56 protein-coding genes and 1 tRNA gene (1 of these 57 cut by a window edge) are annotated in these 54709 nt (G+C 67.1%); 25 read left to right on the top strand and 32 right to left on the bottom strand.

The features are described 5' to 3' along the window. The 3 genes from F804_RS0113885 to F804_RS0113895 form a co-directional block, all read left to right on the top strand. Positions 1 to 258: IS5/IS1182 family transposase (locus F804_RS0113885; protein WP_022708355.1), on the top strand; the 258-nt coding region annotated here is incomplete at its 5' end. A gap of 65 nt (positions 259 to 323) precedes the next feature. After that, on the top strand, positions 324 to 563 hold the full coding sequence (locus F804_RS0113890) for a hypothetical protein (RefSeq protein WP_156845254.1): 240 nt from the start codon (positions 324 to 326) through the stop codon (positions 561 to 563). Then, positions 563 to 769 (top strand): hypothetical protein, encoded by a 207-nt coding sequence (locus F804_RS0113895; RefSeq protein WP_022708357.1) that lies wholly within the window; start codon positions 563 to 565, stop codon positions 767 to 769. The genes F804_RS0113890 and F804_RS0113895 overlap by 1 nt, the downstream gene beginning before the upstream one ends. Before the next feature lie 193 nt (positions 770 to 962). Here F804_RS0113895 and F804_RS0113900 read toward each other — a convergent pair whose 3' ends face one another. From F804_RS0113900 to F804_RS0113930, 5 genes are all read right to left on the bottom strand, one after another. After that, complete coding sequence (locus F804_RS0113900) at positions 963 to 1628, bottom strand: sulfotransferase family 2 domain-containing protein (protein WP_028726003.1); 666 nt, start codon at positions 1626 to 1628, stop codon at positions 963 to 965. Positions 1629 to 2158: 530 nt separating this feature from the next. Continuing rightward, a protein-coding gene (locus F804_RS17240; RefSeq protein WP_156845255.1) for an IS5 family transposase occupies positions 2159 to 2916 on the bottom strand; the annotation gives its coding sequence in 2 pieces (ribosomal slippage) (positions 2159 to 2592 and positions 2592 to 2916; 759 coding nt in all). 165 nt (positions 2917 to 3081) lie between these two features. Continuing rightward, a complete protein-coding gene (locus tag F804_RS0113920) occupies positions 3082 to 3315 on the bottom strand; it encodes a hypothetical protein (protein WP_022708360.1) in 234 nt (77 codons plus the stop codon). Positions 3316 to 3473: 158 nt separating this feature from the next. Beyond that, positions 3474 to 3680 (bottom strand): hypothetical protein, encoded by a 207-nt coding sequence (locus F804_RS0113925; RefSeq protein WP_022708361.1) that lies wholly within the window; start codon positions 3678 to 3680, stop codon positions 3474 to 3476. A gap of 283 nt (positions 3681 to 3963) precedes the next feature. Continuing rightward, entirely contained in the window at positions 3964 to 5184 is a 1221-nt protein-coding gene (locus F804_RS0113930) for a GAF domain-containing sensor histidine kinase (RefSeq protein ID WP_040596061.1), read from the bottom strand. A gap of 181 nt (positions 5185 to 5365) precedes the next feature. On the opposite strand from F804_RS0113930, the gene F804_RS0113935 reads away from it, so the two are divergent. Together F804_RS0113935 and F804_RS0113940 are read left to right on the top strand one after the other, a co-directional pair. Further along, complete coding sequence (locus F804_RS0113935) at positions 5366 to 6307, top strand: TAXI family TRAP transporter solute-binding subunit (protein ID WP_022708363.1); 942 nt, start codon at positions 5366 to 5368, stop codon at positions 6305 to 6307. Further along, positions 6304 to 8097, top strand: a complete 1794-nt coding sequence (locus F804_RS0113940; protein ID WP_022708364.1) for a TRAP transporter fused permease subunit — start codon at positions 6304 to 6306, stop codon at positions 8095 to 8097. Before F804_RS0113935 ends, F804_RS0113940 begins: the two co-directional genes overlap by 4 nt. Positions 8098 to 8131: 34 nt before the next feature. Here F804_RS0113940 and F804_RS17545 read toward each other — a convergent pair whose 3' ends face one another. Genes F804_RS17545 through F804_RS0113955 form a run of 3 tightly spaced genes read right to left on the bottom strand, consistent with a single transcriptional unit; the run spans position 8132 to position 10381 of the window. Beyond that, positions 8132 to 8302: a hypothetical protein gene (locus F804_RS17545; protein ID WP_022708365.1), complete on the bottom strand. Its 171-nt coding sequence runs from the start codon at positions 8300 to 8302 to the stop codon at positions 8132 to 8134. Further along, positions 8299 to 9426 (bottom strand): YeeE/YedE thiosulfate transporter family protein, encoded by a 1128-nt coding sequence (locus F804_RS0113950; protein ID WP_028726008.1) that lies wholly within the window; start codon positions 9424 to 9426, stop codon positions 8299 to 8301. Before F804_RS0113950 ends, F804_RS17545 begins: the two co-directional genes overlap by 4 nt. Before the next feature lie 7 nt (positions 9427 to 9433). Beyond that, the gene (locus F804_RS0113955) at positions 9434 to 10381 is read right to left on the bottom strand and encodes a sulfurtransferase (protein ID WP_022708367.1); all 948 of its coding nucleotides are present in this window, start codon (positions 10379 to 10381) and stop codon (positions 9434 to 9436) included. Positions 10382 to 10731: 350 nt separating this feature from the next. Here F804_RS0113955 and F804_RS0113960 point away from each other — a divergent pair, with 350 nt between their 5' ends. Continuing rightward, positions 10732 to 11709 carry a zinc-dependent alcohol dehydrogenase family protein gene (locus tag F804_RS0113960; RefSeq protein WP_245540368.1) on the top strand — a complete coding sequence of 326 codons (978 nt, stop codon included), beginning with the start codon at positions 10732 to 10734 and terminating at the stop codon, positions 11707 to 11709. Positions 11710 to 11825: 116 nt separating this feature from the next. On the opposite strand, the gene F804_RS0113965 is transcribed toward F804_RS0113960, so the two are convergent. After that, positions 11826 to 11900 (bottom strand) — tRNA-Thr (locus tag F804_RS0113965). A gap of 151 nt (positions 11901 to 12051) precedes the next feature. On the opposite strand from F804_RS0113965, the gene F804_RS0113970 reads away from it, so the two are divergent. From F804_RS0113970 to F804_RS0113995, 6 genes are all read left to right on the top strand, one after another. Next, entirely contained in the window at positions 12052 to 12231 is a 180-nt protein-coding gene (locus F804_RS0113970; RefSeq protein WP_022708369.1) for a hypothetical protein, read from the top strand. Further along, on the top strand, positions 12231 to 13502 hold the full coding sequence (murA, locus tag F804_RS0113975) for a UDP-N-acetylglucosamine 1-carboxyvinyltransferase (RefSeq protein WP_022708370.1): 1272 nt from the start codon (positions 12231 to 12233) through the stop codon (positions 13500 to 13502). Before F804_RS0113970 ends, murA begins: the two co-directional genes overlap by 1 nt. A 3-nt stretch (positions 13503 to 13505) precedes the next feature. Beyond that, positions 13506 to 13982, top strand: coding sequence for a DUF2948 family protein (locus F804_RS0113980; RefSeq protein WP_022708371.1), 477 nt, complete (start codon positions 13506 to 13508; stop codon positions 13980 to 13982). Positions 13983 to 14093: 111 nt separating this feature from the next. Further along, on the top strand, positions 14094 to 15407 hold the full coding sequence (gene hisD, locus F804_RS0113985) for a histidinol dehydrogenase (RefSeq protein ID WP_022708372.1): 1314 nt from the start codon (positions 14094 to 14096) through the stop codon (positions 15405 to 15407). After that, positions 15404 to 15883 (top strand): UPF0262 family protein, encoded by a 480-nt coding sequence (locus F804_RS0113990; RefSeq protein ID WP_022708373.1) that lies wholly within the window; start codon positions 15404 to 15406, stop codon positions 15881 to 15883. The genes hisD and F804_RS0113990 overlap by 4 nt, the downstream gene beginning before the upstream one ends. Positions 15884 to 15887: 4 nt before the next feature. Continuing rightward, entirely contained in the window at positions 15888 to 16346 is a 459-nt protein-coding gene (locus F804_RS0113995; RefSeq protein ID WP_022708374.1) for an arsenate-mycothiol transferase ArsC, read from the top strand. Here the strand turns inward: F804_RS0113995 and F804_RS0114000 are convergent. After that, positions 16343 to 16570 (bottom strand): DUF1127 domain-containing protein, encoded by a 228-nt coding sequence (locus F804_RS0114000; protein ID WP_051142387.1) that lies wholly within the window; start codon positions 16568 to 16570, stop codon positions 16343 to 16345. The genes F804_RS0113995 and F804_RS0114000 overlap by 4 nt on opposite strands. A gap of 146 nt (positions 16571 to 16716) precedes the next feature. Here F804_RS0114000 and F804_RS16595 point away from each other — a divergent pair, with 146 nt between their 5' ends. Beyond that, the gene (locus tag F804_RS16595; RefSeq protein WP_022708376.1) at positions 16717 to 17580 is read left to right on the top strand and encodes a LysR family transcriptional regulator; all 864 of its coding nucleotides are present in this window, start codon (positions 16717 to 16719) and stop codon (positions 17578 to 17580) included. A 4-nt stretch (positions 17581 to 17584) separates the two neighbouring features. Here F804_RS16595 and edd read toward each other — a convergent pair whose 3' ends face one another. Next, positions 17585 to 19387: a phosphogluconate dehydratase gene (edd, locus tag F804_RS0114010; RefSeq protein ID WP_022708377.1), complete on the bottom strand. Its 1803-nt coding sequence runs from the start codon at positions 19385 to 19387 to the stop codon at positions 17585 to 17587. Positions 19388 to 19570: 183 nt separating this feature from the next. Here edd and F804_RS0114015 point away from each other — a divergent pair, with 183 nt between their 5' ends. From F804_RS0114015 to ftsY, 6 genes are all read left to right on the top strand, one after another. Beyond that, entirely contained in the window at positions 19571 to 20764 is a 1194-nt protein-coding gene (locus tag F804_RS0114015; protein WP_022708378.1) for an RSP_2647 family RNA methyltransferase, read from the top strand. Beyond that, entirely contained in the window at positions 20764 to 21303 is a 540-nt protein-coding gene (locus F804_RS0114020; protein ID WP_022708379.1) for an RSP_2648 family PIN domain-containing protein, read from the top strand. Before F804_RS0114015 ends, F804_RS0114020 begins: the two co-directional genes overlap by 1 nt. A 60-nt stretch (positions 21304 to 21363) precedes the next feature. After that, positions 21364 to 22812 (top strand): glucose-6-phosphate dehydrogenase, encoded by a 1449-nt coding sequence (gene zwf, locus F804_RS0114025; protein WP_022708380.1) that lies wholly within the window; start codon positions 21364 to 21366, stop codon positions 22810 to 22812. Between the two features lie 5 nt (positions 22813 to 22817). Further along, positions 22818 to 23489, top strand: coding sequence for a 6-phosphogluconolactonase (gene pgl, locus F804_RS0114030; protein WP_028726009.1), 672 nt, complete (start codon positions 22818 to 22820; stop codon positions 23487 to 23489). Positions 23490 to 23500: 11 nt separating this feature from the next. Further along, positions 23501 to 25105, top strand: coding sequence for a glucose-6-phosphate isomerase (gene pgi / locus F804_RS0114035; RefSeq protein ID WP_022708382.1), 1605 nt, complete (start codon positions 23501 to 23503; stop codon positions 25103 to 25105). An 85-nt stretch (positions 25106 to 25190) separates the two neighbouring features. Further along, positions 25191 to 26228, top strand: a complete 1038-nt coding sequence (gene ftsY, locus F804_RS0114040; RefSeq protein ID WP_022708383.1) for a signal recognition particle-docking protein FtsY — start codon at positions 25191 to 25193, stop codon at positions 26226 to 26228. Here ftsY and F804_RS17035 read toward each other — a convergent pair. Together F804_RS17035 and F804_RS0114050 are read right to left on the bottom strand one after the other, a co-directional pair. Further along, positions 26225 to 27340: a Hint domain-containing protein gene (locus F804_RS17035; RefSeq protein ID WP_022708384.1), complete on the bottom strand. Its 1116-nt coding sequence runs from the start codon at positions 27338 to 27340 to the stop codon at positions 26225 to 26227. The genes ftsY and F804_RS17035 overlap by 4 nt on opposite strands. Positions 27341 to 27420: 80 nt before the next feature. After that, a complete protein-coding gene (locus F804_RS0114050) occupies positions 27421 to 28401 on the bottom strand; it encodes a GlxA family transcriptional regulator (RefSeq protein ID WP_022708385.1) in 981 nt (326 codons plus the stop codon). Positions 28402 to 28585: 184 nt separating this feature from the next. On the opposite strand from F804_RS0114050, the gene F804_RS0114055 reads away from it, so the two are divergent. Then, positions 28586 to 29995 (top strand): class II 3-deoxy-7-phosphoheptulonate synthase, encoded by a 1410-nt coding sequence (locus F804_RS0114055; RefSeq protein ID WP_022708386.1) that lies wholly within the window; start codon positions 28586 to 28588, stop codon positions 29993 to 29995. Positions 29996 to 30077: 82 nt separating this feature from the next. Here F804_RS0114055 and F804_RS0114060 read toward each other — a convergent pair whose 3' ends face one another. The 7 genes from F804_RS0114060 to F804_RS17415 all read right to left on the bottom strand — a co-directional run bounded on the left by F804_RS0114060 (position 30078) and on the right by F804_RS17415 (position 37967). Continuing rightward, positions 30078 to 30947 (bottom strand): lysophospholipid acyltransferase family protein, encoded by an 870-nt coding sequence (locus F804_RS0114060; protein WP_022708387.1) that lies wholly within the window; start codon positions 30945 to 30947, stop codon positions 30078 to 30080. Next, positions 30947 to 31864 (bottom strand): DMT family transporter, encoded by a 918-nt coding sequence (locus F804_RS0114065; RefSeq protein WP_084686665.1) that lies wholly within the window; start codon positions 31862 to 31864, stop codon positions 30947 to 30949. Before F804_RS0114065 ends, F804_RS0114060 begins: the two co-directional genes overlap by 1 nt. A gap of 58 nt (positions 31865 to 31922) precedes the next feature. After that, positions 31923 to 33941, bottom strand: a complete 2019-nt coding sequence (gene tkt / locus F804_RS0114070) for a transketolase (RefSeq protein ID WP_022708389.1) — start codon at positions 33939 to 33941, stop codon at positions 31923 to 31925. An 83-nt stretch (positions 33942 to 34024) separates the two neighbouring features. Continuing rightward, complete coding sequence (locus F804_RS0114075; RefSeq protein WP_022708390.1) at positions 34025 to 35353, bottom strand: HlyC/CorC family transporter; 1329 nt, start codon at positions 35351 to 35353, stop codon at positions 34025 to 34027. Continuing rightward, positions 35334 to 36338 carry a site-specific tyrosine recombinase XerD gene (locus tag F804_RS16605; RefSeq protein ID WP_022708391.1) on the bottom strand — a complete coding sequence of 335 codons (1005 nt, stop codon included), beginning with the start codon at positions 36336 to 36338 and terminating at the stop codon, positions 35334 to 35336. The genes F804_RS0114075 and F804_RS16605 overlap by 20 nt, the downstream gene beginning before the upstream one ends. Continuing rightward, positions 36338 to 37828, bottom strand: a complete 1491-nt coding sequence (locus F804_RS0114085) for a hypothetical protein (protein WP_022708392.1) — start codon at positions 37826 to 37828, stop codon at positions 36338 to 36340. The genes F804_RS16605 and F804_RS0114085 overlap by 1 nt, the downstream gene beginning before the upstream one ends. Then, entirely contained in the window at positions 37821 to 37967 is a 147-nt protein-coding gene (locus F804_RS17415; protein ID WP_022708393.1) for a hypothetical protein, read from the bottom strand. The genes F804_RS0114085 and F804_RS17415 overlap by 8 nt, the downstream gene beginning before the upstream one ends. A gap of 73 nt (positions 37968 to 38040) precedes the next feature. On the opposite strand from F804_RS17415, the gene F804_RS0114095 reads away from it, so the two are divergent. Together F804_RS0114095 and aroB are read left to right on the top strand one after the other, a co-directional pair. Beyond that, the gene (locus F804_RS0114095) at positions 38041 to 38640 is read left to right on the top strand and encodes a shikimate kinase (RefSeq protein WP_084686668.1); all 600 of its coding nucleotides are present in this window, start codon (positions 38041 to 38043) and stop codon (positions 38638 to 38640) included. Positions 38641 to 38642: 2 nt separating this feature from the next. Further along, positions 38643 to 39749, top strand: a complete 1107-nt coding sequence (aroB, locus tag F804_RS0114100) for a 3-dehydroquinate synthase (RefSeq protein ID WP_022708395.1) — start codon at positions 38643 to 38645, stop codon at positions 39747 to 39749. On the opposite strand, the gene F804_RS0114105 is transcribed toward aroB, so the two are convergent. Both F804_RS0114105 and ssb read right to left on the bottom strand, forming a co-directional pair. After that, positions 39746 to 40780 (bottom strand): Glu/Leu/Phe/Val dehydrogenase dimerization domain-containing protein, encoded by a 1035-nt coding sequence (locus tag F804_RS0114105; RefSeq protein ID WP_022708396.1) that lies wholly within the window; start codon positions 40778 to 40780, stop codon positions 39746 to 39748. The two genes, aroB and F804_RS0114105, sit on opposite strands and share 4 nt — an antisense overlap. A gap of 208 nt (positions 40781 to 40988) precedes the next feature. Beyond that, positions 40989 to 41504 (bottom strand): single-stranded DNA-binding protein, encoded by a 516-nt coding sequence (ssb, locus tag F804_RS0114110; RefSeq protein WP_022708397.1) that lies wholly within the window; start codon positions 41502 to 41504, stop codon positions 40989 to 40991. Positions 41505 to 41673: 169 nt separating this feature from the next. Here ssb and F804_RS0114115 point away from each other — a divergent pair, with 169 nt between their 5' ends. Beyond that, positions 41674 to 42291: a lytic transglycosylase domain-containing protein gene (locus F804_RS0114115; RefSeq protein WP_022708398.1), complete on the top strand. Its 618-nt coding sequence runs from the start codon at positions 41674 to 41676 to the stop codon at positions 42289 to 42291. A 30-nt stretch (positions 42292 to 42321) separates the two neighbouring features. Here the strand turns inward: F804_RS0114115 and F804_RS0114120 are convergent, their stop codons facing one another. The 10 genes from F804_RS0114120 to mdh all read right to left on the bottom strand — a co-directional run bounded on the left by F804_RS0114120 (position 42322) and on the right by mdh (position 53380). Then, complete coding sequence (locus F804_RS0114120) at positions 42322 to 42834, bottom strand: lytic transglycosylase domain-containing protein (RefSeq protein ID WP_022708399.1); 513 nt, start codon at positions 42832 to 42834, stop codon at positions 42322 to 42324. Beyond that, positions 42827 to 44221 carry a dihydrolipoyl dehydrogenase gene (gene lpdA / locus F804_RS0114125; protein WP_028726014.1) on the bottom strand — a complete coding sequence of 465 codons (1395 nt, stop codon included), beginning with the start codon at positions 44219 to 44221 and terminating at the stop codon, positions 42827 to 42829. Before lpdA ends, F804_RS0114120 begins: the two co-directional genes overlap by 8 nt. A gap of 53 nt (positions 44222 to 44274) precedes the next feature. Next, positions 44275 to 44670, bottom strand: a complete 396-nt coding sequence (locus F804_RS0114130; protein WP_022708401.1) for an MAPEG family protein — start codon at positions 44668 to 44670, stop codon at positions 44275 to 44277. A gap of 1 nt (position 44671) precedes the next feature. After that, positions 44672 to 44926, bottom strand: a complete 255-nt coding sequence (locus F804_RS0114135) for a hypothetical protein (protein WP_022708402.1) — start codon at positions 44924 to 44926, stop codon at positions 44672 to 44674. A gap of 120 nt (positions 44927 to 45046) precedes the next feature. Further along, a complete protein-coding gene (gene odhB / locus F804_RS0114140) occupies positions 45047 to 46555 on the bottom strand; it encodes a 2-oxoglutarate dehydrogenase complex dihydrolipoyllysine-residue succinyltransferase (protein ID WP_022708403.1) in 1509 nt (502 codons plus the stop codon). 3 nt (positions 46556 to 46558) lie between these two features. Continuing rightward, entirely contained in the window at positions 46559 to 49525 is a 2967-nt protein-coding gene (locus F804_RS0114145) for a 2-oxoglutarate dehydrogenase E1 component (RefSeq protein ID WP_022708404.1), read from the bottom strand. A 33-nt stretch (positions 49526 to 49558) separates the two neighbouring features. Next, entirely contained in the window at positions 49559 to 49954 is a 396-nt protein-coding gene (locus F804_RS0114150; protein WP_156845256.1) for a hypothetical protein, read from the bottom strand. A 64-nt stretch (positions 49955 to 50018) separates the two neighbouring features. Further along, positions 50019 to 50903, bottom strand: a complete 885-nt coding sequence (gene sucD / locus F804_RS0114155; RefSeq protein ID WP_022708406.1) for a succinate--CoA ligase subunit alpha — start codon at positions 50901 to 50903, stop codon at positions 50019 to 50021. Between the two features lie 79 nt (positions 50904 to 50982). Further along, positions 50983 to 52176: an ADP-forming succinate--CoA ligase subunit beta gene (gene sucC / locus F804_RS0114160; protein ID WP_022708407.1), complete on the bottom strand. Its 1194-nt coding sequence runs from the start codon at positions 52174 to 52176 to the stop codon at positions 50983 to 50985. A gap of 241 nt (positions 52177 to 52417) precedes the next feature. Next, complete coding sequence (mdh, locus tag F804_RS0114165) at positions 52418 to 53380, bottom strand: malate dehydrogenase (protein ID WP_022708408.1); 963 nt, start codon at positions 53378 to 53380, stop codon at positions 52418 to 52420. Between the two features lie 136 nt (positions 53381 to 53516). On the opposite strand from mdh, the gene F804_RS0114170 reads away from it, so the two are divergent. Continuing rightward, positions 53517 to 54266: a TSUP family transporter gene (locus F804_RS0114170; protein ID WP_022708409.1), complete on the top strand. Its 750-nt coding sequence runs from the start codon at positions 53517 to 53519 to the stop codon at positions 54264 to 54266. Between the two features lie 83 nt (positions 54267 to 54349). Beyond that, positions 54350 to 54709, top strand: the beginning of a protein-coding gene (locus F804_RS0114175; protein WP_022708410.1) for an HpcH/HpaI aldolase/citrate lyase family protein. The gene runs 483 nt beyond the window's last position; 360 of the gene's 843 nt are visible here — the first part of the coding sequence; it begins with the start codon at positions 54350 to 54352; its stop codon lies off the right edge, out of view.

Consider the following 54709-nt stretch of genomic DNA (forward strand, 5'->3'; position numbering starts at 1 on the left):
CTCGCCGACCGAGGCTATGATGCGGATTGGTTCCGCGACGCCCTGAAAGACAAGGGGATCAGGCCCTGCATCCCGGGCCGGAAGTCCCGCGGCAAGCCCGTCAAATACGACAAGCGACGCTACAGACGACGCAACCGCATAGAGATCATGTTCGGTAGGTTGAAGGACTGGCGGCGAGTAGCGACACGTTACGATAGATGCCCAAAGGTCTTCCTCTCCGCCGTCGCTCTCGCTGCCACCGTCATGTTCTGGCTGTGACCATCAATGAGTCTGGAGCCTAGGGCCTGACCGTGGATGGCGTGGTCGGGGATCGCACCTGGGCGATGCTTCGCGACCGTCGCGACGCCCAGCCCAAAGCGCAGCCGGCCCAGGCCGATGTTCTTGCGAAGGTCACGGGCTATGCCGGCGCGGCAACGGCGCTGTCCGGGGCGGTGGCCGCCATCGGTGACGCGCTGCCCGAAAATGCGATGACCATCCTGACGGGCGGTGCGGCGGTGGCCGGGGTCATGGCCTTGGCCGCGGTGCTGTTCGTGAAGATCCGCGACGGAAAGGCGCTGTTCTGATGCGCGCCTATCTCGCAGCTGGTGCGCTGGCGGCCGTTCTGGTCGCCGGCTGGCGGTTGTTCGATCAGGGGCGCGGGGCTGAACGCTCACAGCAGCAGGCCCGCGACCTTGAAGCATGGGAAAGGGTGGATAATGCGGACGTGTCTCGCGGTGATCCTGACGACGATCTTGGCTGGCTGCATGAATGGATCGGCGGGCAGCAGTGACGGCCTTGCGGTCGCAATGAAAAAGCCCCTGCAGCGACATGCAGAGGCTTTGGTTGGTGATGACGTTGGCCGGATGCGATCAACCGGGCGCGATGTTCTGGCGGTCTATGACGCATGGACCGGTGCGAAGTGAGGGCGCGGCCCGCGAAGGTTCGCGCTGCAATGCCTGATCGCGGATATCGAGCGGGTGTAGTCAGGCGATATCCTTGGAATAGCCGAACCGCTTGAAATCGTAGTCGAACTGATCTCGCACGATTTTCAGGGCCGCGGCATCGAAGTAATCCGCCGTGGTGATCCCTTCTGTCTTGGCGCGTTTCTTGTATGTCGGCGCGTCCGGCCAGCGAAGATCAAGGCCCAACTTCTCGCCCAGCTTCGCGAAGTCGTCTGCCAAGCTTTCGTAGCGGATCAGGTAGGCGTGGAAGTCCTTGCCATCGACCTTGTAGAATTGCCTGTTCGTGGGGAGGATCGGCCGCATCTTGAGCCAGTTCAGAAACAGAAAGCGTGTCTCATCGAAAGGCCGATTTTTCAGCGACTCTTTCGTCTCATTCGGCATCCGCCAGAAGAACCAGCTCACCACCTTGTCGAACGGGTTTCGGATCGGAACCACCTTCGTGAACGTGCGGAAGGTGTAAAATCCAACCTGATTGCGGATCGCGGTCGCGTCCATGTGCGCATGGAAGGTCTTGTAACTCCCATGCGCCCGCCCGCCGATGATGCCGCGCTTCGTGATTACCTCGTTCTGGCACTCCTTGACCGGGACGCTCGGGCAGGCGAATGGTTGTAGCGCAGCCTCGATACTGGTGCTGGCCGTCTTGTGCGTCTTGATGAAGATGAACTTGTGGTCGAACGAAACTAGCACTGCGGCCCCCTCTCCGTGGCAATGGCACGCCGACCTTAGCTATTCGGGTCGCGGTTGTCGAACGGGATTGACTGGCCCGAATTCAGCCGGCGCGCTAAACGCGCTGCATGATCCATTATGGCCGCCTCTACTGCTCCTGCGGTCACCATGGCATCGCTCAGCTGAGCGATTGGGCGCCGCCTGACCGGATGTTGCCCGCGCGCGATGCGCCATCTGTGAACGGCGCGCAACAAGCTTGACCAGCTACGTCCCAGGCACCGAGTACCCGGCGCATCAGGCCGAGGCTATGGCGCGAGTGGAGGCCTTGCCGGTCTGGCGGGTGTAGGGTCAGGTGCGGTCATTCTGCGTCTCCTGTGTTGTGAGGGCGGGGAAAGCGCCGCACTGCATGCACTGACCATTCATCGCTAGGTGCAACAGGCAGACGTGCGGTTCTTGATCCTGGGCTGTGAGGGATTCGAGCATGTCGGCGGCTTGCCAAATGATCCGGCCAAATGCCCACGGTTCGGCGTAGGCTCAGGACTCGTTCTGGATCATAGCCAGAACAAGACGGTTGCGGCGAGCATGATCGCAGAGAAGAAGGTTTCCGGGCATCGGTCGTATCGGGTGGCAACGCGCCGCCAATCCTTGAGTCTGCCGAACATGATCTCGATGCGGTTGCGCCGTTTGTAGCGCCGCTTGTCGTATTTCACCGCCTTCTTGCGGGACTTCCGACCGGGAATACAGACTTTAATCCCCTTGTCTTTCAAGGCATCTCTGAACCAATCGGCTTCATAGCCTCTGTCGGCCAGAAGCCACCCCGCCTTCGGCAGGCTGCCCAGCAGAGCCGCTGCACCGGTGTAATCGCTGACTTGACCGGCCGACATGAAGAACCCGATCGGCCGCCCCTTTGCATCGGCGACGGCGTGCAATTTGGTGTTCATGCCACCTTTGGTCCGCCCGATCTGACGTGCACGCCCCCCTTTTTGACCCGCAGGCTCGACGCCGTGCGATGGGCTTTCAGATACGTCGCATCAATCATCAGCGTCTTCTGATCCGTTGCCTCCGAGGCCAATCCCTCGAAGATCCTGGCAAACACGCCCATCTCGCTCCAGCGCTTCCACCGGTTGTAGAGTGTCTTTGCCGGGCCGTATTCCTTCGGCGCGTCACGCCAGCGCAACCCATTGCGATTGATGAAGATTATGCCACTCAGGACGCGACGATCATCGACGCGGGGCTTGCCATGGCTCTTCGGAAGGAAAGGTTTGAGACGCTCCATCTGGGCGTCGGACAGCCAGTAAAGGTTGCTCATCGTTCAGGTCTCCTTGTGGGGCCTGAATCATGCCAAAGGTCTGAAATCAATGGGTCCTGAGCTTAGGCATCATCTTCCGTGCAACTGCGCAGCCGGTCGATCATATCGCGCACCTCGGCGTCGATGGGGCGGGTCATGGGCGTCTCCTATCTGCTGGGCGGGAGGTCAGTTGACTATCTGGTCGGGCCAGAAGTCAGTCACGACGACTTTGGAGTGCTCCCACATTGAGGCCAGCGCCTTCTCGGGGTCTGCACCGGACTTCACGGCGATGAGCATGAATGCGCACATCAGGTCGGCTGCTGCGGTGGCGTTGTCGCCGCCGTGGTTTCTGGCGTTCATCTGAGCCTGCATCACGCAAGCCTCGATGCGGCGCTTAATGATAGTGGATCCGTCCGCCATATCGGCCTCCGGTTAGCTGGACTCGCCAGCGGTTGAGCATATCGGCATTGTGGACCACGCGATTTTTGCCGTGGGTCAAAACGTCGAAAAGCTGTTGAAAAACAATGTCGCGGTAGTGCTATGGTAGGCCCGGCAGGACTTCCACCCGCCGGAGTCGGTTAGCTGGTCTTTTCTGCGAGGTAGAATTTCTTCGAGTCGGGGCATCCGCTCTTTCCGATGGATCTGCCTTTGAGGCGACCGTCGCGAAACTTGAATGTGGTTTCGCACATCCTGCCGTTATCGAAGTGCTTTGCGTCAAAGACCACATCCAGGGGGCCAATCGCTCTGTAGAAGTCGTTGCGCGAAACCTCTTTGAATTCTGCCATGTCAGCCTCCTGGCTATCTTTTTAATGGGTTGGATGGGGCGCAAATCGGCCCTGCGGGAAACACATGCGGTTTCCCGGTTTCGCGATTCGTTTTTGGTATGTCCGCGCCCTGTTTCCCATCTAACGGATTGAAAACAAAGGCTGCGCTATCGGATTGAAAATCCGCGTGTCGGTGGTTCGAATCCGCCTCCGGGCACCATCCTTTCCCAAAGCGATGGAAGCCTTGCCGAAACGGTCGATCCGTTCGGTCGTCGATGCTTCGTTTCCCTTTCGATACAGCCGCCTAGTGCGGCAGCTGCATCGTGAATTCGGTCAGCCCGTCGGTCGAGGTCACCTCGATCCCGCCGCCATGCGCGGCGACGATGGAGGCCGCCACATGCAGTCCCAGACCAAGGCCCTGGCCGCCCGCCGAAGGCCCGCGATGGAAGGGCCGGAACAGGTTGCGGCGCGTTTCCTCGGGGATGTCGCGGCCACGGTTGCGTACGGTGATGGTGATGCCCGTTTCCGCGATCCGGCCCGAGACCTCGACGGGGGCGTCGGGCAGGCCGTGGGTCAGCGCATTCGACAGCAGGTTGGAAATGGCCTGACCGATCCGCTGCGCATCGCAGGCGACGGGGCGGTCCAGCGCGAGGTCCAGAAGGATCTGGCGGTCCGGGCTGGCGATCCGCAGCTCCTCGACGATCTGGGATATGGTCTGGGCCAGCGGCGCGTCGTCGGTCTTGGCCACGCGGATCCCGCCGCCAAGCCGGTCGGTCGCGTGCAGCATCATGTTGTTGATCAGCTCGTTCATGCGCTGGACCGACGACTGCATCAGCGGCAGCAGGACCTGCGCGGTCTCGCCCATCGGTTCGCGCCCAAGCTGGCGCAGGCCCGCCTGGAAGGCCGCGACGGGGTTGCGCAGGTCGTGGCCCAGGATCGCCACGAACTCCTCTTGCAGGCGCGCAAGGTCGCGTTCGTATTGCAGGGCAAGGTCCTGCGCCTCCAGCCGTTCCTCGGTCTCGAGGCTCTGGCCGATCAGGTCGGCGAACATCTCCATCATGGCGATGGCGCGGGGGTTCGTGACGTCGCGCGGCTGGCTGTCCAGCGCGCAGAGCGTGCCGAAGAACGACCCGTCGCTTCGATGGATCGGGATCGAGGCATAGGCGACGATCCCGAACCGTTCCGCGATGGCGTGCCCGCGATAGACCGGATCGTTCGCGGCGTCGTCGAACACGACCTTGCAGGACGACTGGCGGACCTGCTGGCAGAAGGTGGATTGCACCTCGATCTCGTCGCCCTCGGCCAGGCCCAGGCTCATCTCGTCCACGGTGCGGCAGGCAACCCACCGATCCTCGGTCACGCGGGCGACGGCGGCAAAGCGCATCTCGGTCGCCAGCATCACGGTCTCGAGGATGGTGCGGATCGTCTCGTTGGTGGCAAGACGTTCGATATCGGCCTGGAAATCATGCGCGCCCGAGCGGAAGGCGGCGTGGTCCTGCAACCGGTGGGGCGTATCGCCGGTCATCTTCATACTCTCTCGGGGCTGTCCTACGGGTCACAGATAGGCCGAGTTTTTCATAGATCAAAGTAAAATAACGGATTTTGCACGTCCTGCATCGCTCGGGTGGGGCCGGAACGCGATGGACCGGAGGGATCGGATGGCTTAATTGTCGGTGCCGAAGCGGAACGCAGCGAAGGGGGATACGATGCGTCAATGGAAACAGGCCATGCTGGCCGGTGCCGTGCTGGTCGCGGCGGGGGCGGCACATGCGGAAACGCGGCTGACCTACAAGTCGGCCAAGACGGGCACGTCCTATTACCAGATGGCCGTCGAACTGGCCGAGGGCGTGCGCAGCGCCACCGACGGGCAGATCGGCATGACGGTCGAGGAAAGCCAGGGCTCGGTCCAGAACGTGATGGAGGTCCGCGCGCGCGGCGGCGATTACGTCTTCACCGCGCCGCCCTCGCTGGTGGCTGCGGCGCAGGGCGCGACCGGCCCGTTCGAGGGCAAGGGCAACCCGAATTTCGACGAGATCCGCGCCCTGTTCCCGATCCCCTCGCTGACCATGCATTTCGTCATGGGCGGGTCCGAGGGGCCGACCGACCTGTCCGCGCTGGAAGGGCAGCGCATCCTTCTGGGCAAGGGCAGCTTCGGCGCCAGCGAGGGTCAGAAATACCTGGATCTGTTCGGGCTGACCGACAAGGTGACCATCGCGGATGCCGAACTGTCGAACGCGGGCGATGCGCTGACGAACGGCCAGATCGACGGCTTCGTCACGGCGGGCAGCTTCCCTGCGCCGAACGTGATCGAGGCCGCCGCGGGCGAGGGTGTGCGCATCCTGTCCCTGACCGACGAGCAGGTCGCCCAGACGGGCCAGGCCCGTGTCGTCATCCCCGCCGAAGTCTATCCGGGGCAGGCGGGCGACATCGTGACCACGGGCCTGCCGGTGGTGGCCTTCGCCTCGACCGCGATGGATGACGAAACCGCCTATCAGCTGACCCGCGCCTTCTGGACGCAGCGCGATGCCATGGCCGCGAATGCGCCCTGGTGGGATGGCGTCAGCACGGAGCAGGTGGCCGAACTGGGCGCGCTGCATCCGGGCGCCGCGCGCTACTACGAAGAAGCAGGGGTGGCAGTCGGGGAATGACCGAACGGGCCGTGTCGACCATGCGGCGGGCAGCGATGCTGTCCGCCGCGTTCATTCTGACAGCCTTCCATCTGGGGCTGATCTTTTCCGGGCTGGTGCCGAACCTTGTCGCGCGGCCGCTGCATCTTGCGCTGATCCTGCCCTGGATCTTCATCTTCACCGAGGATCGCCCCCGCGGCCTCGTGGGCTGGGCGGGCGTCGTGCTGGCCTTGCTGGGCATCGGCGGGTCGGTCTGGATCGCGCTGAACGCTGGACGGCTTGCCGACCAGTACGGTTTCGTCGAGACCGGCTTCCAATATGCCGTGGGCGGCGTCCTGCTGCTGTCCGTGCTGGAGGCCGCGCGCCGTGCGATCGGCTGGCCGCTGCCGCTGATCGCGGCACTGGCGCTGGCCTATGCCGCGTTCGGTCAGCACATCCCGGGCGAGTTCGGCCACGCGCCGCTGCCCGCCGCCAGCCTGATGGGCACGCTGACCCTGGCCGAGGGCGGGATCTTCGGATCGCTGACCGGCGTGTCGGTGGGGGTCGTCGCGATCTTCGTCATCTTCGGCGCGGTGCTGAACGCGGGCGAGGCCGGGCAGGGCTTCATGAACCTTGCAGCCGCCGTCGCAGGTCGCCTGCGCGGCGGGGCGGGCAAGGTCTCGGTCATCGCATCGGCGCTGTTCGGGTCGATCTCGGGGTCGGCTTCGGCCAATGTCGCATCGACCGGCGCGATCACGATCCCCGCCATGATCCGGCTTGGATATCCCCGCCGCATCGCGGGCGCGGTCGAGGCCGTTGCATCCTCGGGCGGGCAGATCATGCCGCCGCTGATGGGCGCGGGCGCCTTCGTCATGGTCGAGCTGACGGGCACCCCCTATACCCAGATCATCGGCGCGGCGATCCTGCCGGCGATCCTGTATTTCGTGGTCGTCTGGGTGGGCATCGACGCCTATGCCCGCCGCTTCGGGCTGGGCGCGCTGCCCGCCGACCAGCGCCCCGGCGGGGCCGAGGTCGCGGTCACCTCGGCCTTCTTCGCGGTCCCCTTCGCGGTGCTGCTGGGCGGGATGTTCGGGCTGGGCTTCACGCCGCAATATTCGGCGGCGCTGGCGATCATCGCGGGTGCGGTCCTGCTGGTCGCGGGGTCGGACATGCGCATCGACATCCGCCGCGCCGCATCGAGGTTCGAGAATGCGCTGATCACTTCGGCGCGGCAAGTGGCGCTGATCGCGGCGATCATCCTCTGCGCCTCGATCATCGTGGGCGTGCTGGCGATCACCGGCCTCGGGGTCAAGGTGACGTCGCTGATCCTGTCCACGTCGAACGGGACGATCTGGCCGTCGCTGCTGCTGACCGCGCTGGCCTGCCTGGTGCTGGGGATGGAGGTGCCGACCACGGCGGCCTATGTCATCTGCATCTCGGTCGCGGGACCGGCACTGACGCAGCTGGGGCTGGAGCCGCTGCAGGCGCATCTGTTCGTCTTCTGGTTCGCGCTTCTGTCCACCATCACGCCGCCTGTCTGCGGCGCGGTCTTCATCGCCGCCGGCATGGCGCGCGAGAACTGGCTGCGCGTCGCGATCACGGCGATGGCGCTTGGGGTCGGGCTGTACCTGATCCCGCTTGGCATGGTGGCGCATCCCGCGCTGATCCGGCTGACATCCGATCCGCTTGGCGCATTGTTGGCGTTGCTGACGGTCGGCGGGGGATGCGTGGTCATCTCCTATGCGCTGATCGGGGCGCGCAGGGTGGTGCCGACGGTCGCGGGGATCGCGGTGGGTCTGGCGATGATCTTCGCCTTCGCCACCAGCTATTGAACGGGAAAGGGGCGCGGTGACGCGCCCCTTTCGGTCAGTTCGGAAGGGCCGCGCAATGCGCCCCGCCGGACGCCTGCCCCGACCCGAAGGCCAGGATCGGCGGAGCGCGGAACGGGTTCGGCGGCTCCGAGATGGCCAGGTCGAACGCGACCAGCCCCAGAACCAGGATCGCCGTCAGCGACACGGTCAGCCTGCGCGTTCTCATGCCTTCGCCTCCAATCCCAGCAGCGGCCGCAGGCGGATGCCGACGAAGGCACCTGCGAAGGCGGCGGCGAACCAGACCCAGCCATGCAGGCTGCCCGTCGAGATCCCCGAGAAGAACGCCCCCACATTACACCCGAATGCCAGCCGAGAGCTGTAGCCCAGCAGGAAGCCCGCGACGATCGTCGCGACCCATGCCCGCGCCGGATAGGAGGGCAGCTTCTGCGACAGCCCGTTGCGCCACGCGGCCACGAGGAACGCGCCCCCGATGATGCCGAGGTTGGTCAGCGAGGTCACGTCGGTCAGCAGCGACTGGCCGACGCGCGCGATATTCGCCTCGGTCCCCCAGAAGGCCGATTGCGTCAGGTCGACGCCCGTCGCCGCCGCCCCCTTGGCGACCCACAGGCCCAGCCCGTAGACGACGCCCCAGGGCTGGCCCGCGACCAGCAGGTTGAGGATCGCAAGGCCCGCCAGCACGGGGGCCGCGATCCACAGCCTGCGCGGGACGCGGCGCAGCTCTGGCGGGGCGCGCCACAGCAGGACCGCCGCGACGGCGGCCAGCGCGACCAGCGTGCCGATCAGCCCCGAGGTGCCGGAAAACGCCACCGTCGGCATCGAGCCGAGCGAGGTCCACCACAGCAGGTGGTACGCCCCGGCGAAGCTGCCGATCGCGAAGAAGGGCAGCGCCATCAGGCTGATCGGGTTGCCGCTGCCCGAATTGACCAGCGTGCCGGACCCGCAGCCCATCACGACCTGCATCGCGGCGCCAAAGACGAAGGCGCCGCCGATCATCGCAAGGCCCACGGGCGCATGTGCGCCGACGATCTCGGATCCGTGGCTGGACAGCAGCGGAAACGCGGCCAGCGCCACGATGGCGATGGCGATCAGCTGGGCGATGGTGCCGCCCGGATCGCGCCTGGTGATCGTCGCGCGCCACGGACCGGCAAAGCCGAAGCGGAACCCCTCCAGCGTGATGCCGAAGCCGAGGCCGATCATCAGCAGCAGCCCGAAGCGCGCGCCGACCATCACGGCCACCAGCCCGCAGAGGGCCAGCGCGCCCAGGATCAGCGCGCCGCGCCGGGTGATGTTGCCCGCGCGCGTAGGCGCGGGCATCGTCGTGTCGGTCATCGCCATCTCAGAAGACGTTCTTGATCTGGGTCCACAGGTGCTGGATGCGGCCCGGCGCGTTCGCCATGTCGCGCCCCGCATTGGACCAGCCCACCATCGATTCGGGATAGAGCTTCACGTTCTCGATCCCGGCCAGCTCGGACATGGCGAACCAGTTGGTCGCGGCCCAGTGGCCCGTGTTGCAGAACGAGATCAGGTTCTCGGACCCGATCAGGTCGTTTTCCTGCGCCAGCTTGCGCGCGGCGTCGGCATCGACGATGGCCGGTCCGCCCGAGAACCAGCTGCTGTGCACGAAGAAGCGCGACTGGGGCAGGGTGCCCGGACGCGCGGCGGCGGGATGGGCCTGCTCCCCCTTCCAGAAGCTTTCGGGGCGGGCATCGACCAGCTGGGTGTCGGTCTCTCCGTCGATGGCGGCCTGCACGTCGTCCACGCTGGCGGTCCAGGTGTCGTCCCAGGTGACGGTGATGTCCGAGGGCTGCGGCGTCACGGCGGCATCGTCCAGTTCCAGACCCGCCTCGGTCCAGGCGTTCAGCCCGCCGTTCAGGATCGCGAGGTCGTCGATCCCGGCGGATTTCATCGTCCAGTAGACGCGCGCGGCCGCGCCGAAATCGGTCTCGTCGCTGCCTTGGTAGGTGATGACCAGCGGGCGATCCTCGGTCAGGCCCAGCTTGCGCAGGGTCTCGGTCAGCTGTTCTTCCGAGGGCAGCTGGCCGGGATTGTCCTCGGGGCCGCGGAACAGGGCATAAGGGGCGTTGACCGCGCCCTCCACATGCCCCTCGGCATAGCTGTCGCTGCCCTCGGGGGCGCGGATGTCCAGGACGGCGACATCCTCGGAGTCCAGCAAGGTCGCCAGTTCCTGCGCGGAGACCAGCGGCTTGTCCAGCGTCTGCGCCTGAAGCGCGGTGGCGGAAAGAAGCGCTGCGGCCAGCGCGGCAGAGGCGATCGGGGTGTTCATGATACGCTCGCGTTGTCGTTGGGTCAGGGTCGATCCGAGAGATAGCAGCGATGCCCGCCCCGTTCGAGTTTCCGCGCATCCGGTGATGCCCGTGCGGGGCGGACCATGCCTGCGGATCAAGCGCTTAGGGCGGAATATCGTTCCCGAACGCTTCGACATGCCGAAACGGCGGTGGCTTGCGGGCGCGCAGCGTGGGATCAGCGTTCTTTTTCGCCGGAGGCGCGCAGGGATCGTCCCGATCATTCGGGATTCGCGTATTCTGAAATCCCGGTTTGCCGGATTTTATCGGCTGCGCGGGTGAATATCTTCGGATCAGCACATCAAGACAGCCGGAGCATCCGATGCAGACCATGATCCTGAACGACTACGGCCCCGAGGCCAGCTTTGTCCCCGCCGAACGCGCCAAGCCGCAGGCCGTCCCCGGCCATGTCGTCGTCCGCGTCAAGGCGACCAGCGTGAACACCGTCGACACGATGATCCGCGAAATGGGCAAGGACCTGCCCCTGTCGCCCGATCTGCCGGCGATCCTGGGAATGGATTTCGCGGGCATCGTCGATGAGGTGGGCGAGGGTGTCGAAGGTTTTGCCGTCGGCGACGAGGTCTATGGCTGCGCCGGTGGCCTGGCCGATCTGCAGGGCGCGCTGGCCGAGTTCATGCTCGCCGATGCCCGCCTGATCGCGCACAAGCCCGCCTCGATCGGCATGAGGGAAGCCGCCGCCGTGCCGCTGGTCGGCATCACCGCCTTCGAGGGCGTCCAGCGCGGCGGTATCGCCGCAGGCCACAAGGTGCTGGTTCATGGCGGCGCGGGCGGCGTCGGCCACCTGGCCGTTCAGCTGGCGCTTCACAAGGGCGCCGAGGTGTTCTCGACAGGCACGGGCGAGGCAAAGCTGGCCTGCATCGAGGGGTATGGCGCGCGCCCGATCGACTATCGCGCCCAGACCGTCGTGGAATACGTGGACGCCCATACGGGTGGCGCGGGCTTCGACGTGGTCTTCGACACGGTCGGCGGGCAGAACATGGCGAACTCCTTTGCCGCCGCCGCGCTGAACGGCGATGTCGTGACGACCGTGGCGCTGCTGGAGATGGACCTCAGCACGGCGCATTTCCGCGGCCTGAGCCTGCACGTGGTCTTCATGCTGATCCCGATGCTGAACGATTTCCGCCGCGAGACGCATGGCGCGATCCTGGCCGAACTGGCCCGCCTGATCGACGCGGGCGCGGTCACCCCGCTGCTGGACGATCGCCGTTTCGGCCTGAGCGATGTCGATGCCGCGTATGCCCACCTGAAAAGCGGCAATGCCATCGGCAAGGTCGTGATCGAGCTTTGACCGGACGATCCGAACGCGAAGAGGCCGGGCATTCGACAGGGTGTCCGGCCTTTTTCACATGCGGATGCGCAGGCCACGGGGCGCGCGTGCAGGATCAGGAAATCTTGGGGAAAACCTGGTGCTGTGAGAGAGGATTGAACTCTCGACCTCTCCCTTACCAAGGGAGTGCTCTACCACTGAGCTACCACAGCGCCGGTGAAGGGGCGTTTAGCCAAAGCCCTAGGGGGGTGCAAGGGGCATTTCCGCATTTTTTCGCACAGCACTTCAGAAAATCGCCGATGACGCACCGCTGCTTTCGCGATTGCTGGACGAAGGCGCGGGCGGGCGCTAACAGGAAACACCATGAACGATCGACGCGACAGCAAACCCAAGCCCGGCAGCCGGGAAGAACGCCTTGCGCAGGCGCTTCGGGCGAACCTTGCCCGACGCAAGGCGCAGGCAAGGGCGCGCAACTCGGCCGGTCGTGATCAGGACAACGAGGATGCGCCCGAAACGGGCCAGGCGACAGGCAAGGACAACTGATGGATCAGATCATCGTCGAAGGGAACGGCCCTCTGAAGGGCGAGATTCCGATTGCGGGGGCGAAGAACGCCTGCCTGACCCTGATGCCCGCGACGCTGCTGACGGACGAGCCGCTGACGCTGACGAACGCGCCGCGCCTGTCGGACATCCACACCATGACGACCCTGCTGCAGAGCCTGGGCGCCGAGGTTGCCCCGCTGCAGGACGGGCAGGTGCTGGCCATGTCCAGCCACGACCTGACCAGTCATCGCGCCGAATACGACATCGTGCGCAAGATGCGGGCCTCGATCCTGGTGCTGGGTCCGATGCTGGCGCGCGACGGCGTGGCCGAGGTCTCGCTGCCCGGCGGCTGCGGCATCGGCGCGCGTCCGGTGGACCTGCATCTGCGCGCGCTGGAGGCGATGGGCGCGCAGCTGGACCTGCGCGACGGCTATGTCTTTGCCAAGGCGCCGCAGGGTGGTCTGAAGGGCGCGACCTATGAATTCCCGCTGGTTTCGGTCGGCGCGACCGAGAACGCGCTGCTGGCCGCCGTGCTGGCTCGTGGGACAACGGTCCTGAAGAACGTCGCCCGCGAACCCGAGATCGTGGACCTTGCGCGCTGCCTGCGGGCCATGGGCGCGCAGTTGGAGGGTGAAGGCACCGGCACCATCACCATCCAGGGCGTCGAATCGCTGCACGGGGCGACCTATCCCGTCGTGACCGACCGGATCGAGCTGGGGACCTATATGCTGGCCCCCGCGATCTGCGGCGGCGAGGTCGAATGCATCGGCGGCAGGATCGAGCTTCTCTCGGCCTTCTGCGAGAAGCTGGAAGAGGCCGGCGTCACCGTCGAGGAGACCGCCCGCGGCATCAAGGTGTCCCACCACAACGGCCGCGTGAAGGCCGTGGACGTGACCACCGCGCCGTTCCCCGGCTTCCCCACCGACCTGCAGGCGCAGTTCATGGCGCTGATGTGCACCGCCGAGGGCACGAGCGTTCTGGAAGAAACCATCTTCGAGAATCGCTTCATGCACGCGCCCGAACTGACCCGCATGGGCGCAAATATCGAGGTGCATGGCGGCCACGCGACCGTGCGCGGCGTGGACAAGCTGCGCGGCGCACCGGTCATGGCGACGGATCTGCGCGCCTCGGTCAGCCTGATCCTTGCGGGGATGGCGGCGGAGGGTCAGACCACGGTCAGCCGCGTCTATCACCTCGATCGCGGTTACGAGCATGTCGTGCGCAAGCTGCGCGGCGTGGGTGCCCATATCGAACGCGTGAAGGAGGAGTGATCCATGGCCGAAGACGCCCGTTTCACCGATGCCGATCCGCGGCCCCTTGCCATCCGGGCCGAGGATGCGACCGATCTGAACATCCTGTCCTCGCTGGTGCAGGATGCGGTGCTGACCGCGTCCGACATCAGCCATGACGCCCGCGCGCGCCGCCTTGCACTGCTGGTGACGCGCTTCCGGTGGGAGGATGCCGACGCGGCCCGTTCCGAGGGCCGGGAGTTCGAGCGTGTCCGGGCGGTCCTGGCGATCGGCGACGTGATGCGCGTCGTCTCGGACGGGATCTCTCGCGATCCTGGAACCGTGCTGGAACTGCTGGCGATCCGCTGGATCCCGGGCGAGGACGGCACCGGTCGCCTTGCGCTGGATTTCGCGGGCGACGGCACGATCATGGCCGAGGTCGAGTGCATCAATCTGGACCTGCGCGACGTGACGCGCCCGCACAAGGCGGTGTCGGGCAAGGCCCCGCACCACCCCGAGTGATCGGGACATCGACCAACTGAGACCTGCGGCATCCCGTCCCCCTGCGGCGGCTTGATCCCGCAGGGCGTCCGGGGCAGTCCCGGATGCGTGAATTGCGAAACGGGGTATGCCATGCCGGTCTTTCTGAACAGCAGCGACGCGGATTTCGAAGCGGGCTTCCAGCATATGCTGTCGGCCAAGCGCGAGGACAGCGCGGACGTGAACGACACGGTCGCGGCCATCATCGCGGATGTGCGCGCGCGTGGCGATATCGCCCTGTGCGAACTGACGGCCCGGTTCGACCGGCTGGACCTGCCCCCCGAGGGGCTGCGCGTCACCGCCGCCGAGATGGACGCCGAGATCGCGAAGGTCTCGCCCGAGGATCGCGCCGCGCTGGAGCTGGCCGCCGAACGCATCCGCGCCTATCACGAACGCCAGATGCCGCAGGATCACAGCTGGACCGACGACACCGGCGCGACCCTTGGATGGCGGTGGAGCGCGGTCTCGGCAGCGGGGCTCTATGTTCCGGGCGGGCAGGCGGCCTATCCCTCGTCGGTGCTGATGAACGCGATCCCCGCGCGTGTCGCGGGGGTCGAGCGGCTGGTGATCTGCGTGCCCATGCCGGGTGGGGTGGTGAACCCGCTGGTCCTGCTGGCCGCGCGCCTGTCGGGCGTGGACGAGATCTATCGCATCGGCGGCGCGCAGGCGATCGCGGCGATGGCCTATGGCACCGACACGATCGCGCCGGTGGACAAGATCACGGGACCGGGCAACGCCTATGTCGCGGCGGCCAAGCGGCAGGTCTTCGGGCGCGTCGGCATCGACATGATCGCGGGCCCGTCCGAGGTGCTGGTGATCGCGGATGGCGACCAGAACCCCGACTGGCTGGCATGGGATCTGCTGGCGCAGGCCGAACATGACGCGGATGCGCAGTCGATCCTGATCACCACCGATCCCGCCATGGCCCGTGCCACCGCAGATGCCGTCGAGCGCATCATCCCCACGCTGGACCGCGCGGCCATCGCGGGCGCAAGCTGGCGCGATTACGGCACCGTCATCACCGTCCGCGACCTGGACGAGGCCGCGGCCCTTTCGGATCGCATCGCCCCCGAGCATCTGGAACTGGTCGTGGCCGAGCCCGAGGCGCTGGCGGCGAAATGCCGCCACGCGGGCGCGATCTTCCTGGGCGCGCATACCCCCGAGGCGGTCGGCGACTATGTCAGCGGGCCGAATCACGTGCTGCCGACCGCGCGGTCGGCGCGCTTCTCGTCGGGGCTGTCGGTCATGGATTTCGTCAAGCGCACGACCATGGCGCGGCTGACGCCCGGTTCCCTTGCGTCCATCGGCCCCGCCGCGGTGCGCCTTGCCGCATCCGAGGGCTTGCAGGCGCATGGCGCTTCGGTTCAGGCTAGGCTGGGGACCCTGAACGAGAGAATGCCCGAATGAGCCGCATCATCAGGATCGAGATCGACGACAGCGCCATCCCGCCTGCCACCCCCGAGATGGAGCAGGAGCGCCGCGTCGCCATCTTCGACCTGATCGAGGATAACAGCTTTGCCGTGCCTGCCCGCGAGGGGGGCACGGAACCCGAAGGGCCCTTCGTGCTGGAGCTGTGCATCCGCGACGGGCGGCTGGTCTTCGACCTTCAGGACGAGGCCGCCGCGAAGGTGGCAGAGTTCCACCTGTCGCTCGGGCCGTTCCGGCAGGTGGTCAAGGACTACTTCCAGATCTGCCAGAGCTATTTCGATGCGGTGAAGCGGCTGCCCCCCGCCCAGATCGAGGCGATCGACATGGCACGGCGCGGCATCCACAACGAAGGCGCGCGCACCCTGCAGGAACGGCTGGAGGGCAAGGCGCGGCTGGATATCGACACGGCCCGCCGCCTGTTCACCCTGATCTGCGCCCTGATACCGCAGGGCTGAAGGGATGGCGCAGGGCAAGATCCCCTCATCGGTCCTGTTCTGCTGCGATCACAATGCCATTCGCTCGCCCATGGCCGAGGGGATGATGAAGCAGTTCTACGGCAGGCTGGCCTATGTCCAGTCGGCCGGCGTGAAAAGCGACATGGAGGTGGACGGCTTCGCCATCGCCGTCTGCGACGAGATCGGCGTGCCCCTGGCCAACCACCGCGCCCGCAGCTTTGACGAGATGCGCGACTGGGGGGACGACCTGTCGCAGTTCGACCTGATCGTCGCCCTGTCGCCCGCCAGTCAGCGCATGGCGCTGGAGATGACGCGCCACGCGCATCTGGATGTCGAATACTGGCCCGTCATGGACCCTGCCGGACTGGCCGAGGGTCGAGAGGCCAAGCTGGACGCCTATCGCCAGACGCGCGACCAGATCCGGTCGCGCATGCTGGAACGTTTCGGCGAACCCGACCGTTAGCGGCGCCAGTTCGCGGGCACGTCCCATGCGGGGCGGGCGATCTCCTGCTCGACATCCATGCGGGTCAGGCCGATATCGGCCAGCTGCTTGTCGGTCAGCCGGTCCAGCGCGATGCGGCTGCGACGGACGTCGAAGATGGTCATGATACGCTCCAGCCAGTTGGGCCGCGGCAGGATGCCGTGACCGGTGACGACGCGGAGCATTGCGGCGGACTTGACGGACATGGTTCAACCTCGATGATGAAATGTATCAATGCGCATGATGAAATGGCGTTCCTTCATCTTGCAGGTTGATATGTAGGCCAGCTGAAGTCATATTTGAAACGAATGGTTTTGATGCGATCCATCAACCGACGTAAAGGATGTGAACGATGCGCAACATGGATATCGCGACGCTGCGGTCGCTGCAGGCAGTGGCCGAATATGGCGCCGTCACCCGCGCGGCAGAGGCGCTGAACATGACGCAGAGCGCGCTCTCGATGCAGATGAAGCGGCTGGAGGAGGTGTTCGGACGGCCCATGCTGCAGAAGGCGGGCAGGGGGGTGATGCTGACCGATTTCGCGCAGGATCTGCTGGGCGAAAGCCGCAAGATGGTCGCGCTGAACGACGCGATCCTGTCGCGCTTTACCGGCGCGCGTCCCAAGGCCAGGCTGCGCGTGGGGCTGACCAGCGACTGGCTGTTCACCAAGGTCGCGCAGACCGTACGCGCCTTTCGCGCCGATTACCCGCAGGTCGAGCTGAACATCGAGGGCGCCCGCAGCAAGGACCTTCGCGCACAGATGCGGCGGGGCGAACACGACATCATCCTGACGACCGAATTCGACGCGCCGCCCGGTGCGCATCACCTGGCCAAGGTGGATCTGGCATGGTTCGGGGCGGCAGGCGGGCAGGCGTGGCGCGAAAGGCCGCTGCCGCTGTCCAATTCGCCGCATTGTGCCTATCACCCCGTCGCGCTGGACGCGCTGGAACGGGCGGGCATCGAGTGGCAGCAGGTGGTGGCCGATGGCGGCAGCGAGACCTGGTTGGTCCTTGCCGCCGCCGATCTGGGCCTGACGATCCTGCCGCGCGGTCTGCACCAGCCGGGGCTGGAGCCGGTCGAGCATGGCGGCGCGTTGCCGCCGCTGCCCCCGACATGGCTGAACGTCTATGTCGCCGATGGCCCCGCACGCGACGTGGCCACCGATTTCGCGGGCTATCTTCGCCGCGTCGTCTGCGAGGTTGCCGCAGCCGCGTAAGCGGTCAGACCACGACCCCCGCGCCGTCGGTCGCATCGCCCGCGACCGCGCGGAAGGCCGCGAACATCTCGCGGCCAAGACCCTGCTGGCTGTTCGACAGATCGGCCTGAACCGGGGTGCGGCTGTCGAAATCGGGGGCAAGACACTCGATCTGGCCGGTCTCGGCATCCAGCCGGATCACGTCGCCATCCTGCACGCGGGCAAGCGGCCCGCCCGTCGCGGCCTCGGGCGAGACGTGGATCGCGGCGGGCACCTTGCCCGATGCGCCCGACATGCGCCCGTCGGTCAGCAGCGCGACCTTCAGCCCGCGATCCTGCAGCACCGCCAGCACCGGGGTCAGCGAATGCAGTTCCGGCATCCCGTTGGCGCGCGGACCCTGGAAGCGAACGACGACGATCGTGTCCTCGGTGAATTCGCCGGCGCGGAAGGCGGTCTTGACCTCTTCCTGGTCGGCAAAGACGCGGGCCTTGGCCTCGATCACGCGACGCTCGGGTGCGACGGCGCTGACCTTGATGACACCGCGACCCAGATTGCCCGACAGCTGCTTCAGCCCACCCGTCTTGGCGAAGGGGTCGGTCGCGGGACGAAGGATCTTGTCGTTCAGGCTGTCCTTGGCGCCAGCCTCCCACCGGACGCGGCCATCCGCGACCTTGGGTTCGGCGGTGTATCCGTCCAGCCCCGTGCCGTTGATCGTCTTGACGTCGGGATGCAGCAGGCCGTTCTCCAGCAGCTGCCCGATCATGTAGCCGAGACCCCCGGCGGCGTGGAAATGGTTCACGTCCGCCAGACCGTTGGGATAGACCCGCGCCATCAGCGGCACGTTTTCCGAGATGTCGTGGAAATCCTCGATGTCGAGGATCACGCCCGCCGCGCGCGCCATCGCGGGCAAATGCAGCACCAGGTTGGTCGAGCCGCCCGTCGCCATCAGGCCGACCATGCCGTTCACGAAGGCGCGTTCGTCCAGGACCTGGCCCGCGGGCATGTATTCGTTGCCCAGATTGGTGATCGCCGCCGCGCGTTCGACCGCAGCCGTGGTCAGCGCCTCGCGCAGGGGGGTGTTCGGGTTGACGAAGCTGGAGCCGGGCAGGTGCAGGCCCATGAACTCCATCAGCATCTGGTTGGTGTTCGCGGTGCCGTAGAAGGTGCAGGTCCCCGCCGAATGATAGGACGCCATCTCGGCCGCCATCAGCGCGTCGCGCCCGACCTCTCCGGCCGCGAATTGCTGGCGGACCTTCGATTTCTCGTCGTTGGGCAGCCCCGAGGGCATGGGACCGGCGGGCACGAAGACCGCCGGGATGTGCCCGAAGGTCGCCGCCGCGATGATCAGCCCCGGCACGATCTTGTCGCAGACGCCCAGATACATCGCCGAATCGAAGCAGTCATGCGACAGCCCGACGCCCGCCGCCAGCGCGATCACGTCGCGGGAAAACAGCGACAGCTCCATCCCCGGTCGTCCCTGGGTCACGCCGTCACACATAGCAGGCACGCCGCCCGCGACCTGCACCGTGGCGCCTGCCGCATGACCCGCGCGGCGGATGATGTCGGGGAAACGCTCGTAGGGCTGATGCGCCGACAGCATGTCGTTATAGGCGGTGACGATCCCGATATTGGGCTTGCGCGTCGTCGCCATGTCGTCCTTGTCGGCCATCGCGGCATAGGCGTGGGCCTGGTTGCCGCAGGACAGGTGCGCCCGCGCGGGTCCGTCCTGGGCCGCCTTCTCGATTTTCTGCAGATATGCCGCGCGCGAGGCGAGAGAGCGTTCGCGGATCCGGTCGGTGACGCGTTCGATGCTGGCGTGAAGTGTCATGTGGCTTCCCTCTGGCTTCGGGCGGAGCATACGTAGTTAGCGTTAACAATTCAACCGCCCGACAACAGCGAAACGCAGCTCGCCCGCCCTGCGGTTGCGAAAATTTGCGCAGGGATCGCAGGCATCGCCGCTTGTGCGGGGGCGGGCGTCATGCCAGATCGGTCCGCGAAAGGAACCCCTGCCATGTCCGACCTGCCCGTCATCCGCCTGCGTCCGAAATCCAAGCCCCAGGCGATCCGCCACGGATTCCCCTGGGTCTTCGCGGATGAGACCGTCCTCGACCGCCGCACCAAGTCCATCGAACCCGGCGGCTTCGCCATCCTCGAGGATGCCGAGCGCAAGCCGCTGGCGTTGGTCACGGTGAACACCAATTCCAAGATCGTCGCGCGGGTCATGGATGCCGACCCCGAGGCGCGCGTCAACGCGGCATGGCTGGAACGCCGCATCGCACGCGCGCTGGCCATGCGGCAGCGGTTCTACGACCAGCCCTTCTATCGCCTGGTCCATGCCGAGGCCGACGGCCTGCCGGGGCTGGTGATCGACCGTTTCGGCGACGCGGCGGTGATGCAGCCGAACGCGGCCTGGGCCGATGCGATGGCCGACCGCATCGCCGATGCGCTGGTCGAGATCGCGGGCGTCAGCACGGTCGTCCTGAACGGGCAGGGCCGCGCACGCGGGCTGGAGGGTCTGCCCGAGCGGATGGAGGTCATCCGCGGCACCGCGCCTGCGGCTCCGATCCCGGTCGCGATGAACGGCGCGACCTATCTTGCGGACCTGATGGGCGGGCAGAAGACCGGCCTGTTCTTCGACCAGCGCCCCAACCACGCCTTTGCCCAGTCGCTTGTCGACAAGGGCGAGGTGCTGGACATGTTCAGCCATGTCGGCGGCTTCGGCCTTGCCATGCTGGCGGCGGGGGCGGAACGCGCGACCTGCGTCGATGCAAGCGCCCCCGCGCTGGAGCTTGCGGTGGGCGGTGCGCGCGCCATGGGCGCCGAGGACCGGCTGGAGACCCTGCGCGGCGACGCCTTTGCCATGCTGGAACAGCTGGCCGCTGACAATCGCCGCTTCGACGTGGTGATCTGCGATCCGCCCGCCTTCGCCCCCGCTAAGCCCGCGCTCGAGGCCGGGCTGCGTGCATATGAACGCGTCGCGCGGCTGGCGGCGCAGTTGGTCAAGCCCGGCGGCTATCTGGGGCTGTGCAGCTGCAGCCACGCGGCCGACATGACCAGCTTCCGCAATGTCAGCGCGCGCGGCATCGGGCGCGGCGGTCGCCGGGGGCAGCTGCTGCACAGCGGCCAGGCCGGTCCCGACCATCCGACGCTGCCGCAGCTGGCCGAGACCGGATACCTCAAGTCGCTGTTCTTCCGGTTGGACTGATGCGCGCATTGCTGGATGCGAACGTCCTGTTCCCCACCATCCTGCGAGAGATCCTGACCGATCTTGCCGCAGAGGGGCTCTATGTCCCCATGTGGTCGGATCGCATCCTTGGCGAATGGTCCCGCGCGGCGCTTCGCGTGGGGCCGGTCGCCGCCCAGATCGCCGGGGCCGAGATCGCGCTGCTGCGCGAACGCTTCCCCGATGCCGTCCAGCCCGATAACGGCGACCGGGCGATCGACCTGGACCTTCCCGACCCCGCCGACCGCCACGTGGTCGAGGCCGCGCTGGCAGGGCGGGCTGACCTGATCGTCACCGCGAACCTGCGTGATTTCCCGCGCCCGCTGATGTCGCGGCTGGGACTGCGGGCGATCCATCCCGACGCTTTCCTGCTGGACATCCACGCGCTTGACGCGGACGCCCTGCACCGCGCGGTCGCCAACGCCCGCGCCCGTGCCGAAGCTGCCGGCGGCGCGATGAGTTCTGCGGAATTGTTGAAACGCTGCCGCCTGCCGCGGCTCGCCAAGCTGATGAAGGTGTAATTCGCGTTGCTGTTACCGCTCACACACGATATTGCGGATGTCAAACACAAGGAGGACAGCATGGTCTCGCGCGTCATTCCGGTCGATGATTTCGACCTCGTGATCTTCGGCGCCACGGGCGATCTTTCGCATCGAAAGATCCTGCCGGGGCTTTTCCGCCGCTTTGTCGCGGGCCAGATCCCGCCCAAGGCGCAGATCATCGGCGCCGCCCGCACCGATCAGAGCGACGACGACTTCCGGGCCGAAGCCAAGGCCGCCGTCTGCGAATTCGCGGGCGTCAAGGCGGATGACGCCACGCTGGCCGAATTCCTGGGCATGCTGGGTTACGTGCCCATCGACGCCAAGGGCGAGGGCGGCTGGAAGGAGCTGAAGTCGCGCATGCGCGATGGCGCGGTCCACGCCTTCTACTTCTCGGTCGCGCCGTCGCTGTTCGGCGACATCGCGGAACGGCTGGCGGGCCACGGCATCGCCGATGACGACAGCCGCATCGTGGTGGAAAAGCCTTTCGGCCGCGATCTGGAAACCGCCCGCGCGCTGAACGCCACGCTGGCGCGGCATTTCACCGAACAGCAGATCTACCGGATCGACCATTACCTGGGCAAGGAAACCGTCCAGAACCTGATGGCCGTCCGCTTCGCCAACGTCCTGTTCGAACCGCTGTGGAACGCGCAGTTCATCGACCACGTGCAGATCACCGTGGCCGAGACGGTGGGCGTGACCGGGCGCGGCGCCTATTACGACAAGTCCGGCGCGATCCGCGACATGGTCCAGAACCACATGATGCAGCTTCTGTGCCTGATCGCGATGGAGCCGCCCTATCACTTCGATCCCGACGCCGTGCGCGACGAGAAGCTGAAGGTCATCCGCGCGCTGGAACCGGTCGAACCCCACGAGATCGTGCGCGGCCAGTACCAGGCCGATGGCGATGCCCCCAGCTATCTCGAGGATGCCGAGGATCCCGCCAGCCGCACCGAGAGCTATGTCGCGATGAAGGTCCGCATCTCGAACTGGCGCTGGCAGGGAACGCCCTTCTACCTGCGCACGGGCAAGAAGCTGCGCGCCCGCACCTCCGAGATCGCGATCACCTTCAAGGAGCCGCCGCACTCGATCTTCGACGACAGCGGCCACCCCAAGGCCAACGAGCTGGTCATCCGCCTGCAGCCCAACGAGGGCATGAACATGCGCGTGATGATCAAGGAACCCGGACCGGGTGGCATGCGTCTGGTGCAGGTGCCGCTGGACATGTCCTTCGCGGATGCGCTTGGCCCCGAAGGGCGGGACATGCCCGATGCCTATGAACGGCTGATCATGGACGTGATCCGCGGCAACCAGACATTGTTCATGCGCGGCGACGAGGTCGAGGCGGCATGGGCGTGGACCGACCCGATCATCCAGGCCTGGGAGGACAGCAAGCGCGCCCCGGAGCCTTACGATCCCGGTTCCTCGGGCCCGGACGAGGCCCTGCGCCTGATGCACCGCGACAACCGCCGCTGGAGGGAGATCCGCTGATGGCGATGGAGTTCAAGGAATACCCCGACCGCGAGATGCTGGCCCTGTCGCTTGCCGACAGGATCGCCTCTCAGCTGGCGCAGCACCTGCGCGGCAATGACGGCGCGACGCTCTGCGTGCCGGGCGGCACCTCGCCCGCGCCGGTATTCGAGACGCTGTCGGGTACGGAACTGGACTGGCCCCGCGTCACCGTCCTTCTGGGCGACGAGCGTTGGGTGGACGGCACGCACAAGCGGTCGAACACGCGCCTGCTGCACCGTCACCTGCTCAAGGACAAGGCCGAGGGTGCGCGCTATATCGACCTGTTCACCGGCGACGAGACGCCCGACCAGGCGACCGGTGCGCTGGCCGAACGCATCGCGCCCGCGCTGCCGCTGACCGTGCTGCTGCTGGGGATGGGCAACGACATGCACACCGCCAGCCTGTTCCCCGGCGCCGATCACCTGAAGGCCGCGATGGCCGCCGACGCGCCCATGCTGATGCCAATTCGCGCCGATGGCGCCGAGGAACCGCGCATCACGCTGACGCGTCCGGTGCTGGCCGACGCGCTGAACACCCACGTGCTGATCATGGGCCCCGAAAAGCGCGAGGCGCTGGAGCGCGCGATGAAGCTCGACCCGATCGAGGCCCCGATCCGCGCCTTCCTCGACACCGCCACCGTCCACTGGGCCGAATAAGGAACGCCGCGATGACCGATCACTGGAGCCGCCTTCAGGACCACCGCGCAGCCCAGGGCGATGCGCGGATCGACGCGCTGTTCGACGCGGACCGCGTGCAGGGCTTCACCGCCAGGGCCGACGGGATGGTCTTTGACTATTCCAAGACGATGATCGACGCGCAGGCGCGCGACATGCTTCTGGACCTTGCCCGTGACGCGCAGGTCGAGGCCCGCCGCGACGCCATGTTCGCGGGCGAGAAGATCAACGAGACCGAGGGCCGCGCGGTCCTGCACACCGCGCTGCGCAACCTCGATGCCAGCGTCACGGTCGATGGCCGCGACGTCATGCCCGAGGTCCGCAAGACCCATGCCCGCATGACCGCCTTCGCGCGCGACGTGCGCTCGGGTGCGTTCACGGGGCAGGGCGGCAAGATCACCGATGTCGTCAATATCGGCATCGGCGGCTCGGACCTGGGGCCGTTCATGGCGGTGCTGGCGCTTGCGCCATATCACGACGGGCCGCGCACGCATTTCGTCAGCAACGTGGACGGCGCGGACATCGCGGATACGCTGAAGGGGCTGAACCCCGAAACGACGCTGGTGATCGTCGCGTCCAAGACCTTCACCACCATCGAGACAATGACCAACGCCCGCACTGCGCGCGACTGGATGGCGGCAGCGGTCGCCCAGCCAGCGGCGCAATTCGCGGCGCTGTCCTCGGCCGTGGACAAGACCGCCGATTTCGGCATCGACGAATCCCGCGTCTTCGGCTTCGAGGACTGGGTCGGCGGGCGGTATTCGGTCTGGGGTCCGATCGGGCTGTCGGTCATGCTGGCCGTCGGCCCCGAGGATTTCGACGCCTTCCTGGCCGGCGGCGCGGCGATGGACGCGCATTTCCGCAGCGCGCCGCTGGAGGCGAACCTGCCCGTGCTGCTGGCCCTGACGGGGATCTGGCATCACCAGGTCTGCGGCTATCCCACCCGCGCCGTGCTGCCCTATGACAACCGCCTGATCCGGCTGCCCGCCTATCTGCAGCAGCTGGAGATGGAATCGAACGGCAAGCGCGTCGCGATGGACGGCAGCGATCTGCCGGTCGTGTCCGGCCCCGTCGTCTGGGGCGAACCCGGCACGAACGGCCAGCACGCCTTCTATCAGCTGATCCACCAGGGCACGATGCCCGTCCCGGCCGAGTTCATCCTGGCCGCGAACGGCCACGAGCCCGACCTGGCCCATCACCACATCCTGCTGGCCGCGAACTGCCTTGCGCAGTCCGAAGCCCTGATGCGGGGCCGCAGCCTGGACGAGGCGCGCGCCCTGATGGAGGCCAAGGGCCTGACCGGGGACGAGCTGGAACGCCAGGCGCGCCACCGCGTCTTCCCGGGCAACCGCCCCTCGACCACGCTGCTGATCGACAAGCTGACGCCCTTCGCGCTTGGCCAGATCGTCGCGCTCTATGAACACCGGGTGTTCGTCGAGGGCGTGATCCTGGGCATCAATAGCTTCGACCAATGGGGGGTCGAGCTGGGCAAGGAGCTGGCCCTGAAGGTCGAGCCGCTGCTGAAGGGCGAGGACGCCCCCGGCCACGACCCCTCGACCGAGGCGCTGGCCGGGCTGATCCGGCAGATGCGCGACTGAGACGGACAAAGGGGGGCGAAAGGCCCCCCTTTTCCTTTGCGGGGCAAATCGCTAGGTCTGGCTTCGATACAAGCGGGGTTTTCACATGGCGTTCTTCTCGAAACTGCGCGAGCGGCTGACGCGCTCTTCCACGAAGATCGGAGAGGGGCTGGACGGGATCGTGTCCGAGGACGCGACGCCGCCCGAAGCCGCGCCCCCTGCGCCCGCGCCCGAAACCCCGGCACCCGCCCCCGAGGCGCCCAAGCCCGCCGGCCTCGTCGGTCGTCTGTTCGGGGGTACCAAGGCCGAGGAACCGCGCCGCGCGCTGGACGACGACATGCTCGAGGACCTCGAGGACATGCTGGTCCAGGCCGATCTGGGCGTCGAGACCGCGCTGCGCGTCACCGCCAACATCGCCGAAGGCCGCATGGGTCGCCGCGTATCCGCGACCGAGCTGAAAGAGCTGCTGGCGACCGAGGTCGCGCGCATCATGGCCCCGGTGGCCCGTCCGCTGCCGCTCTATGCCAAGAAGCCGCAGGTCGTGCTGGTGGTCGGCGTGAACGGCGCGGGCAAGACCACGACCATCGGCAAGCTGGCCAGCCAGTTCCGCGCGGCGGGCAAGTCGGTCGTGATCGCGGCGGGCGATACCTTCCGTGCAGCGGCGGTCGAACAGCTGCAGGTCTGGGGCGACCGCGCGGGCGTTCCCGTGATGGTCGCGCCCCATGGCAGCGATCCCGCCAGCCTGGCCTGGGACGCGATGACCAAGGCCGAGGCCGACGGCGCGGACCTTCTGATGATCGACACCGCCGGACGGCTCCAGAACCGCCAGGACCTGATGGAGGAACTGGCCAAGATCGTCCGCGTCATCCGCAAGAAGGACCCCGAGGCCCCGCACAACACCCTGCTGGTGCTGGATGCGACCACCGGCCAGAACGCGCTGAACCAGGTCGAGACGTTCCAGAAGCTGGCAGACGTGTCGGGCCTCGTGATGACCAAGCTGGACGGCACGGCGCGGGGCGGCGTGCTGGTGTCGCTGGCCGACCGCTTCGGCCTGCCGATCCACGCCATCGGGGTGGGTGAACAGATCGACGATCTGGACGCCTTCGACGCCGATGAATTCGCGCGGGCACTCGTCGGGCTCTAATCCGCGCAGACCAGCGCCCGTGCGTGGCGCTGGTGGCGGCGCAGCAGGCCGCGCGCCTGCTGGCCCGACAGGATCGGACGCGCGGGCGTGAACTCCCGCCCGCCGGTCAGCGTGGTCACCGCCAGCCTGTCTGCGGGTGCAAGGCTCCGGATCGCCTGAGGTCCGGGCAGGAGGCTTTCGGCCAGCGCACCCTCGGCCTCGAGCAGGTGGTGCGCGTCCAGCAGAAGATGGCAATAGCCGACGCCCGTCGCATCGCGCATCACCTCGATCCCCGGCTGCCCGACCAGATGCCGGATCGCGACCAGCACCTCGGGGCTGCCGGTCATGCGCTCCGCGATCCGCGACCGGATCAGCACGCGATGCTGGGGCGACAGGATCAGGTCGCGGCGGGGCAGGCCCCCGCCAAGCGCCCCCGCCGCGACCCGGATGGGACGGCGCTGCGGCGCAAGGTCCAGATCGCGCGGCCCCAGCCGCTGCATCCCGGCCCAGGCGATGCTCTGCATCCCCGCATCCGCCGTCCAGACCGCATCCCCCGCACGCAGATCCTGAACCTGCCGCAGCCCCTTGGCGGTGCGGATCGCCGTTCCTTCGGCAAAGCACAGCGTCGGCGTCGCCAGGCCGTAGACCAGCGAGGAATTGTTCGCCGGTGTCAGCCCCCGCAGGCCGCCATAGCGATAGGCGATCGCCGTATCGAAGACGGGCAGGCTGCCATCGGCCCGTGCGACCGGAAGGATCATCACGGTATGCCGCTCGCCGACCTCGTGGATGATCGAGGTTCCGACGACGCGGTTCAGGAACATCACGACGAACTGGCCGCCATCCGCGCCTACGATGTAGCCGCCGACCATGCTTTGCAGGCCGGTGCCTGCGGGCAGGACCGTGCTGCCGGTGCCGTGGCGCAGCGTCAGGTCCTGCGCCAGCGTCTGCTGGGTCTCGGAGGGGCTGTAATATCGGTGCTCGAACCGGTCGTCGTCATCCACGATGCCCACGACCTGGGTGACCGCGCCGGTGAAATCGATCGGTCCGCTGACGTTGCTCCAGGGCGAGTATTGCGTGCTCGATGCGTTCGGAATGCGTCCGGGCATCGTCAGCAGAGTGATCTTGTGTTCCATTCCGCGCGCCCTGCCTGCCACATGCCGTGACCCCACGTCTCGGCGGGGATCACACTATGGTAAGAAAGGTTAACGGGCCGTTAAGCGGACTGCGTCGCCGGGGCCGAGGTTCCCCGTTCGCGATAGGGCGTGCTGCCATATTGCGCCCGGTAGCATTTCGAGAAATGCGACGGGCTGGAGAAGCCCGATGCCAGCGCGATCTCGATGATCGACAGCTCGGTCTGCATCAGCAGGTTGCGCGCGCGGGCCAGTCGGGTCTCCATGTAGTACCGCTTTGGGCTGCGGTTCAGGTACCGGCGGAACAGCCGTTCCAGCTGGCGCGTGGACATGCCCGCATCGGTCGCCAGCTGCGCGGGGCTGATCGGTTCTTCCAGGTTGGCCTCCATCCGCGCGATCACGGCGGCAAGGCGGGGGTGGCGCACGCCGATGCGGGTGGGGATCGACAGGCGCTGGCGGTCCTGATCGGTGCGGATGGCGGTGTGCAGCATCTGGTCGGCCACGTCGGCGGCAAGCGCGTCGCCATGCGCCTCGGCGATCAGGTGCAGCATCAGGTCGATCGCGGATGTCCCGCCCGCCGCCGTCAACCGGTTGCCGTCATGGACGAAGACGCTGCGGAACAGGTCCACCTGCGGATAGGCCTCGGCAAAGCCGTCGTGGTTTTCCCAGTGGATCGTGGCCTTGCGCCCGTCCAGCAGGCCCGCCTCGGCCAGGACCCAGGATCCGGTGCACAGCGCGCCGATCTGCGCGCCGCCCCGCGCCATGCGGCGCAGCCACGCCATCACGGGGCGCGTGGCCTCGCGGGCGATCTCGGTACCGCCGCAGACCAGCACGACCTCGTCGCGCGAGGGGGGCGGGCCGTCCATCGCAAGACCGCCATCCAGGGCCAGCGCGGTGCCGTTGGAACAGACCGCGCGATCCCCCGCGGGGCCCACCAGCCGCCAGGTATAGAGCTGCTGTCCCGCCTGCCGGTTGGCCAGCCGCAGGGGCTCGATCGCGGCGGTGAAGGGCAGCATCGTGAACCGGTCGAGCAGCAGGAACGTGAAGCGGCGTGGGTTCGTCATCGGCTGGGCGCATCCTGGCAAGTCATCTGCCCGGCACCCAACCAGCGAACGATCCGCTTCGCAAGAATTTACGTCACCCGCGCCGTTGTCGCCAAAAGGATGCACGGGGGTTCAGCAAACCCTTTCCCTGAGGGCCATTCGCGTCTATATCGTCCCGACCATTTTTTCCAAGGAGCGTATCGAGATGACGCAGGATACCCGCAAACCCGTCGCCACCCAAACCTGGGACAAGGCCGGCTGGCGCGCCTATCCGCGCATCCAGATGCCCGATTATACGGACGCCGACGCGCTGTCGGCGGTCGAATCGCAGCTGCGGCGCCTGCCGCCCCTGGTCTTCGCGGGCGAGGCACGCCGCCTCAAGGCCCAGCTGGCCGAAGTGGGCGCCGGTCGCGGCTTCCTGCTGCAGGGCGGCGATTGCGCCGAGAGCTTCCAGGAATTTAGTGCCGACAACATCCGCGACACCTTCAAGGTGATCCTGCAGATGGCGGTCGTTCTGACCTGGGGCGCGCAGATGCCCGTCGTCAAGGTCGGCCGCATGGCGGGCCAGTTCGCCAAGCCGCGCAGCTCGGCCATGGAAACCGTGAACGGCGTCGAACTGCCCAGCTATCGCGGCGACATCATCAACGGCTTCGACTTCACCCCCGAGGCCCGCATCCCCGATCCGCAGCGCATGCTGTCGGCCTATACCCAGGCGGCTGCGTCGCTCAATCTGCTGCGCGCCTTCTCGACCGGCGGGTTCGCGGACATGCACCGCGTCCAGAGCTGGATCGCCGATTTCGTGGGCGGCCCCGAGGCTGCGAAGTACCGCGACATCGCGGGCCGCATCGGTGATGCGATGGCCTTCATGCAGGCCGCCGGCGTGAACTCGGACACGGCGCACCAGCTGTCCAAGGTCGATTTCTACACCAGCCACGAGGCGCTGCTTCTGGAATACGAAGAGGCGCTGGCCCGCATCGACACCACCACCGGCCTGCCGGTCGCGGGGTCGGGTCACATGATCTGGATCGGCGACCGCACCCGTCAGCCCGATGGCGCACATGTCGAATTCGCGCGCGGCGTCCAGAACCCGATCGGCCTGAAATGCGGCCCCTCGACCTCGGCCGAGGATCTGAAGGTGCTGATGGCCAAGCTGAACCCGGAAAACGAGGCCGGTCGCCTGACGCTGATCGCGCGCTTCGGTGCGGGGCAGGTCGGCGATCACCTGCCGCGCCTGATCAAGGCCGTGCAGGAAGAGGGTGCGAACGTCGTCTGGTCCTGCGATCCGATGCACGGCAACGTCATCAAGTCCTCGACCGGGTACAAGACCCGCGCCTTCGATTCGATCCTGCGCGAGGTCCGCGAGTTCTTCGGCGTCCACGCGGCCGAAGGCACGATCCCGGGCGGCGTCCATTTCGAGATGACGGGCCAGGACGTGACCGAATGCACCGGCGGCGTCCGCGCCGTCACCGACGAGAACCTGTCGGACCGCTATCACACCGCCTGCGACCCGCGCCTGAACGCCAGCCAGTCGCTGGAACTGGCCTTCCTGGTCGCCGAGGAGCTGCGCGCCCGCCGCGAGGCTGCCGGTGCGGCCGAGGTCGCCAAGGCCGTCTGAACGCGGTCGCCATGAATGCAGAAGGCCCGGACGGATCGTCCGGGCCTTTTTGTTTGCGGGCCTGTTGATTCTCGGGGCAGGGTCACTTCCAGCGGCGGTGGACCCAGAACCATTGCCCCATATGGCGGCGCACCAGCTGTTCCAGATCGTCGTTCAGCGCCTGCATCATGTCCTTGGCATCGCCATGCGGCACCGGATCGCCCACATGGACGCGAAAGCCCAACCCGTCCTCCTTGCGGATCGCGTGCACCGGCAGCAGCAGCGCGTCATAGCGGATGGCAAGCTCGGCCGGGGTCAGCACGGTCTTGGACGGCAGGTCGAAGAAGCGCAGCTCGGGCGAGTGGCGGTCGTGCTGATCGAACCCGAGCGCAAGCCAGCCCCCGCCGCGCAGGAAGCGCAGCATCGCCGACAGACCCGCACGCCCGCGCGGGAACAGCGGCTCGGAAATGGCCGTGATGGCGGGGATATAGTGGCGGTTGAACGCCTCGTTGTTCATCGGGCGGTACAGCGCCCCGACGGGATAGCCCCGCCCCGACAATGCTCCGCGCATCGCGTCGTAATTGCCGAAATGGGCGCAGGCGATGATGACCGGACGCCCGGATTCGAACGCCTCCTCCAGCACCGGCAGGCCCGGACCCTCCAGCGGGTCGGCGGCGTGGATGCGCGATGTGAATTCCTCGCCCGAATAGATCTCGGCGATGGCGCGGCCCGCATTGTCGGGAACGGCGCGGACGATCTGCTCGACCTCGGTCTCGGACAGGTCGGGGCGGGCCAGCGCAAGGTTGTCGCGGATCCGCCTGCGCCATCCGGCCAGGGGTGCGATCACCCGAGAGAAGATCCACCCCGTCATCGGAATGCGGCGTTCATAGGGCAACAGGCGCGTCGCGCCCACCACCAGCAGGAATGCCCGGTTCGCCAGCCTGTCGATCAGCGTCGTTCCGTCTTCGCGCATCAGCCCTTCCTTGCCGCGCGCGCCTCGCGCGACCAAACGTAAAGCCCCGCGACCACGATAATCGTGGCCCCCGTCACGGTCCAGCGATCGGGGATCTGGCCGAAGAAGATCCAGCCCCACAGCCCCGCCCAGACCAGCCCGGTATAGCCGAAGGGCGCAAGGGCCCCGGCCTCGGCGGTGCTGAAGGCGCGCACCAGCAGGTACTGGCTGGCCGTCCCGAAGATCGCAAGCAGCCCGAAGGCCCAGAAATCCGCAAGCGCGATCGGTTCCCAGACGAAGGGCAGGATCGCGCTGAACAGGATCGTGCCGATCACGGCGGACCACATGACCGAGGTGGTCGGCGTGTCGGTCCGCGTCATGCGCGTCAGCAGCGCGCCCGCCGCGAAGGTGAAGGCCCCGACCAGCGGCAGCAGGGCCGCGGGCTGGAAAACGCCCGCGCCGGGACGGATGATGATCATCGCGCCGACAAGCGCCGCCACGATCCCCGCGATGCGGCGGGGGCCGACCTTCTCGCCCAAAAACAGCGCGGCCCCAAGCGTGATCAGGACCGGGTTCAGGTCCATGATCGCCGTGGCCTCGGCCAGGCCGATATACTGGATGGCGGTGAAGAACAGGCCAACCGATCCCATCTGCGTCAGCGCGCGGCAGAATTGCAGGCCGGGATGCTTGCTGCGCATCGCGGGCAGCACGCCCCCGCGAAAGATCGCAAGCAGGATCAGCAGGTTGCCGGTGAAGCGCCACCAGATCACCTGCATCGGATGATAGGTCTGGGTCAGGTATTTCGCCGTCGCATCCATCAGCGTGAAGCCGAGGATCGCGGCGATGACCAGCACGATCCCCATCGCCTGATCGGAAGAGGGCCGGAACCGGCCCCCGTCATGGCCCATCAGGGCGAAACCGCGTGCCAGCGCCCTCATGCCGGCACCGGAACGCCGGGGTGCGATGACCCCGGCGCCCTGCCCGAAATGGGGCGTGTCACAGAAGCGCCTTGGCGCGCTCGACCGTGGCTTCGGTGGTGATGCCGAAATGCTTGTAGAGCGCGGGCGCCGGACCCGAAGCGCCGAAGCCCTCCATGCCGATGAAGGCGGATTTCGCCTCGGTGCCACGCTCGCCCAGCAGCAGCCAGTCCCAGGGCTGGCGGACGGCGGCCTCGATCGCGATGCGGACGGTGCCCGCGGGCAGCACCTCTTCGCGATAGGCGGCGGGTTGCGCGCGGAACAGCTCCATCGAGGGGACCGAGACGACGCGGGTCGGGATGCCGTCGGCCTCGAGCGCGTCGCGCGCCTCGACCGCGATCTCGACCTCGGAACCCGAGGCCATCAGCACGACCTTGGGGCTGTCGCTGGCTTCGCGCAGGACATAGGCGCCCTTGGCGGTCAGGTTCTGGTCGATGTCCTGGCGCAGCAGCGGCAGGTTCTGACGCGACAGCGCCAGGACCGAGGGCGCGCTGTCATGCGACAGGGCGATCTGCCAGGCCTCGGCGGTCTCGATCTGGTCAGCGGGGCGGAAGGTCAGCGTGTTCGGCGTCGCGCGGCAGATCGCCAGATGCTCGACCGGCTGGTGGGTCGGACCGTCCTCGCCCAGGCCGATGCTGTCATGGGTCATGACATAGACGACCGGCAGGCCCATCAGCGCCGACAGGCGCATCGAGCCGCGCGCATAGTCGGTGAAGGTCAGGAAGGTGCCGCCATAGGGGCGGAAGCCGCCATGCAGCCAGATGCCGTTCATCGCGGCGGCCATGCCGTGTTCGCGGATGCCGTAATGCATGTAGCGGCCCATGCGGTCTTCGGCGCTGAAGACGCCCATGTCGCCGGTCTTGGTGTTGTTCGACCCGGTCAGGTCGGCCGAGCCGCCGAAATTCTCGGGCATGTTCGGGTTCAGCGCGGCCAGCACGTTCTCGGAGGCCTTGCGGGTCGCGACCTTCGGCTTCTCGTCGCGGGTCGTCGCCTTGAAGGCGGCGATGGCCTCGTCCAGCTTGGGGTTCACGCCATTGGTGATGCGGCGGCTGAACTCGTCGCGGTGCTCGGTCGACAGGGCATCGACGCGGGCGCGCCATTCGTCATGGGCGGCAGCGCCGCGGGTGCCGATCTCGCGCCATGCCGACATGATCTCGGCGGGGATGTCGAAGGGCTCGGCGGTCCAGCCATAGGCCTCGCGCGTGGCCGCGATCTCGTCCTTGCCCAGGGGCGAGCCGTGGGCCTTGTTGGTGTCGGCCTTGTTCGGCGCGCCGAAGCCGATGATGGTCTTGCAGTCCACCAGCGTCGGGCGGCCGTCGCCATTCGCGGCCTCGGTCAGGGCGCGGTCGATATCGGCGGGGTCGTGACCGTCGCAGGACAGCACGCGCCAGCCCGCGGCGGCAAAGCGCGCATGCTGGTCGGTCTTGTCCGACAGGCTGACGCGGCCGTCGATGGTGATGTCGTTGTTGTCCCACAGCACGATCAGGCGGCCCAGCTGCTGGGCGCCAGCCATGGCGATGGCCTCGTGGCTGATGCCCTCCATCAGGCAGCCGTCACCGGCGATGACCCAGGTGCGGTGGTCGCACAGGCCCTCGCCGTATTCGGCGCGCATGGCTTCTTCCGCGATGGCGAAACCGACCGAGGTGGCGATGCCCTGGCCAAGCGGACCGGTCGTCGTCTCGACGCCCTCGACATGGCCGTATTCGGGGTGACCGGCGGTGATCGCGTCGATCTGGCGGAAGTTGCGGATCTGGTCCAGCGTCATCTGCTCGTAGCCGGTGAGGTGCAGCAGCGCATAGATCAGCATCGAGCCGTGGCCCGCCGACAGGATGAAGCGGTCGCGGTCGAACCAGTTCGGCGCCTTGGCATCGAACTTGAGGTGGTTGCGGAACAGGACGGTCGCGACATCGGCCATGCCCATCGGCATGCCGGGATGGCCGGAATTGGCGGCCTCGACGGCGTCCATCGACAGCACGCGGATCGCGCTGGCCAGTTTCCAGTGGTCGGGGTTGGCAGAGCGGCGGGCAGCGATATCCATTGGCGGTCCTTGCAGCAGGTATGTGGTTGCGGATTTGTTAGGCGTCACGGCGCGCCGTTGCAAGCGGCGCGCCGAATAACTTGTCACTCGTCGGATGCGGGGACGGGGGCCAGCGGGCGCACGCGCAGCCGGGTGATGCGGTTCTCGCGCCGCGTCACAACCTCGAAGCGATAGCCGTGGAAGCTGAACACCTGGCCCTGTTCGGGGATCGACTGCGCCATGTGGATGACAAGGCCCGCGACGGTGTTCGCCTCGTCGTCGGGCAGGGTCCAGTCCAGCTGTCGGTTCAGGTCGCGGATCGTCATGCCGCCATCGACAAGATAGTCGCCCTGCGCGTTCGGCTTCAGTGTCTGGTCGGCCTCGGTGTCGTGTTCGTCGGCGATCTCGCCCACGATCTCCTCGAGGATGTCCTCGAGGGTGATCAGCCCGCGCAGCGAGCCGTATTCGTCCACCACCAGCGCGAAATGCGTCCGCCGCTTGAGGAACTCGCGCATCTGTTCGTCCAGCACGCTGGTCTCGGGGACGAAATAGGGCGGCATGGCGACCGACATGATGTCGAAGCGCTGCGCCGCCGTGCTGTCGCCGGCCTCGCGCATGGCGCGGTTCACGGCCCGCAGCAGGTCCTTGGCATGGACGACGCCCACGACGTTCTCGCGTTCGTCGCGGAAGACGGGCAGGCGGGTATGGGGGCTGGCAAGGACGGTGTCGAGGATCTTCTCGGGGGGCATCTCGGCGTCGATCATCTGGATCTCGCTGCGATGGCGCATGATCTCCTCGACGGTGCGGTTGCCCAGGTCCAGCGCGCCCAGCAGTCGGTCGCGGTCCTCCTTGTGGACGGCGCCCTGCGCGTGGCCGATGGACAGCGCGCCCGCGATCTCCTCCTCGATCGAGAACATGTGCGTGCCGGGATCGGTGTGCAGCCCGAACAGGCGCAGGATGACCCGCACGATCGCGCGCACGACCGCCACGATGGGGGCCAGAACGATGGTCAGGATGCGGATCGGCCGCGCGACCAGGCTTGCGACCTTTTCCGGGGCCGAGATCGCATAGGTCTTGGGCATCACCTCGGAGAAGATGAGCACCAGGATCGTCATCACCAGCGTCGCGATGGCGACGCCGCTGCTGCCCAGAAGGCGGGTGAACAGCGCCGTCGCAAGGCTGGCCGACAGGATGTTGACGACGTTGTTGCCAAGAAGGATCGCCCCGATCAGCCTTTCGCTGTCCTCGGTGACGCGAAGGGCCGCAGAAGCGCCGCCGTCGCCCTTGTCGGAGCGTGCCCGCAGCTTGGCCCGGCTGGCGGCGGTCAGCGCCGTTTCCGAGCCGGAGAAGAAGGCAGACATGCTCAGAAGGATCACGATGGCAGCGCCGGTGATCCAGAGCGCGGCGTCGAAACTACTCGAAGGGTCGTCCATGGGTTCCGTTGTTCGATTGTTGGGTTGTTCGTCGGGTATCAGGCCCGCCAACGCGGGCCAGCGGGTGGTGGTTCAGCACAAGTTCCTTCATGCGCTCGTCCATCACATGGGTATAGATCTCGGTCGTTCCCAGATCGGCATGCCCCAGAAGCATCTGGATGCTGCGCAGATCGGCCCCGCCTTCCAGCAGATGCGTGGCGAAGGCATGGCGCAGCACATGCGGCGTGACGCGGGTCGGGTCGATGCCCGCCGCGATCGCGATCTGGTTCAGCATGCGGCCGAAGCTCTGGCGGGGCATGTGGCCCTCGGCGCCCGGTGCGGGGAACAGCCAGCGGCCTTCGGGACCGGCGACCAGCCGCCCCAGCGGGCTCTTGTCGGGGGCGTCGTCGCGGTGGCGCAGCCATTCGGCCAGCGCGATGCGCGCCGGACCGCCAAGCGGCAGCATCCGGTCCTTGCTGCCCTTGCCGCGGATCACCAGCACCTCGGGGTTGCCGCGGCAGCCCTGCACCGGCAGGCCGACCAGCTCGCTGACGCGCATGCCGGTCGAATAGAGCAGTTCCAGCAGGCAGGTGTTCCGCGCCGCGTCGGCCGCGTTGCGCGCGATGGTCGGCGCGGCGGTCAGCAGGGCCGCGATCTCGTCCTTGCTCAGGGTTTTGGGCAGGCTGCGCGCCCGCCGCGGCCCCGAGATGCGGATGGCGGGGTCGTCCTCGCGCCAGCCCTCCTCCAGCGCGAAGCGGGTGAACTGCCGGATCGAGGACAGCCGCCGCGCGCGGGTCGCCCGCGACAGGCCCTGCGCATCGCAATGGGTCAGGTAGTCCTCGATCAGGTCGCGGGTGATGGTCGACATCGCCTGGCCGCGCGCGTTCAGCCAGTCGGCAAAGTCGCGCAGGTCGCGGCCATAGGCCAGCAGCGTGTTGCGCGCGGCCCCGGCCTCGGCCGCCTGCGCGTCCAGAAACGAGGATATGGACGCATGATCGCGCGACATCAGCGTTCCGCCCCGATCCGGTCCAGCAGGATGATCTGCCGCCGCGCCCGCGACGCGTCCTCGGGCAGGCCAAGCGCGATCAGCATGGCGATCCCCTTGGCGGCGCGGGCCATGTCGCCTTCGATGGCGGCGTCGATATCGGACATCGCGGTCAGCAGCGCCTCGCCCTTGCGGGCGGCGGGCGCGGGGGGGATCTGTGCCGTCAGGTCGGCGGGCGGCGCGGGCAGGGGGGCATCGGACAGCCCCTGCCACTGCCGCAGCAGCCGCGCGGTTTCGGCGGCATCGCCCATGTCCTCGGGCGCGGGTTCGGGAAGATCGGCGGCGATCATGGAGGCAAGGATATCCGCCATGTCGGCCTGCCGGAAGACCTGGAAGCAGCGAAGCAGCGCGGCGTCGTGATCGCCCGCCGCGATCGCGGCGTCCAGTTCGGCCAGCGCGGCGGCGCGGTCCCAGACCCCGCCCGAAGCCGCGGGCGGCTGTTCGCCATAGATCCTGCGCAGCCGTCCGGGCGACAGGGCGCCGGCGCGGGCCAGCCTCTCGGCGGCTTCCAGACGGGCCTTGAAGCCGCTGTTCAGGCGCAGGTCCGATTGCGCGAAGGCCACGGGCAGGGGCGTGGTGGGCAGGGGCTGGCCGATGGCCTCGAAGATGCGGAACTCCAGCGGCGACAGGTTCTCGGGCGGGGCGAGGGCCTCGCCGTGATCGACATAGGCGTCGTCGAGGAAATAGGTCAGCAGCTGCGCTTCGCGATCATGGACGAGGTCCAGCATCTCGGCGCCGTGCAGGCTGATCGCTGCGGCGGACCAGTCGCCGGTCTGCGCAAGGCAGAAGATCCGCGCGGCAAAGCTGGGGGCGATGCCGGGGGTGCCGTCCATGATGGCGCAGGCGCGGCTCTCGTCGCCCTCCAGCAGGGCGATGTCGAACAGCCTGCGGAAGATCTCGGGCTCTCCGGGGCCGGCGGCCAGCAGCAGGCCCTGCGCCTGATCGACCGCGCCCATGTCCAGAAGCCGGTCGGCGCGGGCCAGGAACAGCTGACCCCGCGCGCCGTCGGACGGGCCATCGGCAACGGCCAGCTGCGCGGTCAGGATGCGCGTCAGCAGCCCCTGCATGGATTGCAGCCGCGCGGGCGTTTCCAGCACCATCCCCGCGACCGTGGCAGGATCGCTGCCCGCCCACAGATCGACCGGCAGGCCCGCGCGGCGCGGGCTGAGGATGCCCGTCGCGTCGGGATTGCCGTGATCCAGCCGCGTGACGGATACCGCGCCGACCTCGCCGCTGGTGGCGACGGGGCTGGGGCGGGGCGTCTTGCGGACGGGGGGACGCGTGTCGCCGGGCCGCCAGGCCGAGCTTTCGCGGACCGGGCCACGCACGCTGCCCGACAGCCAGTCGCTGGCCGAAAGGGGCTGGTCCTGCGCGATGGCAGGCAAGGGCGTCAGGGCCAGCAGCATCGCTGCGGCCAGCCCCCTTGCGGCCCTGGGTCGCCGATCACTCACCCTGCGACTTGTCCCCGTCCAATGCCAGCGGCATGCGCACTTCCTTGCGGGCGGGTGCCATGTCGCCGAAATAGGCATATCCGGCAAGGCCCGCCAGAGCAGCCAGAATCAGCACCACCAGAACTTTCAGTTTCCGCATCGAAATCGCCTTTGCTCGCGCCAAGAATCGTGTTGTCGAAGACCGGTCTCGTGCCGGTTCGGGGCGAATATATATGGCAATTTCCGAAAGATCACGTCATTCAGTGGCCCGATTGGGAAAGGCTTGGGCGATGAAGCGACTTCAGCGGCATATCGTGCTGATCGGAATGATGGGGGCGGGCAAGACCGCCATCGGGACCGAACTGTCCCGACGCCTGCGCGTGCCCTTCACCGATTCCGACGCCGAGATCGAGGCCGCCGCCGCCATGTCGATCACCGAGATCTTCGCCCGCGACGGCGAGGATTTCTTCCGCGCCCGAGAGACCGAGGTGCTGGGCCGCCTGATGACGGGCGCGCCGGGGATCGTCTCGACCGGGGGCGGGGCGTGGCTGCGCCCCGAGAACCGCGCGATCATTGCCCGCAGCGGCTTTTCGGTATGGTTGGATTGCGACGCCGAGGTGCTGTGGAACCGCGTGCGTCAGCGCCCGACGCGCCCGCTGCTGCAGACCGCCGATCCCAAGGGCACGCTGCTGCGCCTGCTGGACGAACGCAGGCCGATCTATGCGCAGGCCGATCTGCGCTTCCATTCGCAGGGGGGCGACAGCATCGACGCGACCGCCACCCGCCTGTTGGCCGCCCTGCGCACGGCCGACGCCACCCCGTTCGAGGATTGACCATGCCCCAGCCCGTGACCGTCCATGTTCCCCTTGGCGACCGCGCCTATGATGTCGTCATCGGCGAGGGGCTGATCGCGGATGCCGCCGCCCGCATCGCGCCGCTGCTGCGGCGTCCGCGCGTGGCCATCGTCACCGACGAGACGGTCGCGCCCCTGCATCTGGGCCGCCTGACCGCCGCGCTGGATGCCGCGGGCATCGACAGCGTGTCGCTGGCCCTTCCCGCGGGCGAGGGCACGAAAAGCTGGCCGCACCTGACGCATTGCGTGGACTGGCTGCTGGAACAGAAGGTGGAACGCCGCGACGTGGTGATCGCGCTTGGCGGCGGCGTGATCGGGGACCTCGTGGGCTTTGCCGCGTCGATCCTGCGGCGCGGGGTCCGCTTCGTGCAGATCCCGACCACGCTTCTGGCGCAGGTGGACAGCAGCGTCGGCGGCAAGACGGGCATCAATTCGACGCATGGCAAGAACCTGATCGGCGCGTTCCACCAGCCCTCGCTGGTGCTGGCGGATATCGGGGTGCTGGACACGCTTCGGCCCCGCGACTTCCTGGCCGGTTACGGCGAGGTCGCGAAATACGGGCTGCTGGGCGATGCCGATTTCTTCGAGTGGCTGGAGATCAACGCCCCGCTGCTGCAGGACGATCTGACCGCGCGCCAGCACGCCATCGCCCATTCCGTCGCCATGAAGGCCGGCATCGTCACCCGCGACGAGACCGAGCAGGGCGAGCGTGCGCTGCTGAACCTGGGCCATACCTTCGGTCACGCGCTGGAAAAGGCCACCGGCTATTCCGACCGGCTGCTGCATGGCGAGGGGGTGGCCATCGGCTGTGCGCTGGCCTTCGACCTGTCCGCGCGAATGGGGCTGTGCTCGCAAGAGGCGCCCAGCCGCGTGCTGGAGCATCTGCACCGCATGGGCATGCCCGCGCGCCTGTCGGACATTCCGGGCGACCTGCCAACCGATGACGAGCTGATCGCGCTGATGGGGCAGGACAAGAAGGTCGTGGACGGCCAGCTGCGCTTCGTCCTTGCCCGCGACATCGGAGAGGCGTTCGTCTGCGACGACGCCGTCCCCGACCTGCTGCGCGCGGTGCTGGCCGACGCGCGCTAGGCGCGCAGCATGGCCTCGACCATCTGGTCGGCGATGCGCGTGGTCGGCTGACCCTCGGCGCGGGCGCGGGCCAGCATCTCGTCCACGCGGCCCGCGATGGCGGTCAGGCGCTCCAGTCGCCAACCGTCGGGCTTGCCGTGGATCTCGGACGCGACGCTGATGATGCCGCCCGCGTTCACGACGTAATCCGGCAGATAGGTGATGCCGCGCTCGACCAGCAGATCGGCCACCTCGTCGGTCGCAAGCTGGTTGTTCGCCGCACCGCAGACCAGACGCGCCTGCAGGCGACCCACGCTGTCCGCATCCAGCACGCCGCCAAGCGCGCAGGGCGCGAAGATGTCCACCGCCTGCTCGAAGACCTGATCGGGGGCGATGACCGTGGCGCCGAAGCGGGCCTCGGCCTCGGCCAGGGCGTCGGCATGAATGTCGGTCACGATCAGCTTCGCGCCCGCCCCGTGCAGCTTGTCGGCAAGCGACATGCCCACATGGCCAAGCCCCTGCACCAGCACGCGCCGACCCGACAGGTCGTCCTGGCCGAACACATGCGCGGCACCGACCTTCAGGCAGCGGAACACGCCCTCGGCGGTCCAGGGCGACGGATCGCCCGATGCGCCCGACAGGCCCACGGCAAAGCGCGTCTCCTCGGCCGCGTGGGCCATGTCCTCGGTCGAGATGCCTACATCCTCGGCGGTCCAGTAGCGCCCGCCAAGCGATTGCACCGCGCGACCGAAGGCGCGCATCATCGCGGGCGTCTTGTCGCGGCGCGCGTCGCCGATGATGACCGACTTGCCGCCGCCAAGGTCCAGCCCCGCCATGGCGTTCTTGTAGGTCATGCCGCGCGCCAGCCGCGTCACGTCGTGGATCGCATCCGCATCCGAGCCATAGGGCCACATGCGGCAGCCGCCTGCAGCCGGACCCAGCACCGTGGAATGCAGGCAGATCAGGGCGCGCAGGCCCGCATCGGCATCCTCGGCCAGAACGAGGCGTTCGAAGCCTTCGGGGCGTTCGAGTTCGGTCAGGGAAAGCGCCATGGGATCATCCTGTCTGCGGCCTGGTTTCGGGGCAGAAAGCGCCGCCGCAGGCTTGCGTCAAGCGCAGGATCATTCGCAAAGGGCAGGGGGCGGACGTGAAATTTTCGACAAGCCGCCCGCGCGGGCGGGGCAACATCGCGACGGGCCGCGGCCAACGCAAAGGGGCGGCCCGATGCCGGACCGCCCCTTCGATTCGGTGACGAGGACCTCAGAACGGGATCTCGTCGTCGTATTCGGCACGGCCACCGCTGCCCCCCTGCGAGCCGCCGGACGAGGACGGCCCCGAGTTGTAGTCGTCATATCCGCCGCCATAGCCGCCGCCCTGGTTGCCGCCGCCGAAGCCGCCGCCGCCACCGCCGCTGCCGCCTTCGCCGCGGCCGTCCAGCATGGTCAGCGTGCCGTTCAGGCCGCGCAGGACGATCTCGGTGCTGTAGCGGTCTTGGCCCGACTGGTCCTGCCACTTGCGCGTTTCCAACGAGCCTTCGACATAGACCTTGCTGCCCTTGCGCAGGAACCGCTCGACCACGTTCACCAGCCCCTCCGAGAAGATGGCGACGGTGTGCCACTCGGTCTTCTCGCGGCGCTCGCCGGTGTTGCGGTCCTTCCACTGCTCCGAGGTGGCGATGCGCAGGTTCGCGACCTTGCCGCCGTTCTGGAAGCTGCGGATTTCCGGGTCGCGGCCCAGATTGCCGATCAGGATGACCTTGTTGACGCTGCCTGCCATGGCTGAATTCCTCGGGTGATGCGTTTGACAGACCGTCTAACGCAGGGCCGCCCGTGGCTGCAAGCGAAAGGCCGCGCGCGCCTTCGGCAGCAGGCTGGTCTGACGCGCCCGATCGTGTATAGTGTTGCCCAGATCCGGCAACGGACGAAGTCGAGAGAACGAGGGCGAGATGATCGATATCGGCCATTCCGTGAAAGCGGCGATGTGCGTGATTGTCATGGCGGCTTCCCCCGTCGTGGCCGAAGGGCTGCGGCTTTCGGGCAGTTCATCCAAGTCGCGGGCAGAGCAGTTCGCCCGCCAGACGCGGCTGATGGATACCCGCCTTGCAACGCAGTACCAGGGTTCGCGGCGCCTGCAGCCGAACGCCGCCGACGAGGCGGTCGCGGCGGCGCTGACCCCCAGCATTCCACGCTATACCGGCAGGCGGACCGAATACCTGCCGCATGCCCGCGCGGCCGCGCAGCGAAACGGCATTCCCGAGGATCTGTTCCTGCGCCTGGTCCAGCAGGAATCGGGCTGGAACCCCAATGCGCGGTCCCACAAGGGCGCGATGGGCCTTGCGCAGCTGATGCCGGGCACCGCCGCCAAGCTGGGCGTGAACCCGACCGATCCGGTCCAGAACCTCAACGGCGGCGCGCGTTACCTGCGCATGATGTACAACCAGTTCGGTAGCTGGAACCTGGCGCTTGCGGCCTATAACGCGGGGCCGGGCGCGGTGCAGAAATACGGCGGCATCCCGCCCTATCGCGAGACGCGCAACTATGTCCGGATCATCGCGGGCGGTTGATTGCAAAAGGGGCCCTGCGGGGCCCCTCGGTCATTTCAGGCCCGTCTTCTTCAGCAGGCCCTTGCGCTTGGCTTCGTAATAGTAGCCCTGCGAATACCACCGAATCGTCTGATCCGGATCGCCCTCCGCGACCAGCCACGCGCCGCGCAGGTATTTCACCCCGTATCGAAGGTTCGTGTCGGCATCCAGAAGGCCCGATGCCGGCCCGCGATAGCCCATGGTCCGCGCCGTCTGCGGGTGGATCTGCATCAGCCCGTAATAGGGGCCGTTGCGGACACCCGGCTGATGCCGCGATTCCCGGATCACGACGCGCTGCACGATGGATGACGGAATGCCGTAATGCCGCGCCCAGAAATTGATGCGCTGGCGAAGCTGGGGCGTCTCGTTGGGATAGAGCCCGTTGCCCCGAAGGGCGGCCGGATCGCGTTCGGGCGATCCCCCGCAGGCGGCCAGCGCCAATGCGGACAGGATCAGGCCCCGGCGGCCCAGCCTGGTGGTGACGGGGGGCAGTGCCCCCCATCCGCGCAACGCGCGATCACGCATGGATTGCGCCGCTGCCGCATGCCAGCGCGGCCTCGCGCACGGCTTCCGACACGGTCGGGTGTGCGTGGCAGGTCAGGGCGATATCCTCGGCCGAGGCGCCGAATTCCATCGCCACGCAAACCTCGTGGATCAGGTCGCCCGCCGACGGGCCGACGATGTGGCAGCCCAGCACGCGGTCGGTCTCGGCGTCGGTGATCATCTTCACGAAGCCTTCGCCCAGGAACTGCGCCTTGGCGCGGGCATTGCCCATGAAGGGGAACTTGCCCACCTTGACCTTCCGACCGCCGGCCTTGGCGGCTTCCTCGGTCAGGCCGACCGAGGCGACCTCGGGGGTGGTGTAGATCACGCTCGGGATGACGTCGTAATTGACGTGCCCGTGCTTGCCCGCGATGACCTCGGCGACGGCCATGCCCTCGTCCTCGGCCTTGTGGGCCAGCATCGGGCCGGGAACCGCGTCACCGATGGCATAGATGCCCTTGACGTTGGTCGCCCAATGGCCGTCCACCTTGATGAAGCCGCGATCCGTCGTCTCGATCCCGAGCGCGTCCAGGCCCAGCCCGTCCGCATAGGGGCGGCGACCGGTGGCGACCAGGACGACCTCGGCCTCGATCTGCTGCTCGGACCCGTCCTTCTTCAGCTGATAGCTGACGGTCGCACCGACATCCGTCGCGGTCGCGCCCTGAACGGCGGCGCCCAGCACGAATTTCAGGCCCTGCTTGGTCAGCATCTTCTGGAACTGCTTCTGCACCTCGGCATCCATGCCCGGGGTGATGACGTCCAGGTATTCCACGACCGTCACCTCGGCGCCGAGACGGCGATAGACCGAGCCGAGCTCCAGGCCGATGACGCCCGCACCGATGACGACCATCGATTTCGGGATCTTCGGCAAGGCCAGCGCGCCGGTCGAATCGACGATCACGCCCTTGTCGTTGTCGATCTCGACGCCCTTCAGCGCGGTCGGGACCGAGCCGGAGGCCAGGACGATGTTCTTCGCCTCGTGGACGGTGTCGCCGACCTTGACCTTGCCCGGGGCCTCGATGCTGGCCCAGCCCTTGATCCAGTCGACCTTGTTCTTCTTGAACAGGAACTCGATCCCGCCGGTGTTGCCCTTGACGGTCTCGGACTTGTAGTCCTGCATCTTGGCCCAGTCGACTTCGACATGCGCGCCCATCAGGCCCATCTTCTCGAAGTTCTCGTGCGTCTCGTGCAGCATGTGGCTGGCGTGCAGCAGCGCCTTGGACGGAATGCAGCCCACGTTCAGGCAGGTGCCGCCAAGCGTCTCGCGGCCCTCGACGCACGCCACCTTCAGGCCCAGCTGGGCCGCGCGGATGGCGCAGACATAGCCGCCGGGACCGGCGCCGATCACGATCAGATCATACATGAGAATTCCTTTCCTTCGGGTCCGCGTGGCACCGCCCGCGGGCATAATTCAATGGCAGGTCAGAACAGCGCGGCAAGGATCATCAGAACCGTCGCCCCCATTCCCACCGACCAGATGAGCGAACGTCCGGGCACCCAGCCCAGGACATAGGCGGGCACATAGAGGATGCGCGCGCCAAGATAGATCCACGCCATCAGCGCGGTGAAGAAGCTGCCCTGCTGGCCCATCGTCACGACGACCACGGCAAGGGTGAACATGATCAGCCCCTCGAAATGGTTGTTCAGCGCGCGCTGCAGTCGGCCTGCGCGACCGGGCAGGGGCTTGCCCGCCACGTCGTCGCGCGTGCCCATCGCGACGCGACGGCCCACGGTTTTCTGCGCCTCGATGGAATAGGCGACGAATTGGCCGAACTGCAGCAGTCCGGCCAGTGCGAGAACGGTCAGTTCGGGCGTCATGTCACGCGGTCTCCAGGAAATGCGCGTCGGTCGCGGTGACCCCGGCCTGCGAGGCGAAGACCGCCGCCGCGCCGTCCAGCCATTCGCGCGCCGATTTGGCGTCGTTGACCTGGAACAGCGCCCAGGCATGGCCCGCGCCTTCGGTCCACAATTGCAGAAGGGTCAGACCGGCATTGCCGCGATCCTCGGCATCCGCATCGAAGGCGGTCCGGAAACGGGTCAGGTCCTGAATGCCGTAACGGATGATGAGCTGCATGGCACTGCCTCGCATGTGGCGACCCGGATGTCGGGGCCGACAGGGTTGGAACCGGGCGCGAACGCCCCGTTCCTTTGGCTGGGTCATCGCCGCGCCCGTGTCAAGCGCGGCGCGGACGGATCAGAGATCCATCAGCAGGCGACGGGGATCTTCCAGCGCTTCCTTGACGCGCACCAGGAAGGTCACGGCGCCCTTGCCGTCGACGATGCGGTGGTCATAGGACAGCGCCAGGTACATCATCGGACGGATGACGATCTGACCGCCGACGACCATCGGACGTTCCTGGATCTTGTGCATGCCCAGGATGCCCGACTGCGGGGGGTTCAGGATCGGGGACGACATCAGCGAGCCATAGACGCCACCGTTCGAGATGGTGAAGGTGCCGCCCTGCATCTCGGCCATCGACAGCTTGCCGTCGCGACCCTTCTTGCCCAGCTCGGCGATCTCCTTCTCGATCGCGGCAAAGCCCTTCTGCTCGGCATCGCGAAGGACCGGAACGACCAGGCCCGAAGGCGTGCCGACGGCGACGCCCATGTTGACGTAGTTCTTGTAGACCACGTCGGTGCCGTCGATCTCGGCATTGACCTCGGGGACTTCCTTCAGCGCGTGGCAGCAGGCCTTCACGAAGAAGGACATGAAGCCCAGCTTGACGCCGTGCTTCTTCTCGAAGGCGTCCTTGTATTCGCTGCGCAGGCCCATGATGCCCGACATGTCGACCTCGTTATAGGTCGTCAGCATCGCCGCGGTGTTCTGCGCGTCCTTCAGACGGCGGGCGATGGTCTGGCGCAGGCGGGTCATCTTCACGCGCTCTTCGCGGGCGCTGTCGTCGACGGCCTTCGGTGCGGCGGCTGCCTTGGGCGCGCTGCTGGCCTTGGCGACGTCTTCCTTCATGACGCGACCGTCACGGCCCGAGCCCTGCACCTGGTCGCGGTCGATGCCCTTCTCGGCCATCGCCTTCTTGGCCGAGGGTGCGTCCTCGACGTCGCGCAGCTTCGTCTCTTCGGGGCCTGCGTTTTCCAGCACGGTGTCCTGCGCGTCCGACTGCTTGGCCGGGGCCGCGCCGCTGCCGCCTTCGGTGATGATGGCCAGCTTGGCCTTGGCATCGACGGTCGCGCCTTCCTCAGCGACGATCTCGGCCAGGACGCCTGCGGCCGGGCTGGGCACCTCGACCGAGACCTTGTCGGTCTCCAGCTCGCACAGCATCTCATCGACCTCGACGCGATCGCCGGGCTTCTTGAACCAGGTGGCCACGGTGGCCTCGCTCACGCTTTCGCCGAGCGAGGGCACCATCACGTCAACGGATTTGCCGCTCATCTTCTGTTCTTCCTCGGGTTTGGTATCGGCCTTGGGCTCGGCCGGCTTGTCCTTGGCGGCGGGGCTTGCGCCCGCGCCGGTTTCATCGATCTGCGCCAGCAGCGCGTCGGGGCCGACCGTCTCGCCTTCGGCGGCGACGATCTCGGCCAGGGTGCCTGCGGCGGGGCTGGGCACCTCGACGGTGACCTTGTCGGTCTCCAGCTCGCACAGCATCTCGTCGACCTCGACGCGGTCGCCCGGCTTCTTGAACCAGGTGGCGATGGTGGCCTCGGTGACGGACTCGCCCAGGGCGGGCACGCGGACTTCGGTGGTCATCGTTTATCCTTCCAGATTCAGCGCTTCGGCGACCAGCGCCTCTTGTTCAGCCTTGTGGCGCGAGGCCAGGCCCGTCGCGACCGACGCGGCGGCGTTGCGACCGGCATAGCGGGCGCGACCGTGCTTGGCACCCAGACGTTCCAGCACCCATTCCAGGTAGGGCTCGACGAAGGTCCAGCCGCCCTGGTTCTTGGGCTCTTCCTGGCACCAGACGACCTCGGCCTGCTTGAAGCGGCCCAGTTCCTTGACCATCGCCTGTGCGGGGAAGGGATAGAACTGTTCCAGGCGCAGCAGGTAGACGTCGGTGATCCCGGCCTCGTCGCGGGCCTTGAGCAGGTCGTAATAGACCTTGCCCGAGCAGACGACGACTCGCTTGATCTTCTCGTCCTCGACCAGCTTGGTGGGCGAGCTGCCGCGTTCGGCATCGTCCCACAGCACGCGGTGGAAGGTGCTGCCCGTCTGGAACTCCTCGGCGCGGCTGACGGCCATCGGATGGCGCAGCAGCGATTTCGGCGTCATCAGGACCAGCGGCTTGCGGAACCCGCGATGGATCTGGCGGCGCAGGATGTGGAAATAGTTCGCCGGCGTGGTGCAGTTCGCGACGATCCAGTTATCCTCGGCGCAGCCCTGCAGGAAGCGTTCCAAGCGGGCCGAGCTGTGCTCGGGGCCCTGGCCCTCGAAGCCGTGGGGCAGCAGCATGACCAGGCCGGACATGCGCAGCCACTTCTTCTCGCCCGAGGAGATGAACTGGTCGAACATGATCTGCGCGCCGTTGGCGAAATCGCCGAACTGCGCTTCCCACAGCACCAGGCTGTTGGGTTCGGCCAGCGAATAGCCGTATTCGAAGCCCAGCACAGCGTATTCCGACAGCATCGAGTCGATGACCTCGTAGCGGGCCTGACCGTCCTCGATGTTGTTCAGCGGATAGTAGCGCTCCTCGGTCTTCTGGTCGGTGAAGGCCGAGTGACGCTGGCTGAACGTGCCGCGCGTGCTGTCCTGACCGGCCAGGCGGACGCCGTGACCCTCGGTCAGCAACGAGCCGAATGCCAGCGCCTCGCCGGTGGCCCAGTCGAAGCCCTCGCCGGTCTCGAACATCTTCTTCTTGGCTTCCAGAAGGCGCGAGACGGTCTTGTGCATGTTATGCGTCTCGGGCGCGGTCGTCAGCGCGGTGCCGACGCGCGACATCAGCTCGGGCGCGATGCCGGTCTCGCCCGGAACGTATTCCGTGCCTTCGCGGGCCATGCCCGACCACTTGCCGTCCAGCCAGTCGGCCTTGTTCGGCTTGAAGGTCTTGCCGGCCTCGAACTCGTCGTTGAGGTGGTTCTGGAACGACGCCTTCATGTCGTCGATCTCGCCTTCCGGGATCAGGCCGTCCTTGACCAGCCGCTCGGTGTACAGCTGCAGCGTGGTCTTGTGGCCCTTGATGCTGTGATACATCGCCGGGTTGGTGAACATCGGCTCGTCGCCTTCGTTGTGACCGAAGCGGCGATAGCAGAAGATGTCGATGACCACGTCCTTGCGGAACTTCTGGCGGAACTCGGTCGCGACCTTCGCGGCATGGACCACGGCTTCGGGATCGTCGCCGTTCACGTGGAAGATCGGCGCCTCGACCATCAGCGCGATGTCGGTCGGATAGGGCGAGGTACGGCTGAAATGCGGCGCGGTGGTGAAGCCGATCTGGTTGTTCACCACGATGTGGATCGTGCCGCCGGTGCGGTGACCGCGGATGCCCGACAGCTGCAGGCATTCGGCCACGACGCCCTGACCCGCGAAGGCCGCGTCGCCATGCAGCAGGATCGGCAGGACCGAGGTGCGGTCCTTGCGGTCGCCCAGCTGGTCGCTTTTCGCGCGGGCCTTGCCCAGCACGACCGGGTTCACGGCCTCGAGGTGGCTGGGGTTCGCGGTCAGCGACAGGTGCACCGTGTTGCCGTCGAACTCTCGGTCCGAGCTGGCGCCGAGGTGGTATTTCACGTCGCCCGAACCGTCCACGTCCTCGGGCTTGAAGCTGCCGCCCTGGAATTCGTTGAAGATCGCGCGATAGGGCTTGGACAGCACGTTGGCCAGCACCGAAAGGCGACCGCGGTGCGGCATGCCGAACACGATCTCTTTCACGCCAAGCGCGCCGCCGCGCTTGATGATCTGTTCCATCGCGGGGATCAGCGCCTCGCCGCCGTCAAGGCCGAAGCGCTTGGTGCCCATGTACTTGACGTGCAGGAACTTCTCGAAGCCCTCGGCCTCGACCAGCTTGTTCAGGATGGCGCGGCGACCGTTGCGGGTGAACTGGATCTCCTTGCCGTAGCCCTCGATCCGCTCCTTCAGCCAGGCGGCTTCCTCGGGGTTCGAGATGTGCATGTATTGAAGCGCGAAGGTGCCGCAATAGGTGCGCTGCATCAGCTCGTTGATCTGGCGGATCGACGCGACCTCGAGGCCGAGCACGTTGTCGATGAAGATCGGGCGGTCCATGTCGCCGGGGCCGAAGCCGTAGGTCTCGGGCTTCAGCTCTCCGTGATCGGGGATCTGGCGCAGCCCGAGCGGGTCGAGATTGGCGTGCAGGTGGCCGCGGATGCGGTAGGCGCGGATCAGCATCAGCGCGCGGATGCTGTCCAGCACGGCCTGACGGACCTGGGCCTCGGACAGGCTGACGCCCTTTTCCTGGGCCTTGTCGGCAATCTTCTTGGCAGCGGCGCCGGCTTCCGCCTTGGCGGCGGCGGGCCATTCGCCGGTCAGGGCCGAGGTCAGTTCGTCCATCGGCATGGGCGGCCAGTCGGGGCGGGCCCAGCTTGCGCCTTCGGCCTCGCGCTGCGCATCGGACTGCGCGTCGCCCAAGTCGCGGAAGAATGCATCCCACGCCTGATCGACCGCCGCCGGGTCCTTGGCCCACTGGCCGTAAAGCTGTTCCACATAGGCGGCATTGGCGCCCTGCAGGAACGAGGAGTCATGGAATTCGGAGTTCTTTGGCTGATCGGTCATGGGTTGGTCCCCGTGTCAGGGCGTAAAAAAGGGTCAGGCGCAGTAGATGTCGAAAATACGTGCGCCGGGATCGGCGGTCGGGTCCAGTCGCGGTTGCTGCTGGATGCGCAGCGGCCTGCGACGTTCAAGCCCGCAGAGCGCGACGGCGGCGCGGCTTTCCGCGTTCGCGGGCGCTGCCGAGGGCTGGTAGATCACCCGCCAGCCGTAATCGCGACGCGAGACGGTCCGGACCGATTCAGCGGGAAGCCCGCTGGCCTGGTGCAGGTCGGTCCGCGCGGGAATGCCGCCGGGCAGGATGTCGGTGGTCATGCGCTCGCCGCAGGCGGCAAGCGTCAGCATCGCAAGCAGGGGCCAGGGCGCGGCAAGACCGGGCAGGGCACGGGCCCTGTCTGGCTGCGGCATTGCCGACTGGTGTTCCTGTGGTTGCACGATGCGTCCTTTGGGAAGTGACCCGTCCCCCCAACTTAGTCCGGGGGGACGGGCTGTCAAATCATCAGCCCTTGATGGCCTTCAGAACGGCTTCGCCCAGACCTGCGGGGCTGTCTGCGACGACGACGCCGGCCTTCTTCATGGCCTCGATCTTCGATTCCGCGTCGCCCTTGCCGCCCGAGACGATGGCGCCGGCATGGCCCATGCGGCGACCCGGAGGTGCCGTGCGGCCCGCGATGAAGCCTGCGGTCGGCTTCCAGTTGCCCTTGCGCTTCTGCTCGGCCAGGAACTCGGCGGCCTCTTCCTCGGCCGAACCGCCGATCTCGCCGATCATGATGATCGACTCGGTCTCGGGGTCGTCCAGGAACATCTGCAGCACGTCGATATGCTCCATGCCCTTGATCGGGTCGCCGCCGATGCCGACCGCGCTGGACTGGCCCAGGCCCACGTCGGTCGTCTGCTTGACGGCCTCGTAGGTCAGTGTGCCCGAACGCGACACGACGCCGACGCTGCCGCGCTTGAAGATCGAGCCCGGCATGATGCCGATCTTGCATTCGTCGGGCGTCATGATGCCCGGGCAGTTCGGGCCGATCAGGCGCGACTTCGAATTGATCAGCGCACGCTTGACGCGCATCATGTCGAGGACCGGGATGCCTTCGGTGATGCAGACGATCAGCGGGATCTCGGCGTCGATGGCTTCCAGGATCGAATCCGCCGCGAAGGGGGGCGGAACATAGATCGCGGATGCGTTGGCACCGGTCTTTTCCACGGCCTCGTGGACCGAGTTGAAGACGGGCAGGTTCAGGTGCTCGGACCCGCCCTTGCCCGGCGTGACGCCGCCGACCATCTGCGTGCCGTAGGCGATCGCCTGTTCGGTGTGGAAAGTACCCTGCGAGCCGGTCAGGCCCTGGCAGATGACTTTGGTATTCTTGTCAACGAGAACGGCCATCATGGCCTCCTTGCGTGAGGTGCGCCGACGCGCACCGATGTTCCAGAGGAAGCTGCGCCGCCGGGGCGCAGCCTGCTGCTCAGCCCTTCACGGCCTTGACGATCTTCTGCGCCGCATCCGACAGGTCGTCGGCAGCGATCACGTTCAGGCCGCTGTTCGCGATGATCTCTTTGCCCAGCTCGACATTGGTGCCTTCCAGGCGGACGACCAGCGGGACCTGCAGGCCGACTTCCTTCACGGCGGCGATGATGCCTTCCGCGATGATGTCGCAGCGCATGATGCCGCCGAAGATGTTGACCAGGATGCCTTTGACGTTCTGGTCGCTGGTGATGATCTTGAAGGCCTCGGTGACCTTCTCCTTGGTCGCGCCGCCGCCGACATCGAGGAAGTTGGCCGGCTCGGCGCCGAACAGCTTGATGATGTCCATGGTGGCCATGGCCAGGCCCGCGCCGTTGACCATGCAGCCGATCTCGCCGTCCAGCGCGATGTAGTTCAGGTCGAACTTCGAGGCGGCCAGTTCCTTGGGATCTTCCTCGGTCTCGTCGCGCAGGGCCATGATGTCGGCCTGGCGATAGAGCGCGTTGTTGTCGAAGCCCATCTTCGCGTCGAGGCACTTGAGGTTGCCCTCGGTGGTGACGATCAGCGGGTTGATCTCCAGCATCTCCATGTCCTTCTCGATGAACATGCGATACAGGTTCTTGACCAGCGCGACGCACTGCTTGACCTGCGGGCCCTTCAGGCCCAGGGCGAAGGCGACGCGGCGGCCGTGGAAGTCCGACAGGCCCGAGGCCGGATCGACGCTGAAGCTGACGATCTTTTCCGGGGTCGAGGCTGCGACTTCCTCGATGTCCATGCCGCCTTCGGTCGAGGCGACGAAGCTGACGCGGCTGGTGACGCGGTCGACCAGCAGGGCCAGGTACAGTTCGGTCTCGATGTCCGAACCATCCTCGATATAGATGCGGTTGACCTGCTTGCCCGCGGGACCGGTCTGGTGCGTGACCAGCGTGCGGCCCAGCATCTGGCGGGTCAGTTCCTCGGCTTCTTCCACCGACTTGGCCAGGCGGACGCCGCCTTTTTCACCGGCTTCGGCTTCCTTGAAGCTGCCCTTGCCGCGACCACCTGCGTGGATCTGCGCCTTGACCACCCAGAGCGGGCCGTCCATTTCGCCCGCGGCGGTCTTCGCCTCGTCGGCCTTCATGACGATGCGGCCATCGCTGACCGGCGCGCCGTACTGACGCAGCAGCGCCTTGGCCTGATATTCGTGGATGTTCATCTCGACCCCCTCGTTCGGTTCGACAGATTTGGGGCCTTGTCGCATATCGTGACGGGCAGATGAAACGAATTCCCCTGAAAATCGGTAAAACCGGCGGCATCTCGCCCAATGTGATCACACGAGGAAATACTGTGATCACGAACGCCCGGTCCGATAGCGAAAACATCGCGACTCGTAAGGGCGGAACGCGAAGCGGCGCGTCCGGGGACGCGCCGCCAGGCATGTTCAGGTCAGCAGGGGATCAGGCGAGCGAGCCGTCGATGCCCTTGCAGGCCTCGACCAGGCCCTTCACGGCGTCGACCGACTTGTCGAACATCGCCTGCTCTTCCTTGTCCAGCTTGATGTCGACGACACGCTCGATGCCGTTCGCGCCGATCACGGTCGGAACGCCGACATACATGTCCTTCAGGCCATAGGCGCCGTCCACGTTCGCCGCGCAGGGCAGGACGCGCTTCTGGTCCTTCAGATAGGCCTCGGCCATCTCGATCGCGCTGGTGGCGGGGGCATAGAAGGCGCTGCCGGTCTTCAGCAGGCCGACGATCTCGGCGCCGCCGTCACGGGTGCGCTGCACGATGGCGTCCAGCTTCTCCTGCGTGGTCCAGCCCATCTTGACCAGATCCGGCAGCGGGATGCCGGCGACGGTCGAGTAGCGGGTCAGCGGGACCATCGTGTCGCCGTGGCCGCCCAGCACGAAGGCGGTGACGTCCTTCATCGAGACGCCGAATTCCAGCGACAGGAAGTGGCGGAAGCGCGCCGAATCCAGCACACCGGCCATGCCGCAGACCTTGTTCGCGGGCAGGCCCGAGAACTTCTGCAGCGCCCAGACCATGGCGTCCAGCGGGTTGGTGATGCAGATCACGAATGCGTTCGGGGCGTGCGCCGCGATGCCTTCGCCGACCGATTTCATGACCTTCAGGTTGATGCCCAGCAGGTCGTCGCGGCTCATGCCCGGCTTGCGCGGGACACCGGCGGTGACGATGCAGACGTCCGCGCCCGCGATGTCGGCATAGTCGTTGGTGCCCTTCAGCGTGGCGTCGAACCCTTCGGAGGGGCCGGATTCCGCGATGTCGAGAGCCTTGCCCTGCGGGGTGCCTTCGGCGATGTCGAACAGGACGACGTCGCCCAGTTCCTTCATCGCGGCCAGATGCGCCAGCGTGCCGCCGATCTGCCCCGCACCGATGAGTGCGATCTTGGGTCGGGCCATGTGTAACCTCCGATACATGGGTCGTTGTCGCAGTCGGGTTAAGCCGTTGCCGTGGGAATCGCAAGTGTCGGGACACGGCGCTTGCCTTCGCGGCCCCCTCGCGCCATCCATTGCAGCATCTGCAAGGGGGGATTGCATGCTTCTGGACCTGGGAACCGGGGGATGGGCGCTGGCCCTGATCGCCGCATCGGCCATCGGGCTGGCCAAGGGTGGGCTGGCGATGGCGGGAATCATCTCGGTTCCGCTGCTGTCGCTGGTGCTGTCCCCGGTGCAGGCGGCGGGCGTGCTGCTGCCGGTCTATGTCATCTCGGACGTGGGCGGGCTGCTGGCATTCCGGCGCAATTTCGACACCGAGGTCCTGAGGAAATCGCTGCCGGGGGCCGTCGGCGGCATCGCGCTTGGCTGGGCGACGGCCAGCATCGTGCCGGTCTGGGGCGTCACGCTGATCGTCGGGCTGATCGGCTTCGCCTTCGCGCTGAATGCGCTGCTGCGCCCGAAGATCGGCGGCCTTCCGCAGCGCCCGCGCTGGTCGCAGGGCAGCCTGTGGGGCGGGCTTGCGGGCTATACCAGCTTCGTCAGCCATTCGGGGGCGCCGCTGTGGCAGGTCTATGCCCAGCCGCTGCGCATGACCCCGCTGATCTTCGCGGGCACGACGACCTGGTTCTTCGCGATCGGCAACTGGATCAAGCTGCTGCCTTATGCGCTGCTGGGGCAGCTGTCCGCGCCGAACCTGGTGACCTCGGCGGTGCTGATGCCCGTTTCGCTGGTGGCCGTCTGGGTCGGGCTGCGGCTGGTGCGCATCATACCGCAGGCGCTGTTCTACAAGCTGCTGACCTGGGGCCTGCTGATCGTGTCGCTGCGGCTGATCTGGCAGGCACTGGCTTGATATTCTGCGATGCGGCAATTTCACCCTTGCCATATCTGGCGCGAATATGCACCTTGACGCAACAATGTTGCGAGGAGGAATTCATGGCGCGTCCCTACCGGTCGGTTCTCTATATCCCTGCGGCGAATGCGCGGGCGATGGACAAGGCGCGCGGATTGCCTGCCGATGCGATCATCTTCGACCTCGAGGATGCGGTCGCGCCCGACCAGAAGGTGGCGGCGCGCGATGCGCTGCGGCAGGCGCTTGCGCAGGATTACGGCCCGCGCGCGCGCATCGTTCGGATCAATGCGCTTGCGACGGAATGGGGCAGGGCCGATGCCGTGGCCTGCGCCGACCTTCCCGTGGATGGCGTGCTGATCCCCAAGGTGGACGGCCCCGAGGATCTGGACGCCGTGGCCGAGCTGCTGCCCGACGCCCCGCTCTGGGCCATGATGGAGACGCCC

Source organism: Paracoccus zeaxanthinifaciens ATCC 21588, from assembly GCF_000420145.1.
Taxonomy (GTDB): domain Bacteria; phylum Pseudomonadota; class Alphaproteobacteria; order Rhodobacterales; family Rhodobacteraceae; genus Paracoccus; species Paracoccus zeaxanthinifaciens.

What these genes read in the sequence shown, in the direction of transcription:
- edd (WP_022708377.1), bottom strand. Translation starts at nt 19,387, where the DNA reads ATGACACTTCACGCCAGCATCGAACGCGTCACCGACCGGATCCGCGAA.
- F804_RS0113950 (WP_028726008.1), bottom strand. Translation starts at nt 9,426, where the DNA reads ATGACCGACACGACGATGCCCGCGCCTACGCGCGCGGGCAACATCACC.
- aroB (WP_022708395.1), top strand. Translation starts at nt 38,643, where the DNA reads ATGCCCCAGCCCGTGACCGTCCATGTTCCCCTTGGCGACCGCGCCTAT.
- F804_RS0114065 (WP_084686665.1), bottom strand. Translation starts at nt 31,864, where the DNA reads ATGAGGGCGCTGGCACGCGGTTTCGCCCTGATGGGCCATGACGGGGGC.
- F804_RS0113980 (WP_022708371.1), top strand. Translation starts at nt 13,506, where the DNA reads ATGGCCGAAGACGCCCGTTTCACCGATGCCGATCCGCGGCCCCTTGCC.
- F804_RS0113970 (WP_022708369.1), top strand. Translation starts at nt 12,052, where the DNA reads ATGAACGATCGACGCGACAGCAAACCCAAGCCCGGCAGCCGGGAAGAA.
- F804_RS0114130 (WP_022708401.1), bottom strand. Translation starts at nt 44,670, where the DNA reads ATGACGCCCGAACTGACCGTTCTCGCACTGGCCGGACTGCTGCAGTTC.
- odhB (WP_022708403.1), bottom strand. Translation starts at nt 46,555, where the DNA reads ATGACCACCGAAGTCCGCGTGCCCGCCCTGGGCGAGTCCGTCACCGAG.
- hisD (WP_022708372.1), top strand. Translation starts at nt 14,094, where the DNA reads ATGCCGGTCTTTCTGAACAGCAGCGACGCGGATTTCGAAGCGGGCTTC.
- F804_RS0114060 (WP_022708387.1), bottom strand. Translation starts at nt 30,947, where the DNA reads ATGCGCGAAGACGGAACGACGCTGATCGACAGGCTGGCGAACCGGGCA.
- F804_RS0113895 (WP_022708357.1), top strand. Translation starts at nt 563, where the DNA reads ATGCGCGCCTATCTCGCAGCTGGTGCGCTGGCGGCCGTTCTGGTCGCC.
- F804_RS0114055 (WP_022708386.1), top strand. Translation starts at nt 28,586, where the DNA reads ATGACGCAGGATACCCGCAAACCCGTCGCCACCCAAACCTGGGACAAG.
- F804_RS16595 (WP_022708376.1), top strand. Translation starts at nt 16,717, where the DNA reads ATGCGCAACATGGATATCGCGACGCTGCGGTCGCTGCAGGCAGTGGCC.
- F804_RS0114020 (WP_022708379.1), top strand. Translation starts at nt 20,764, where the DNA reads ATGCGCGCATTGCTGGATGCGAACGTCCTGTTCCCCACCATCCTGCGA.
- F804_RS0114095 (WP_084686668.1), top strand. Translation starts at nt 38,041, where the DNA reads ATGGCAATTTCCGAAAGATCACGTCATTCAGTGGCCCGATTGGGAAAG.
- F804_RS0113925 (WP_022708361.1), bottom strand. Translation starts at nt 3,680, where the DNA reads ATGGCAGAATTCAAAGAGGTTTCGCGCAACGACTTCTACAGAGCGATT.
- F804_RS17545 (WP_022708365.1), bottom strand. Translation starts at nt 8,302, where the DNA reads ATGAGAACGCGCAGGCTGACCGTGTCGCTGACGGCGATCCTGGTTCTG.
- F804_RS0113955 (WP_022708367.1), bottom strand. Translation starts at nt 10,381, where the DNA reads ATGAACACCCCGATCGCCTCTGCCGCGCTGGCCGCAGCGCTTCTTTCC.
- mdh (WP_022708408.1), bottom strand. Translation starts at nt 53,380, where the DNA reads ATGGCCCGACCCAAGATCGCACTCATCGGTGCGGGGCAGATCGGCGGC.
- F804_RS0114120 (WP_022708399.1), bottom strand. Translation starts at nt 42,834, where the DNA reads ATGCGTGATCGCGCGTTGCGCGGATGGGGGGCACTGCCCCCCGTCACC.
- F804_RS0113890 (WP_156845254.1), top strand. Translation starts at nt 324, where the DNA reads ATGCTTCGCGACCGTCGCGACGCCCAGCCCAAAGCGCAGCCGGCCCAG.
- F804_RS0114105 (WP_022708396.1), bottom strand. Translation starts at nt 40,780, where the DNA reads ATGGCGCTTTCCCTGACCGAACTCGAACGCCCCGAAGGCTTCGAACGC.
- F804_RS0114075 (WP_022708390.1), bottom strand. Translation starts at nt 35,353, where the DNA reads ATGGACGACCCTTCGAGTAGTTTCGACGCCGCGCTCTGGATCACCGGC.
- F804_RS0114115 (WP_022708398.1), top strand. Translation starts at nt 41,674, where the DNA reads ATGATCGATATCGGCCATTCCGTGAAAGCGGCGATGTGCGTGATTGTC.
- ftsY (WP_022708383.1), top strand. Translation starts at nt 25,191, where the DNA reads ATGGCGTTCTTCTCGAAACTGCGCGAGCGGCTGACGCGCTCTTCCACG.
- F804_RS0114050 (WP_022708385.1), bottom strand. Translation starts at nt 28,401, where the DNA reads ATGACGAACCCACGCCGCTTCACGTTCCTGCTGCTCGACCGGTTCACG.
- zwf (WP_022708380.1), top strand. Translation starts at nt 21,364, where the DNA reads ATGGTCTCGCGCGTCATTCCGGTCGATGATTTCGACCTCGTGATCTTC.
- F804_RS0114015 (WP_022708378.1), top strand. Translation starts at nt 19,571, where the DNA reads ATGTCCGACCTGCCCGTCATCCGCCTGCGTCCGAAATCCAAGCCCCAG.
- F804_RS0113960 (WP_245540368.1), top strand. Translation starts at nt 10,732, where the DNA reads ATGATCCTGAACGACTACGGCCCCGAGGCCAGCTTTGTCCCCGCCGAA.
- F804_RS0113995 (WP_022708374.1), top strand. Translation starts at nt 15,888, where the DNA reads ATGGCGCAGGGCAAGATCCCCTCATCGGTCCTGTTCTGCTGCGATCAC.
- pgl (WP_028726009.1), top strand. Translation starts at nt 22,818, where the DNA reads ATGGAGTTCAAGGAATACCCCGACCGCGAGATGCTGGCCCTGTCGCTT.
- ssb (WP_022708397.1), bottom strand. Translation starts at nt 41,504, where the DNA reads ATGGCAGGCAGCGTCAACAAGGTCATCCTGATCGGCAATCTGGGCCGC.
- F804_RS0114170 (WP_022708409.1), top strand. Translation starts at nt 53,517, where the DNA reads ATGCTTCTGGACCTGGGAACCGGGGGATGGGCGCTGGCCCTGATCGCC.
- F804_RS0113920 (WP_022708360.1), bottom strand. Translation starts at nt 3,315, where the DNA reads ATGGCGGACGGATCCACTATCATTAAGCGCCGCATCGAGGCTTGCGTG.
- sucD (WP_022708406.1), bottom strand. Translation starts at nt 50,903, where the DNA reads ATGGCCGTTCTCGTTGACAAGAATACCAAAGTCATCTGCCAGGGCCTG.
- murA (WP_022708370.1), top strand. Translation starts at nt 12,231, where the DNA reads ATGGATCAGATCATCGTCGAAGGGAACGGCCCTCTGAAGGGCGAGATT.
- F804_RS0114000 (WP_051142387.1), bottom strand. Translation starts at nt 16,570, where the DNA reads ATGTCCGTCAAGTCCGCCGCAATGCTCCGCGTCGTCACCGGTCACGGC.
- F804_RS0114145 (WP_022708404.1), bottom strand. Translation starts at nt 49,525, where the DNA reads ATGACCGATCAGCCAAAGAACTCCGAATTCCATGACTCCTCGTTCCTG.
- F804_RS16605 (WP_022708391.1), bottom strand. Translation starts at nt 36,338, where the DNA reads ATGTCGCGCGATCATGCGTCCATATCCTCGTTTCTGGACGCGCAGGCG.
- F804_RS17035 (WP_022708384.1), bottom strand. Translation starts at nt 27,340, where the DNA reads ATGGAACACAAGATCACTCTGCTGACGATGCCCGGACGCATTCCGAAC.
- F804_RS0113930 (WP_040596061.1), bottom strand. Translation starts at nt 5,184, where the DNA reads ATGACCGGCGATACGCCCCACCGGTTGCAGGACCACGCCGCCTTCCGC.
- sucC (WP_022708407.1), bottom strand. Translation starts at nt 52,176, where the DNA reads ATGAACATCCACGAATATCAGGCCAAGGCGCTGCTGCGTCAGTACGGC.
- tkt (WP_022708389.1), bottom strand. Translation starts at nt 33,941, where the DNA reads ATGGATATCGCTGCCCGCCGCTCTGCCAACCCCGACCACTGGAAACTG.
- F804_RS17415 (WP_022708393.1), bottom strand. Translation starts at nt 37,967, where the DNA reads ATGCGGAAACTGAAAGTTCTGGTGGTGCTGATTCTGGCTGCTCTGGCG.
- F804_RS0113935 (WP_022708363.1), top strand. Translation starts at nt 5,366, where the DNA reads ATGCGTCAATGGAAACAGGCCATGCTGGCCGGTGCCGTGCTGGTCGCG.
- pgi (WP_022708382.1), top strand. Translation starts at nt 23,501, where the DNA reads ATGACCGATCACTGGAGCCGCCTTCAGGACCACCGCGCAGCCCAGGGC.
- F804_RS0114135 (WP_022708402.1), bottom strand. Translation starts at nt 44,926, where the DNA reads ATGCAGCTCATCATCCGTTACGGCATTCAGGACCTGACCCGTTTCCGG.
- F804_RS0113940 (WP_022708364.1), top strand. Translation starts at nt 6,304, where the DNA reads ATGACCGAACGGGCCGTGTCGACCATGCGGCGGGCAGCGATGCTGTCC.
- F804_RS0113990 (WP_022708373.1), top strand. Translation starts at nt 15,404, where the DNA reads ATGAGCCGCATCATCAGGATCGAGATCGACGACAGCGCCATCCCGCCT.